General features: G+C 39.9%; 53 protein-coding genes and 1 pseudogene (1 of these 54 only partly in view). 34 read left to right on the top strand and 20 right to left on the bottom strand.

Translation table 11 applies throughout. The annotated features are described in order from the left end of the window. Positions 1 to 29 precede the first annotated feature (29 nt). The 6 genes from N0O92_RS01430 to N0O92_RS01405 all read left to right on the top strand — a co-directional run bounded on the left by N0O92_RS01430 (position 30) and on the right by N0O92_RS01405 (position 5,489). Positions 30 to 221 (top strand): DUF5698 domain-containing protein, encoded by a 192-nt coding sequence (locus N0O92_RS01430; protein ID WP_315612820.1) that lies wholly within the window; start codon positions 30 to 32, stop codon positions 219 to 221. A gap of 209 nt (positions 222 to 430) precedes the next feature. Then, on the top strand, positions 431 to 1,000 hold the full coding sequence (locus N0O92_RS01425; protein ID WP_315612819.1) for a sigma-70 family RNA polymerase sigma factor: 570 nt from the start codon (positions 431 to 433) through the stop codon (positions 998 to 1,000). Beyond that, complete coding sequence (locus N0O92_RS01420; RefSeq protein WP_315612818.1) at positions 993 to 2,195, top strand: hypothetical protein; 1,203 nt, start codon at positions 993 to 995, stop codon at positions 2,193 to 2,195. Before N0O92_RS01425 ends, N0O92_RS01420 begins: the two co-directional genes overlap by 8 nt. Then, complete coding sequence (locus N0O92_RS01415) at positions 2,192 to 2,806, top strand: hypothetical protein (RefSeq protein WP_315612817.1); 615 nt, start codon at positions 2,192 to 2,194, stop codon at positions 2,804 to 2,806. The genes N0O92_RS01420 and N0O92_RS01415 overlap by 4 nt, the downstream gene beginning before the upstream one ends. Then, on the top strand, positions 2,803 to 3,336 hold the full coding sequence (locus tag N0O92_RS01410) for a hypothetical protein (protein ID WP_315612816.1): 534 nt from the start codon (positions 2,803 to 2,805) through the stop codon (positions 3,334 to 3,336). Before N0O92_RS01415 ends, N0O92_RS01410 begins: the two co-directional genes overlap by 4 nt. Before the next feature lie 284 nt (positions 3,337 to 3,620). After that, on the top strand, positions 3,621 to 5,489 hold the full coding sequence (locus N0O92_RS01405) for a sensor domain-containing protein (protein WP_315612815.1): 1,869 nt from the start codon (positions 3,621 to 3,623) through the stop codon (positions 5,487 to 5,489). A 40-nt stretch (positions 5,490 to 5,529) separates the two neighbouring features. On the opposite strand, the gene N0O92_RS01400 is transcribed toward N0O92_RS01405, so the two are convergent. Continuing rightward, the gene (locus tag N0O92_RS01400; RefSeq protein ID WP_315612814.1) at positions 5,530 to 5,988 is read right to left on the bottom strand and encodes a hypothetical protein; all 459 of its coding nucleotides are present in this window, start codon (positions 5,986 to 5,988) and stop codon (positions 5,530 to 5,532) included. 213 nt (positions 5,989 to 6,201) lie between these two features. Between N0O92_RS01400 and N0O92_RS01395 the strand changes: the two genes are divergently transcribed. The 4 genes from N0O92_RS01395 to N0O92_RS01380 all read left to right on the top strand — a co-directional run bounded on the left by N0O92_RS01395 (position 6,202) and on the right by N0O92_RS01380 (position 10,711). Continuing rightward, entirely contained in the window at positions 6,202 to 6,492 is a 291-nt protein-coding gene (locus N0O92_RS01395; protein WP_315612813.1) for a DNA-binding protein, read from the top strand. 250 nt (positions 6,493 to 6,742) lie between these two features. Then, positions 6,743 to 6,907, top strand: a complete 165-nt coding sequence (locus tag N0O92_RS01390; protein WP_315612812.1) for a hypothetical protein — start codon at positions 6,743 to 6,745, stop codon at positions 6,905 to 6,907. 9 nt (positions 6,908 to 6,916) lie between these two features. After that, complete coding sequence (locus N0O92_RS01385; protein ID WP_315612811.1) at positions 6,917 to 7,072, top strand: hypothetical protein; 156 nt, start codon at positions 6,917 to 6,919, stop codon at positions 7,070 to 7,072. A gap of 822 nt (positions 7,073 to 7,894) precedes the next feature. Further along, complete coding sequence (locus N0O92_RS01380) at positions 7,895 to 10,711, top strand: immunoglobulin-like domain-containing protein (protein WP_315612810.1); 2,817 nt, start codon at positions 7,895 to 7,897, stop codon at positions 10,709 to 10,711. A 566-nt stretch (positions 10,712 to 11,277) separates the two neighbouring features. Here N0O92_RS01380 and N0O92_RS01375 read toward each other — a convergent pair. Further along, complete coding sequence (locus tag N0O92_RS01375; protein WP_315612809.1) at positions 11,278 to 12,105, bottom strand: mechanosensitive ion channel family protein; 828 nt, start codon at positions 12,103 to 12,105, stop codon at positions 11,278 to 11,280. A gap of 141 nt (positions 12,106 to 12,246) precedes the next feature. Between N0O92_RS01375 and N0O92_RS01370 the strand changes: the two genes are divergently transcribed. Next, positions 12,247 to 12,861, top strand: coding sequence for a thermonuclease family protein (locus N0O92_RS01370; protein ID WP_315612808.1), 615 nt, complete (start codon positions 12,247 to 12,249; stop codon positions 12,859 to 12,861). Positions 12,862 to 12,964: 103 nt separating this feature from the next. Here N0O92_RS01370 and N0O92_RS01365 read toward each other — a convergent pair whose 3' ends face one another. The 4 genes from N0O92_RS01365 to N0O92_RS01350 form a co-directional block, all read right to left on the bottom strand. Continuing rightward, entirely contained in the window at positions 12,965 to 14,230 is a 1,266-nt protein-coding gene (locus tag N0O92_RS01365; protein ID WP_315612807.1) for an ATP-binding protein, read from the bottom strand. Between the two features lie 208 nt (positions 14,231 to 14,438). Further along, positions 14,439 to 15,644, bottom strand: a complete 1,206-nt coding sequence (locus N0O92_RS01360) for an efflux RND transporter periplasmic adaptor subunit (protein ID WP_315612806.1) — start codon at positions 15,642 to 15,644, stop codon at positions 14,439 to 14,441. Between the two features lie 15 nt (positions 15,645 to 15,659). After that, a complete protein-coding gene (locus N0O92_RS01355) occupies positions 15,660 to 16,334 on the bottom strand; it encodes a hypothetical protein (protein WP_315612805.1) in 675 nt (224 codons plus the stop codon). A gap of 187 nt (positions 16,335 to 16,521) precedes the next feature. After that, positions 16,522 to 16,701, bottom strand: a complete 180-nt coding sequence (locus tag N0O92_RS01350; RefSeq protein WP_315612804.1) for an H-type small acid-soluble spore protein — start codon at positions 16,699 to 16,701, stop codon at positions 16,522 to 16,524. A gap of 140 nt (positions 16,702 to 16,841) precedes the next feature. Between N0O92_RS01350 and N0O92_RS01345 the strand changes: the two genes are divergently transcribed. From N0O92_RS01345 to N0O92_RS01335, 3 genes are all read left to right on the top strand, one after another. Next, the gene (locus N0O92_RS01345; RefSeq protein ID WP_315612803.1) at positions 16,842 to 17,468 is read left to right on the top strand and encodes a hypothetical protein; all 627 of its coding nucleotides are present in this window, start codon (positions 16,842 to 16,844) and stop codon (positions 17,466 to 17,468) included. Positions 17,469 to 17,961: 493 nt separating this feature from the next. Further along, positions 17,962 to 20,430, top strand: coding sequence for a carbohydrate-binding domain-containing protein (locus N0O92_RS01340; protein ID WP_315612802.1), 2,469 nt, complete (start codon positions 17,962 to 17,964; stop codon positions 20,428 to 20,430). 7 nt (positions 20,431 to 20,437) lie between these two features. After that, on the top strand, positions 20,438 to 20,542 hold the full coding sequence (locus N0O92_RS01335; RefSeq protein ID WP_315612801.1) for an LPXTG cell wall anchor domain-containing protein: 105 nt from the start codon (positions 20,438 to 20,440) through the stop codon (positions 20,540 to 20,542). Positions 20,543 to 20,972: 430 nt separating this feature from the next. Here N0O92_RS01335 and N0O92_RS01330 read toward each other — a convergent pair whose 3' ends face one another. Beyond that, complete coding sequence (locus N0O92_RS01330) at positions 20,973 to 21,293, bottom strand: YckD family protein (RefSeq protein WP_315612800.1); 321 nt, start codon at positions 21,291 to 21,293, stop codon at positions 20,973 to 20,975. Between the two features lie 184 nt (positions 21,294 to 21,477). Here N0O92_RS01330 and N0O92_RS01325 point away from each other — a divergent pair, with 184 nt between their 5' ends. The 3 genes from N0O92_RS01325 to N0O92_RS01315 all read left to right on the top strand — a co-directional run bounded on the left by N0O92_RS01325 (position 21,478) and on the right by N0O92_RS01315 (position 23,873). Continuing rightward, positions 21,478 to 22,263: a sugar phosphate isomerase/epimerase family protein gene (locus N0O92_RS01325; protein ID WP_315612799.1), complete on the top strand. Its 786-nt coding sequence runs from the start codon at positions 21,478 to 21,480 to the stop codon at positions 22,261 to 22,263. 146 nt (positions 22,264 to 22,409) lie between these two features. Beyond that, a complete protein-coding gene (locus N0O92_RS01320) occupies positions 22,410 to 22,598 on the top strand; it encodes a hypothetical protein (RefSeq protein ID WP_315612798.1) in 189 nt (62 codons plus the stop codon). Positions 22,599 to 22,946: 348 nt separating this feature from the next. Next, on the top strand, positions 22,947 to 23,873 hold the full coding sequence (locus tag N0O92_RS01315; RefSeq protein WP_315612797.1) for a DUF5667 domain-containing protein: 927 nt from the start codon (positions 22,947 to 22,949) through the stop codon (positions 23,871 to 23,873). 72 nt (positions 23,874 to 23,945) lie between these two features. Here N0O92_RS01315 and sda (N0O92_RS01310) read toward each other — a convergent pair whose 3' ends face one another. Continuing rightward, positions 23,946 to 24,104 (bottom strand): sporulation histidine kinase inhibitor Sda, encoded by a 159-nt coding sequence (sda, locus tag N0O92_RS01310; RefSeq protein ID WP_315612796.1) that lies wholly within the window; start codon positions 24,102 to 24,104, stop codon positions 23,946 to 23,948. Between the two features lie 169 nt (positions 24,105 to 24,273). Between sda (N0O92_RS01310) and N0O92_RS01305 the strand changes: the two genes are divergently transcribed. The 6 genes from N0O92_RS01305 to N0O92_RS01280 all read left to right on the top strand — a co-directional run bounded on the left by N0O92_RS01305 (position 24,274) and on the right by N0O92_RS01280 (position 31,687). Continuing rightward, positions 24,274 to 25,392, top strand: coding sequence for an ATP-binding protein (locus N0O92_RS01305; RefSeq protein WP_315612795.1), 1,119 nt, complete (start codon positions 24,274 to 24,276; stop codon positions 25,390 to 25,392). Positions 25,393 to 25,470: 78 nt separating this feature from the next. Continuing rightward, on the top strand, positions 25,471 to 26,685 hold the full coding sequence (locus N0O92_RS01300) for an ROK family transcriptional regulator (RefSeq protein WP_315612794.1): 1,215 nt from the start codon (positions 25,471 to 25,473) through the stop codon (positions 26,683 to 26,685). A 125-nt stretch (positions 26,686 to 26,810) separates the two neighbouring features. Further along, positions 26,811 to 27,995 carry a galactokinase gene (locus N0O92_RS01295; RefSeq protein ID WP_315612793.1) on the top strand — a complete coding sequence of 395 codons (1,185 nt, stop codon included), beginning with the start codon at positions 26,811 to 26,813 and terminating at the stop codon, positions 27,993 to 27,995. Continuing rightward, the gene (galE, locus tag N0O92_RS01290) at positions 27,992 to 28,981 is read left to right on the top strand and encodes a UDP-glucose 4-epimerase GalE (protein WP_315612792.1); all 990 of its coding nucleotides are present in this window, start codon (positions 27,992 to 27,994) and stop codon (positions 28,979 to 28,981) included. The genes N0O92_RS01295 and galE overlap by 4 nt, the downstream gene beginning before the upstream one ends. Before the next feature lie 21 nt (positions 28,982 to 29,002). Continuing rightward, positions 29,003 to 30,523: a UDP-glucose--hexose-1-phosphate uridylyltransferase gene (galT, locus tag N0O92_RS01285; RefSeq protein WP_315612791.1), complete on the top strand. Its 1,521-nt coding sequence runs from the start codon at positions 29,003 to 29,005 to the stop codon at positions 30,521 to 30,523. 111 nt (positions 30,524 to 30,634) lie between these two features. Beyond that, positions 30,635 to 31,687 carry an aldose epimerase family protein gene (locus N0O92_RS01280; protein ID WP_315612790.1) on the top strand — a complete coding sequence of 351 codons (1,053 nt, stop codon included), beginning with the start codon at positions 30,635 to 30,637 and terminating at the stop codon, positions 31,685 to 31,687. 337 nt (positions 31,688 to 32,024) lie between these two features. Here the strand turns inward: N0O92_RS01280 and sda (N0O92_RS01275) are convergent, their stop codons facing one another. The 5 genes from sda (N0O92_RS01275) to N0O92_RS01255 form a co-directional block, all read right to left on the bottom strand. Then, positions 32,025 to 32,216: a sporulation histidine kinase inhibitor Sda gene (gene sda, locus N0O92_RS01275; protein WP_315612789.1), complete on the bottom strand. Its 192-nt coding sequence runs from the start codon at positions 32,214 to 32,216 to the stop codon at positions 32,025 to 32,027. 147 nt (positions 32,217 to 32,363) lie between these two features. Further along, positions 32,364 to 32,540: a YvrJ family protein gene (locus tag N0O92_RS01270; RefSeq protein ID WP_315612788.1), complete on the bottom strand. Its 177-nt coding sequence runs from the start codon at positions 32,538 to 32,540 to the stop codon at positions 32,364 to 32,366. A 70-nt stretch (positions 32,541 to 32,610) separates the two neighbouring features. Continuing rightward, positions 32,611 to 32,823: a DUF2922 domain-containing protein gene (locus N0O92_RS01265; RefSeq protein WP_315612787.1), complete on the bottom strand. Its 213-nt coding sequence runs from the start codon at positions 32,821 to 32,823 to the stop codon at positions 32,611 to 32,613. A gap of 35 nt (positions 32,824 to 32,858) precedes the next feature. Beyond that, entirely contained in the window at positions 32,859 to 33,062 is a 204-nt protein-coding gene (locus tag N0O92_RS01260) for a DUF1659 domain-containing protein (protein WP_315612786.1), read from the bottom strand. Positions 33,063 to 33,234: 172 nt separating this feature from the next. Then, a complete protein-coding gene (locus N0O92_RS01255; RefSeq protein ID WP_315612785.1) occupies positions 33,235 to 33,423 on the bottom strand; it encodes a hypothetical protein in 189 nt (62 codons plus the stop codon). 462 nt (positions 33,424 to 33,885) lie between these two features. Between N0O92_RS01255 and N0O92_RS23770 the strand changes: the two are divergent. Further along, positions 33,886 to 33,975 (top strand): annotated as a pseudogene (locus N0O92_RS23770) (YjcZ family sporulation protein); the annotation flags it as partial. 57 nt (positions 33,976 to 34,032) lie between these two features. Here the strand turns inward: N0O92_RS23770 and N0O92_RS01245 are convergent. Next, positions 34,033 to 34,758, bottom strand: coding sequence for an N-acetylmuramoyl-L-alanine amidase (locus N0O92_RS01245; protein WP_315612783.1), 726 nt, complete (start codon positions 34,756 to 34,758; stop codon positions 34,033 to 34,035). 158 nt (positions 34,759 to 34,916) lie between these two features. Between N0O92_RS01245 and N0O92_RS01240 the strand changes: the two genes are divergently transcribed. The 5 genes from N0O92_RS01240 to N0O92_RS01220 all read left to right on the top strand — a co-directional run bounded on the left by N0O92_RS01240 (position 34,917) and on the right by N0O92_RS01220 (position 42,371). Further along, a complete protein-coding gene (locus N0O92_RS01240; RefSeq protein ID WP_315612782.1) occupies positions 34,917 to 36,683 on the top strand; it encodes an S-layer homology domain-containing protein in 1,767 nt (588 codons plus the stop codon). Positions 36,684 to 36,694: 11 nt separating this feature from the next. Beyond that, positions 36,695 to 36,940 carry a DUF3006 family protein gene (locus N0O92_RS01235; protein ID WP_315612781.1) on the top strand — a complete coding sequence of 82 codons (246 nt, stop codon included), beginning with the start codon at positions 36,695 to 36,697 and terminating at the stop codon, positions 36,938 to 36,940. Between the two features lie 182 nt (positions 36,941 to 37,122). Continuing rightward, positions 37,123 to 38,766, top strand: coding sequence for a penicillin-binding transpeptidase domain-containing protein (locus N0O92_RS01230; protein WP_315612780.1), 1,644 nt, complete (start codon positions 37,123 to 37,125; stop codon positions 38,764 to 38,766). Then, the gene (locus N0O92_RS01225; RefSeq protein ID WP_315612779.1) at positions 38,763 to 41,000 is read left to right on the top strand and encodes an O-antigen ligase family protein; all 2,238 of its coding nucleotides are present in this window, start codon (positions 38,763 to 38,765) and stop codon (positions 40,998 to 41,000) included. The genes N0O92_RS01230 and N0O92_RS01225 overlap by 4 nt, the downstream gene beginning before the upstream one ends. 168 nt (positions 41,001 to 41,168) lie before the next feature. Continuing rightward, the gene (locus N0O92_RS01220) at positions 41,169 to 42,371 is read left to right on the top strand and encodes a hypothetical protein (RefSeq protein WP_315612778.1); all 1,203 of its coding nucleotides are present in this window, start codon (positions 41,169 to 41,171) and stop codon (positions 42,369 to 42,371) included. A 112-nt stretch (positions 42,372 to 42,483) separates the two neighbouring features. Here the strand turns inward: N0O92_RS01220 and N0O92_RS01215 are convergent, their stop codons facing one another. Together N0O92_RS01215 and N0O92_RS01210 are read right to left on the bottom strand one after the other, a co-directional pair. Beyond that, positions 42,484 to 44,130 carry a S8 family peptidase gene (locus tag N0O92_RS01215; protein ID WP_315612777.1) on the bottom strand — a complete coding sequence of 549 codons (1,647 nt, stop codon included), beginning with the start codon at positions 44,128 to 44,130 and terminating at the stop codon, positions 42,484 to 42,486. A gap of 150 nt (positions 44,131 to 44,280) precedes the next feature. Then, positions 44,281 to 45,303 (bottom strand): C40 family peptidase, encoded by a 1,023-nt coding sequence (locus N0O92_RS01210; RefSeq protein ID WP_315612776.1) that lies wholly within the window; start codon positions 45,301 to 45,303, stop codon positions 44,281 to 44,283. A gap of 307 nt (positions 45,304 to 45,610) precedes the next feature. Between N0O92_RS01210 and N0O92_RS01205 the strand changes: the two genes are divergently transcribed. Continuing rightward, entirely contained in the window at positions 45,611 to 46,450 is an 840-nt protein-coding gene (locus N0O92_RS01205) for a hypothetical protein (protein ID WP_315612775.1), read from the top strand. A 42-nt stretch (positions 46,451 to 46,492) separates the two neighbouring features. On the opposite strand, the gene N0O92_RS01200 is transcribed toward N0O92_RS01205, so the two are convergent. Then, positions 46,493 to 47,431: a polysaccharide deacetylase family protein gene (locus tag N0O92_RS01200; RefSeq protein WP_315612774.1), complete on the bottom strand. Its 939-nt coding sequence runs from the start codon at positions 47,429 to 47,431 to the stop codon at positions 46,493 to 46,495. 135 nt (positions 47,432 to 47,566) lie between these two features. Then, positions 47,567 to 50,578 (bottom strand): CotH kinase family protein, encoded by a 3,012-nt coding sequence (locus tag N0O92_RS01195; RefSeq protein ID WP_315612773.1) that lies wholly within the window; start codon positions 50,576 to 50,578, stop codon positions 47,567 to 47,569. 194 nt (positions 50,579 to 50,772) lie between these two features. Between N0O92_RS01195 and N0O92_RS01190 the strand changes: the two genes are divergently transcribed. Together N0O92_RS01190 and N0O92_RS01185 are read left to right on the top strand one after the other, a co-directional pair. Then, positions 50,773 to 51,525: a polyphosphate polymerase domain-containing protein gene (locus tag N0O92_RS01190; RefSeq protein WP_315612772.1), complete on the top strand. Its 753-nt coding sequence runs from the start codon at positions 50,773 to 50,775 to the stop codon at positions 51,523 to 51,525. A 15-nt stretch (positions 51,526 to 51,540) separates the two neighbouring features. After that, on the top strand, positions 51,541 to 52,230 hold the full coding sequence (locus N0O92_RS01185; RefSeq protein WP_315612771.1) for a DUF4956 domain-containing protein: 690 nt from the start codon (positions 51,541 to 51,543) through the stop codon (positions 52,228 to 52,230). Positions 52,231 to 52,270: 40 nt separating this feature from the next. Here N0O92_RS01185 and N0O92_RS01180 read toward each other — a convergent pair whose 3' ends face one another. Both N0O92_RS01180 and N0O92_RS01175 read right to left on the bottom strand, forming a co-directional pair. Next, positions 52,271 to 54,268, bottom strand: coding sequence for an acyltransferase family protein (locus tag N0O92_RS01180; RefSeq protein ID WP_315612770.1), 1,998 nt, complete (start codon positions 54,266 to 54,268; stop codon positions 52,271 to 52,273). Positions 54,269 to 54,739: 471 nt separating this feature from the next. Then, positions 54,740 to 55,564 carry a tetratricopeptide repeat protein gene (locus N0O92_RS01175; protein WP_315612769.1) on the bottom strand — a complete coding sequence of 275 codons (825 nt, stop codon included), beginning with the start codon at positions 55,562 to 55,564 and terminating at the stop codon, positions 54,740 to 54,742. 232 nt (positions 55,565 to 55,796) lie between these two features. Between N0O92_RS01175 and N0O92_RS01170 the strand changes: the two genes are divergently transcribed. Both N0O92_RS01170 and galU read left to right on the top strand, forming a co-directional pair. Then, positions 55,797 to 57,212 (top strand): N-acetylmuramoyl-L-alanine amidase, encoded by a 1,416-nt coding sequence (locus N0O92_RS01170; protein ID WP_315612768.1) that lies wholly within the window; start codon positions 55,797 to 55,799, stop codon positions 57,210 to 57,212. A gap of 154 nt (positions 57,213 to 57,366) precedes the next feature. Next, positions 57,367 to 57,671, top strand: partial view of a UTP--glucose-1-phosphate uridylyltransferase GalU gene (galU, locus tag N0O92_RS01165; protein WP_315612767.1) — the beginning only. The gene runs 580 nt beyond the window's last position; the window shows 305 of its 885 coding nt (coding positions 1–305); its start codon is at positions 57,367 to 57,369; the stop codon falls past the right edge of the window.

The following is a 57,671-nucleotide window of genomic DNA, read 5'->3' as shown; positions in this document are numbered from 1 at the left end:
GAGTTGGACATTTAGAAAGAGGTGAGACGATGCTACAAGCACTGATTATTTTCGTTGCTCAGCTGTTGTTTGTTCCGGTGTTGACGCTGAGAACGATTATGATGGTAAAGGGCATGAAAGAAAAAGCTGCAGCTCTCGGTATCCTCGAAGGTATAATTTATGTAGTAGCGTTTCCTATGAGCCTCGTAATTTTAAAGGTGGCTATATTACGAAGGCAATGAAGAAGAGGAAAGCGAAGCGTGATAAAAGAGAGGCTCGGGTATCGTAGTGGATTTCAGGGAGTTGGGGCATATAAGGCTCTAGCTTCTTTTTTTGTTGCGTGGATGGTAGAATGATAAATTTGGAAAAACGAAATTTTTTTTCGTTTTTTCTGAATCCCAAAAGCGATCAACAACGTCAAAACAGTGTGGGTGTCCTAGGGGGTGGTAAATTGACTGACATAGTAACAAAAGTTGAGGATTTTTCTCAACTTACAGAGAGAGAAAAAGAAGAGATCTTAGAGTTTATAGTAGATACATATGGAAAGCCGGTCACGAATTTTGCTTTTACTTATGTGAAAGACTGGGGCTTGGCTGAGGACATCGCACAGGATGTGTTTTTAAAGGTGTTTGACCATTTGCATCAGTTTCGGCGCGATGCAAGTTTGAAGACGTGGATCTATCAAATTACAGCCAATCAATGTAAAGATTTGATGAGGAAAAAGTATTTTAAAACAACGTTACTAACCGATTGGGTTGGAAACATCTTGAACAACCAAAGGCAAGAAACATCGGCAGAAAGCAAGGTACTCCAAGTAAGTCAAGAGCGGGAGATAGCTCAGGAAGTGCTTCGCCTTCCTATCAAATATCGTGAAATTATTATTCTATATTACTATGAAGAGCTATCAACCGTGAAGATTAGTCAGTTTTTACAGATGAGTGTGGCTACGGTGAAGACGAGGTTACAAAGAGGAAGGCAGCAGTTAAAACGAAGTTGGAAAGGAGGGGATTGGCTTGAGTGATCCATTGAAGAGGTTGAAAAAAGGGTTAGATGAGAACGTGTTTCAGGAGCATGAACTAGATAAAGCGAAAATGATGCGGAACATTCAACACAAAAGACAGAAAAAGAAGAAAACGTACTTCTTTCATTATGTTAAACCGGCCTTAGCTACCATGCTTTTTGTATTCGTTGTTGTGTCGGCGGGGTCATTGCTTTTTCTTCAGGAAGATAGCGGTGAGCGAGTGGCAATAGAGATACCTGAAAACTTTGATGTCGAACAAGAGCTTGAAGCGATCCCTGATCCACTGCTTCGAAGAGAGATTGAAAACAGCCATGAGTTGCTACAAACGTTTATTGAAGACTATCAATTTCGTCGCAAAGCGCAAAGCGGAGAAGAGTGGTATTGGACTGGAAGTGGAATCTCGTTTCTTGGAATGACACCTATGATTGAAAATGAGCATCTCGATGTATTCTTGACGCTTCCTAATCATATTCAAGAGCTGATTCACGACGATCCTTTTTTCTTGCTTTATCGATTTAATGAAGATGAGAATTTTAGAGAACAGCTATTGTTAGTTTTGGAGCAATTGGGAGAGTTGGAAGAACAGGATGTGTATCGTTTAACGGAGATGGAGCAGCGAAGCATAATACCTGAATATGAGGAATGGCGAAATACCATTTCTATTGCTCATTACTCGAACTATAGAAAAGTTTATAATGAGTTGCATCCTGTAGGTGCAAATCAACAAAAACAGCTCATTTTAGATAAATTGTATCTTCTTGCTTCTTCCTTTTATTTGCAAACGGACGGAGAAGCAAGGAGAGCAGGTAGTATTGAGGATTTTGAAAAAGCGAAGCGTTGGCTAGATGTTTCTACCTATGACGATTTCCAGTATATCGGTTATTCAGTTGTTCGAGATGCTAGAGAAAAAAGCGCCTTGATAGAGGAAGTTTTACGGCATGCTCGTGATGAGGAGCTAGTCAATTTAATAAGTTTCTTGAACCAGACGCAAGAAAGGCTTCGTACCGTAAGCGATCATCATTTCATTAGTTCTCAAGAAGTGTACATGGATTATTACCAAGCTGCCCGTGATTTGTACATTTTAAATGAGATGTTTAATGGTTCTTCGGACATTCATTTTGTTCAAAGTTATGAACCATTAACGAATGAAGAAGTGGTTGAGCGATATATCAAAGAAAAGGAGAACGCTCGGTGAAGAAGTGGATTGTAGCGATTATAGGGTTCAGCTTCTTACTCGTCGGTTGTAACACTATAGAATCAACGAGTGAAGAGGTGGAAACGTTGGTAGAAGACAAATCGTACGAAAAGGAGGAGCTAGTTGCCCATATAGCAGAGGCTCCAGAGGAATTTTCCTTTGAAATTTCCCCTTACTTAACGGAAATCCATCATTATTTCGCAGTAGATTCACCACCCGATGCAGAGGCACATTCAGATCCTAACAATGCAAGAATTCTGGAGTTGTTATCGGATGTGGTCGGGAGTTATACGCTTGTTGGAATTTTGTCAGCTCATTCTTATGCTGAGTCTATAGCCTATTTTCAAGAATGGAGTGAGCAGGATTTTGCAGATGAAGAGTTGTATTTTATAAAAGAGGACCGGAAGCGGATGAGGAATCGTGTACGAGAGATGATGTCATATAGTGAGCATGAACGATTAACGAAATACTTACAGCAAATTTCGATGCTTCTAAGCCAATCAGAGGCTACCGATTCGTTTGAGTTATATGGAGAAGCTTGCAGGCTTATTGTTGAGCTTGATTATGCGATCAATCAATCGTTACAACAAGAGAAAGGAGCAAAGTCATGAAAAATAAAAAAGTTGCTACAGTGGTGGTTTGGTCTATTATTTTACTTTTTGCAGTCGTGATCGCGGTAAATTGGTATGCGGTTGCCAATGAAGAGACCGTTTCAGTTGAAGAGTATTTGGACGAGGCAGAAGAAGAGGCAGTAGAAGTGATTACAGTTCAAAATGAGAAGTCGGAAGAAGAAGAGGTTGATGAAGAACGTGAGGTGAGCGGAACGGAGGAGATGATTGCTTCGGCTCATGATGAGTTAAATCGTTTAGTAGGTTGGAATCGCTATCGTGGTTTTTCTTGGAAGCAGAATGAAAGTGCTCTCACGTCACTTGTCAGTCAATTAGAGAAGATGGTTGAAATGGAGACGAATGACAAACGTCGAAAGGACGCAGAAAATACGATTGCTGCTCTTAACCAAGCGTTGGACTCACGAGATACGCAAGGAATTATTTTAGCTCACCGAATTATGCACGACCTAGATTATTATGTGAATGGAAATGATGGAGACGGGAAACGCTATAATGTGACAGAGTATCGGTAGTTTTGGAGGAAAAGCAATGAATAACGCAATGGGGTTTGAATGTGCCCTGTTGCGTTATTTAGCATGTTCGTACCTTAGATTGTAAGGCTTCAATCATTTCCATTGTCACCATTAACTAGGTAGTTTTTACCACTAAAATTATTCTGTTGAAAAAGCAGGATTTCATATAAAATAAGATTAATAGCAATTTTTGCCTAATTAAGAGGTTTTTTAGCGAAAGACGATCGAATAAGCGATTTAGGGAAAAAGTACTGGTTGCTAGTGTGTGAAGAGGAGTACGAGAGATGAAGAAGCTAATTATTATTCTCTATTTTTTTGTTCTCTATGTCGCTGTAGATTTTATCTTTCATAAAATATATGATGACATGATTTTCGATAATGCTTTTATAATGGCCCTGCTTATGGTTGTGAGTTTATTGGTTTTGTTTATTAATTATCGGCAAATGAAAAAAGTGAGTGCGATAAAGGAAAGTTTAGATGAAAGTGAACAACGCTATCGCTCGTTATTTCAGTATCATCCTGATGGCTTATCGGCACTCGATTTAGAGGGGAATTTTATTAATGTAAACGAAGCGAGTGTGAAATTTTCTGGATATAGAAAGGAACAGCTACTGCAAGTGAACTTATTTGATGTGACGGTTCCGGAAGAGTTGGTAAAAACGAAACATCATTTCGGTATAGCGGCTAATGGAAGAGCAACCACATTTGAAACGACAGCCGTTGATTTTCATAAAAACCAAGTTCATATGATGGTAACCATGATCCCGATCCGAGTAAATGAAAAGGTAGAAGGGGTCTATGCGGTTACGAAAAATATAACGAAAAGCAAGAAAGCGCAAGAATTGATTACCCATTTAGCGTTTCATGATTCGCTTACTGGCCTTCCGAATCGAAGGCGCTTTGAAGAGCGTGTTGAGGAAGCGATAAAAGAGTCAAAGGTAAATGGTTCGACGGGGTCTATTTTATTTTTGGACTTAGATGGATTTAAAACAATCAATGATTCATTGGGGCATAACATCGGCGATCTTTTATTAATGGAAGTGGCTGAGAGGCTAAAAGATGCGAGAGTAGAAGGGACGCTCATTGCTAGATATGGTGGCGACGAATTCGCCATCTTGCTAACACATTGCACAGAACAAGAGACAGAGGAATATGCCCAATGCATTCTTGGTCGTTTTGAGACAAGCTTTGTAATTGAAGGCCATGAATTTTTCATGACGCCGAGCATCGGCATTTCAAACTTTCCTCAGCAAGGCGATCATGTTAAAACGTTGATGGAAAAAGCCGATATCGCGATGTATCAAGCGAAAAAGCAAGGAAAAAACAGCTACTATTTGTATGATTTTGAACATGATCATACGTATGACAGACTTCCACTTGAAACGGATTTGCGAAAAGCCATAGAGCGAGAAGAATTCGTGTTAATGTACCAAGATAAAATCGACTTAAAAACAGGTAAGAGGACTGGACTTGAGGCCCTCATTCGCTGGAGGCATCCGAGTCTTGGTTATATTCCTCCTTCTGATTTTATTGCGATTGCTGAAGAAACGGGATTGATCATTCCTATTGGAAAATGGGCATTACGAAAAGCTTGCGTCCAAAATAAACTGTGGCAAGAAGCAGGGGCAGAGCCGGTTGTTGTATCGGTTAACTTATCAATGAGACAGCTCTATCATCCAACGTTTGTTTATGATTTAACGAAAATCGTAAGTGAGACAGGTTTAAAACCGAACTACCTCGAGCTAGAAATAACCGAAACGATGACGATGGATGTTCAGAAGATCTCCTTTATTCTTACCGAACTGAAAAAAATCGGGATCAAGGTCTCAATCGATGATTTTGGAACAGGCTATAGCTCGCTTAGTTATTTAAAACATTTACCAATTGATACATTGAAGATTGATCAGACATTTGTACGAGATCTTACGAGTGATCCAAATGATCGAAAAATCGTCGAAACGATAATAGGAATGGCAAAAAACTTAAACCTGCGTGTAATTGCTGAAGGTGTTGAAACAAAGGAGCAGATTGATTTTTTAATTGCTCATGATTGTGATGAGGCACAAGGATTTTATTTTACTAAACCTTTAGATGCAGCTGATGTGAAAAAAGTGGCACCTGTCCACCTTTTTGGAGAAGAGATTGTGTCATAAGGAAGGGGGTTCGCACAACCAAAGGCGGCACCCCTTTTTTTTATGACGGATCTTTATAATCCCAAAGAATGCCTGGTACTTCCTCGTCTAGTGAAACATATACATATTGAACAAATTGAAACCTTCCATACTTTCCGCTGTAATTTTTCGTTACAATCACTTCGTAAACTTCCATCGGTTCCGAGTCATCTGTCATTTTCCAATTGTTTATTTTATTCGGCTTGGACGTTGTATATGTGTACGTGTCTGCTCCAAAATGGTTCATAAACGTATGAACGCGATCTTGCATATAAGACGCTCTTGAAAACCTGCTTTGCATGGACGGATGTAACAACTCCCACGAACTAGCAAAGTCAGCTTTTTGCTCCGCTTGATAAAACTCATCAACCATTCGATCTGCTTGCTTTGATTGAGACGGAATAAGGACAATCAATAAAACAAGAAGCCCTACAACTGCAAAGGGAAGAATAAGAATAAGAGGGGATTTCTGTCTGCGCATAGGAGTACCACCTGCTTTTCTAGGGTTGTACTATAGGTATTCGGAGGTGGGGGGGATTATGAGTTTGATGTTGAAAGGAGAACTTATTTGAAACAGTGGAAATTTTTATAAAAGAAAAGATGTTGTAGCAATTTAATAATTAACATATAATGGAAGTTGAGAAGCGTAAATTAGTATTCTAATAATAGAGAGATATTTTTGGAGGGATAGATTATGGAATTTATCTGGCTGGCGATTGGTATTGCAGCCGCGGGTTATTTCATTTCAGATGGATTGAAAAATTTTCAAAATCCTAGTGCGAAAAATTTACTAGAAACGTTAGATGATAGCGATGAACATGAGCTTATTATAGAAAATGATGTTCATCATTTTATCGGAGTGACGAAAGAGGATGCCAAAAAGCTAATTGAAGAACATCCAAGTATCCCTCATCTTGTGCTTAATAACAAAGTGTACTATCCGAAGGCGAAGTTGCGAGAATGGTTGATGAAAATAGGAGGCTAACTGTGTCCTTTCCTATTATGAGTGGAGGAGTAAAGTGAGACGGAAACTCTATCTAACGGGAATCATTTTTAGTAGTGATCACCACTCTATTTGGCATTTGGTATAGCTTGCCTAAACAGATAAGTTTATCGGTTGAGGGCTTACGCTATCAATTAGGAAGTGACAGTGCCGATATAGAAGAAAAAGTGGTAATGCAATTCGATGGAAAAATTCAAATAGCTTTCTCGGTGAAAGAGAATTTCGCGGAAGAATGATAATCGATGGGGAAGAGTATCCGTCGTCTAAATCAGATCAGGATGATTTAGAACTCAAGTTTAATACTATTTGGGACGGTGGATTCATTCAGTTTTGGGAATTCGAAGACCATCGATACACTGGTTTGAAGACAGTCGGAATCCTATTTGTGGATGAATGATTTGAGCAAGTGACTGTTGCCCTTTATGATCAACAGATAGAAAATGGAACCGTTTGGGACGGCGAACAAGGGTGGATGATTGCAGCTCCTGCAGCAACTAGGGCGGAAGCATTGCATATTTCCAATGCATTAATGAAGGGGTTCTTGCCAGAGCCGTTGGAGTAAAGAAGAATAGGTCTCCAGGAGAAATCATGGGGACCTATTCTTTTTTAGTTTTTAAACATGTATTTCAAATACATATTTACTGTCAAATTTTCTGACAACTTTACTTACAGTTGTTTGAGCGCCTGGTATGATTAAAACAAATAAAAGAGAGAAACAAATTCAGGAGGGATTCATATGACAAGCTCAGCACTTAGAAATCCAGGATTTTTCACATTGATGGCTCTTACGGTTAAGGTGTTTTTTAATAGATAATAGTATTTGGTTTAGTGACGTAAGCTGGGTTCCTGATACGGGGGCTCAGCTTTTATTTTGGTTATTTGAGTGCAATGTTTAGCGAAATCTAGCTATTATTATGAAATTTTACCTGATTTCTATGAAAATAGCCTCATTTTTAAAAGATGAGACTAGCTCTATACCTAAAAATGGGCCGAAATATAGGTCTGGAAAAATATATGCGGCAAATCGGAAATATTATGCGGCTAAATCGACTTTGTATGCGGCAAATTGAAGACTTTATGCGGCGAATTCACTAACTTATGCGGATCCCGCTAACATTTGCGGTTGATTGGCTATATATGCGGCGCGAGAAGGACTTTATGCGGCAGAATACCGATTTATGAGCTTCGAAACTCGTATATGCGGTGGAGCTCACGATCAGGCAGGAACGGACCTTATGACCTGTTACTTGAGACATGATTTCGGGCGACTTTTACACCCTGTAAACATACTTAACAAACTAATCATGAAACGCTAATCTTTCGTTTATAAAACTAATTTATAATTTGATTTGGTAGATAATTATGAAAATAGTAGGAGGGAAATATGAGAAATCAATGTTCGAGAAGAAGAGTATGGCCGAAGTTTTTGGCTATTATTTTAGTTGTTTCACAGTTCATGACGTTTGCGCCGCTGAACATAGCGGCAGAAGGTGAGGCTGTAACTCTTGTAGAGTGGAACTTTGATGATGAAAGTCCTCTAGCATCTGAAGGAATTGAAGGAAATAGGGAGAGAGAGGTTTCGATTGTTGGTGCTGCTGTAACGGGTTATGTAGCTGGGTATGGAACGAACTCGCGAGCTATTAACGCCAACAACTGGCATACCTTAGATGAAAGTTACTGGTTAGCGGAGTTTACAACAGAGGGGTATGAAGAAATTCGTTTATCTTCTAAGCATTTTGGATCCAATACAGGTCCAAGAGATTATACAGTAGAGTATAGTCTAGATGGAGAAACATGGACAACGATCCCAGGTACGAATTTGACAGTTGGGAATAACTGGACCTCCGCTCGATTAGAGGATGTTGTTATTCCGGAAGAAGCAGATGACCAACCATCGGTATTTGTCAGATGGCTGAATACATCTGATGTTTCTATAAATGGTGGAACTGTTGGTAACGCCGGCACCAACCGCATCGATGATATCATCATCCAAGGCGTTCCGCTCGATGGACAAGCTCCGCCAAGTGAGCCTGTAGAGCCAGTAGATCCTGGTGAACCGGAAGAACCTGAGTTCATCTCAATCTCAGAAGCTCGTACAAAAATGGGGCAAGAAGTTACGATTCAAGGGGTTGCCAATATTGATCAAGGCTTACTGCAAAACGGCCGATTTTCTCTTTACATTCAAGATGGAGACGCTGGAATTCAACTTTTTAACTTTAATGAATCCCAGTTCCCAGCGGTAAAAGAGGGGGACCTCGTTCAAGTAACAGGCGTTGTTGGTGAATTTAATCGAGTGACACAACTAGAAGTATCAGAAGTAGAGGTTCTTGATACGGATCAAGAGGTGGTTGTAAAAGAGGTTGATTTATCAACGTATATGGATGCAAATGCAGCCGAGTCATACGAAGGAGAGCTTGTTCGTTTTGAAGGGTTCATTCGTAATGTGAATGATTATTATAACGGCGGCGTGTCGATTTGGATTATTAATGATGACTTTGATGCGGTGGACATTCGCATTTGGGAAAGCACGGGCATTGATCTTTCTCAAATTGAAGAACAGACGTGGTATGAAGTGACGGCGATTTCTAGTCAATTTAATTCAAGTTATCAAGTGCTGCCTAGACGCAACGACGATTTTCAGAAACTAGCGGAGCAAAAACCAGCGCCGACCACGCTTGATCGTCAGTATGAAGCAGTCGTCGCGCATGTAACAGATGGCGATACGATTCGATTACAAACGCCGATTTTAGGTGCGACGAATGTACGTTTCTTGAACATGGATACACCTGAAACGTATCATACTGTTCACAACGATTTAGATGAAAATCAGAAGCGACATGGTGATCTTGCAACTGCTCATATGCAAACGATGCTTAGTGATGGGGATACGGTCATTTTGCGTTTGGGAGAAGAGCCGTTAGATGCCTATGGTCGTTTGCTTGCAGAAGTGTATACGACAGATGGTGTGAATACGAACTTGGAAATGGTAAGAGACGGATTTGCCTCAACCTATTTTATTTATCCATTTGAAGATGAAAAAGTAGCAGAATACGCTAAGGCTGCAAAGTATGCAAGAGAAAATCAGCTTGGAATTTACGATCCGGTTAATCCTTTACTTGAAATGCCATTTGTCTTCCGTGCAAGAGAACGTGGCGATGATGGCTTGTCTCGGTATGTAGGAAATTTTAAGACGAAGCAATACGTGGCACCTGATCATTATGCGATGATCGAGCCAGAGTATCGTGTCTTTTTTACGAGAGAGCAAGCGGAAGCGTTAGGTTATACGCCGTTTGAGATGACGGATCAAGAAGCGATTGATATGGATAAAAATGCTTTAGGAGTGGGGTTCCAGGGAGCGGATTCAGCAACAAGTGTGACCCGAGATGTTACCCTTATAACGACAGGTTTATATGGTTCTTCGATTACGTGGACATCAAGTGATCCAGCTGTCCTATCACCTGATGGCACGGTCACCAATCCACAATATGAAGATGTGACGGTTACCTTGACTGCCACTCTTGAAAAAGGAAGTTTTGTGGAGGAAAAAGAGTTTGTTCTTATGGTTAAGCCTGCGATCGTTGAGCTTGTAAGCTGGAATTTTGATGAAGAAAGTCAGGTAGCAACAGGCGGAATTGAGGAGAATAGCGGTAGTGAGATTTCCACAGTCGGTTCTACTATTACGGGATATGTCGCTGGTTACGGGAGTGGATCGAGAGCGGTCAATTCAAATGGATGGGACTCTGGAAATGGATATTGGTTAGTAGACATTTCTACTCTCGGTTATAAAAATATAACGGTATCATCAAGGCAATTTGGATCGAATACAGGCCCGAGAGACTTTACATTGGAGTATAGCTTGGACGGAGAAAGTTGGTTGAGTATAGCTGATAGTGAGGTTGTTGTTGGTAACAACTGGACTTCAGGGGTAACCGATCAACTAGCATTGCCAGAACAAGTTTGGAACCAAGAAACAGTCTATATAAGATGGATTAACACGTCTAATGTTGCGATAAACGGTGGGACAGTAGGTTCAGGCGGAACGAGTCGGATTGATGACATTTTTATTACTGGTAACGCAGGATTGTTTACTGAGGAAGAATTGACGAAGAAGGAGCAGAAGCAAGCGGAAAAAGAAGCAGAGAAGTTAGCGAAAAAAGCATCTAAGCAAGAGGAGAAGAAAGAGAAAGCTGGAAAGAACTAACCGAGGTGTAGAAGATAGGTCATGTGAGGGGGGAACTCTCATGACCTATCTTTTTTGATTTCAAAAGAAGTATTTAAAATACATATTTTATGATAAGTTATCTGACAAATCTCCTTACAGCCTTTTGGTTCCCTGTTATGATTAAAACAAATAAAAGAGAAAACAAATTCAGGAGGGATTCATATGACAAGTACAGCACTTAAAAATCCGGGATTTTTCATGATGATAGCTCTTACAATGAAGGTACTTTTTGCGAAAAAATAAATAGATGAAGCAAGCTGAGCTCCTCGATGGGGGCTCAGCTTTTTGTTGTGGACGAGGAAAAGAAAATATATGCGGCAATTTCCAACTTTTATGCGGGAAATTCGGCTTCGTTTGCGGCTAAATGAAAGGTGTATGCGGGAAATTCGCACTCTTATGCGGCTCGCGCTAACATTTGCGTTTAAAATCCAATATATGCGGCAGGTACGAGAGGGTATGCGGCAAGCATAATGGTTATGCGTCCAATCCTTAATTTGTGCGGCGAATTCTTCCTATATGCGCCCTCGCCCTACGCGATCCAATGTCTACGTCGCGGCAGCATGCTTCAGAGGTTCAGCTAACCTAAGCTTCTCCTCATAACTTGCCTTGGCTAAGCGGTATCTAAGTTCGTTGTGCGCTTCTATGTAATGTTCTTTCCTAACACAGCCAATGATGGTTAACTGAAAGCCGCCCACATATTCTGGTTGTAATGATGTGAGGCCGAAAAATTGAAAGGGTTGAACAGGTTCATGGTACTCGCCTGTTTGGAGCCAATCAGAATAGGTCTGGTTCATATTGTTACAAACTGTTTCAATGACTTGTTTTGCTGTATCCGGGTCTTGATCGTAACGAATGGTCAGGTGCTCAATCACTTTTAGCTCGTTGCGGCTGTAGTTTTGAATTTCTTGTACGTTGCTATGAGACAACATCGTGTGTCTTCCTGACCACTCTCGTATCGTGATGTAGCGAAGTCGTACTTCCGCAATCGTTCCATAATGTGTGCTGTTAACAATCACAAAGTCGCCTACGACAAACTGTTTTTCGTATAAGCGGATAAAGCCGTAAAAGGCATCTTTGATGAAATTTTGCAATGTAGCCATTAGTACAATGCCGACAATTCCTGCCCCCATTAAGATTCTTGTTAAGTCTACGTATGGTTGGACTATGTAAACGAGAAAGGCAACGATCGCTACATAACGGATTAAAGACCTCAAAAATTGTTCGACGGTTACCTCTTTCTCCTCGTTTGTCACATCAAATTTTTGAAAAAACCAACGCAAGCCTTTAGTTAGTATGAAAACAAGCAAAGCAAGAGTAACAGCAACAATGAGCATTTCTCCGATGTAAAGAAAGCCGTCACTTGGTGAGAACATGCATATCCCCCTTTATTACAGTGGTTCTTCATTTATATGTATGTGGAAATGAGACATTGACTATAAAAAATTTGAGACGAACGATGGTTTCTAGTAAATTAAGAAAGGGAGTTAGAACAAAAGAAGTAAGGAGTTTAAGTAATGTTTAGATACAAATGGATGCTAATCATTTTCGTAATAGGTTTATCCGCTTGTTCACCAGCTGAAAATCAGGCCCCGCCTCTTGATCTGATTGCGGAGGATGCGCCTTTTCTTGATAGCGACTGGATCCTTGCCAGTGTGGAGAATGTCGTGGATGGTGATACGATTCGGATTACGGATTTGAACGTGGATTATGTTACAGATCCTCGTTTGGTGGGGGAGTTAGAAGAGCTTGATACAAGTTCAGTTAGAGTACGGTTTTTAGCTGTTGATACACCAGAAGATACAACTGTAAAGCAGTTGTACGGAAGAGAAAGCACGGAGCTTGTAAAAGAACTCCTCGATCGTGGACTTGTTGTCATTGAAATTGATGAGAATGCTGACTTTGATCGATATGACCGGTTGCTTGGGCATATTTTTACCGTTGATGGAGTAAATGTGCAGGAGGCGCTTTTGCGTGAGGGATTGGCAAGGGTTGCTTATTTATATGATGATTATCGTTATGTTGATAATTATTTCATGGCAGAAGAAGCAGCGAAAGCGGAAGGATTGAACGTTCACTCGATTGAAGGATATGTAACGGAGCGAGGGTTTGATATGAGTGTGGTGGAGTAATTCGTCTATCGTAAAAAAGAAGTAATAACCGATTTATTTACTGGGAAATGATGTTGGGAAACGGAAAGAACCTCTTGGTTCAAGCCAACCAAGAGGTTCTTTCTTATTGTGCAGGGAATGTAATTGTCACCTTGGTCCCTTCATCTTTTTGACTTGTAATGGTAATTTCACCGCTCATGAGGTCAATAATTTTGTAACAAATCATTAAACTTAGACCCGTTCCTTTCTCTTTTAGTGTGTAAAAGGGGAGGCCTAAAAGCTCGATTTCGTCAGGTGTCATCCCTATCCCCCGGTCATTGATGTGAATGATGACTTCATTTTTTACTTGATAGGCGTGACACTCTACTACAGAAAACGCGGGAGAAGCTTCAATTGCGTTGTGAAGTATTTTCTTTACGGTTAATCTGAACTTTTCGTGATTTCCCTTGATTAATAAGTTTTTGGCGACTGAGTATTCGATTACAATTTGATTTTCGGATGCGTAGTTGTTTATTTCATCTTTAATGTGATCGATTTCATGTTTGATGTTGATGGTCTCTTCCAAATCAATAATCGGATTGGCCAAAGTTAAATAGTCTTTGATAATGGTTTCGGCTCGGTCCGTTTCTTTTAAAGCCATCTCTAAATAGAAGGCCTCTTTGGGATTGCTTTGTTTCAAACTTTTATAAGAGTGCTGGACAAAGCCTTTAATGGTAGTGAGTGGGCTAAAAACTTCATGTGCAACAGAGGCTGCAAGTTGACTCACTACTTGTTTCTTTTCATTTTTTATCTTGTTTAATGTTTGTTTTTCTTTTTCAACAATTGACTCTATGGAAAAGATAATAATGTAAATAGAGACGGCTACTATTACAATGTACGTTAAAATAAAGAAAATAGAGATTACTTGTTCGACTCTCTCTTGAAGGAGGAAATTCGTGATGAACACTTTCAAAAGTGAGTACATCAACACTAACCCTGTTGCTATTTGTAACTTTTTGATTAAAGGAGAAACCATAAAACGATTTTTTAATAGATACGTTAAAGAAAAAGTGAAAAGAGTGATGAAAATAGCGACAATGAACCCGTCCCCGCCTACAAAAAAACGAGTGAGGAGTAAGATGATCATGACAATGAAACTAGGAATGAAATCAGTATAAAGAATGGTAAATACTAGTGGAATAACCCTTAAATCAAAATAGTGCCCTTCAAGAACAGGAATAGAAAACATAATACACAACATAACGGTTATGGAATTGAAGAAACTAAAAACATACTTTTTATATTTCTTACTAGGATGAAAAAAAGCATCTTTCCAAAACGTTCGGTAAAGAAGAGGCACAACTAAAACCAAATAAAATTGAAAAATAAGATTTTTGATGATCTCAAACATGGTCGTCCCTCTTCCCCTTACCAAAGTATGATCTGATTGAACTAGTAAAATTGACTGTATAGCTGAAAGATACCACAAAAAGGCAATATTAAATAGTCCTAAGTTCTTCTAAAGTAACCGTTTTAACCAATGGAGGAAAAAAACAAACCTCTTGACTAAAGAGATTTGGTCTTAGTGATCCGAAAGGTATTTTGCACGACAGACGACACTATTGAACAAATCCCTGCAACATCAGGGTTAATAGTGTTTTGCTCCTAAAAGCTAATCGGGCTGTTTCGTCGATTTCTTGTATCTGTAGCTTCGTTACAAATGGGTGGTTGTCCGCCTTGCCTGAAGGGTTTGCCACTAGCATATCTCGGAATAATACCCCGCTTGTTACATGTTGATCGTCATTTTGAGAGATTCCCAATTCAATCTCCCGTTTTACGATATAGCCTTCTTCAATTACTAGTACATATGGACCTTCCTCATCTGTAAGGATGCCCGATTGAGGAATAGTGAGTGCACTGTGAATTTCATTTTCAATAATAGATAGATTCACATGGTATCCCACTTTAAACTCCTCTTGTTGGAAGTCCCAATCTACATAAAAAGGGTAGGTAGCTTCTTGATCAAGTGCCGGTTCCTTGGTAGGAAGGTTGGAAATGCGAGTTAGACTGCCTTCAATCGGCTGTTGATTCGGCGCAGAGATTTTCACTTTCAACCCTTCAGTAATGTTCTGTGATTCTAATTGAGTTAGCTCCCCTTGAGCTCTCAAGGAGTCGGAGACAATCGTCATCAATGCCCCGTTTGATAGTGCGTTTATTTCTTTAATGATACCAGAAACGGGGCTTGTCACCTCTAATTCCTCTTGTTGATTCTCTATAGCAAATAGGGAATCCTGGTACCTTTCTTTCTCGAAATCCAAAGCTTCGATTTCGTGCTGTTTTTGTAAAATTTGAACTTGATATTGATCTATTTGTTGGTTTTGAAAAGCTGTTACGCCCACTTCTTCCGAAACATTATGTTGATAAAGCTGGTTTTGGATCGATACAATGGTCCGGATTTCTTCTTCTAACTGAGAGATTTTTAAATCTAGTTGATCGATCTGTGAGTTCAATTGTTGTATGGTCGTTTCCATCTCAATGTTTTCATAGGTAAATAAAAGATCTCCAAATTGAACTTCTTGTCCTTTTTCTACATAGAGAGATCCCATGGAGCCTATTTTTTCGTCAAAGTAAATAGGTTCTTCATTCGTAGATAAAATGACCCCGGGTTTCTCTAAAGATTCGATAAGATCCTGTTCCATTGGTGAAAGGAGGGCAACCAGTTGTGTACGTGGAATCTTGTTTTTATTTTCCATAATGAGATAAAGATTAACCGTTATTAATGATATAGAAGCAAAAGCGATGACATAAATTTTCCATTTATTCACTAGTGGTTACCACCTTTACAACATTTCAATACTAAGAAAGTTTGATAGAAAAACTAAAAAAATAGAAGCAAGAATCATGATAATATGGACTAAAATAGCGAGCAGAATGATAAACGACTTTTTCGTAAAGGCGATTTTTGAGAAAGCATAAATCTGAAAGGCTATCGTCCATAGTAGAAACAATGAGATGTGACCAAAAAAGTGAATATAGTATTCATTGGTTGTAAATAAGTGTGCAAGAATACCTAAAGAAAAAGGGGACGTAGCGGATTGAACGCCGAGCCATAATTCAAAAGGCAACAATGCGACTTTACCGAGAGTGAGAATAAAAATACTAATCGTAGATATAACAAAGGTTTGGCGGTAATGCGTATGATCAAGGAACACCCAAAACCAAATACTTGTGAACAACAAATAGGTTAGGGGAGAAAAAATAGCATCTACTACACCACCAAGACCAATCATAAGTTTAGCTAATTCAAACTGACTTTCTGTATAGTTTGTTAATAAGTGTGTAATTCCAAAAGTGTGTAAGCCGTAGTAAGCATGAATAATGGAGATTAGTAGACTCAAGAAGAGAATACAAGCTACTTTCCATAAGGAAAGAGGGATCTCTTCAGCTATCGTTAACTGGTCAACCTTTCTGTCAGGTTCCACCAAACTCCTTACAAGTTCTAAATGATACTTCATTGTTATCCCCCATGTGAGTCGAAATGAATCAATCTACTTTATTTTACATTTTTTTGTAGTGATCGTCATCATTCGAGAGAGAATTAACAAAATCTCTTTTGTGGAAAAGACGGGCTTTCATTTGGGAAGATTATAAGAGGGTCCCCTTTGGCAAAGGGGACTGTTTTCTTTGGAGATAACGCAATTTTTACCCTTCAGATAACTCTGTCACAGAAACACTTTGCTTGCTGTTAGGATTATCAAGGGGATGAATCGTAGCCTGACCTGTTCCTTGATCCACATGCTCAATATAAACTTGAGTTCCATTATGAAGAACGGTCTTCATGTCTGCTGCTGATGAAATTTCTTGCGCGCGTTTTGCGTCCATTTGTAGCACCTGCCTTTATATGTATGGTCATTTCTACGTTTCCCATAACATTCGCAGCTTATTCGTTTTGGACAACCAAGAACTAACAGTGTAATTTTCCTCTATTCTAGCCATTTTAAGAATAGAGGGGGAATAAAGGTATGAAAAAAATCACATTGTCAGTCGCAACAGCCTTGATGCTTTTAGGTGGATTAGCAGGCTGTGGGGCAGATAACCAAGCAACAGATATGGGAGCAAATCAGCATCGTACAGGTGCTTTGGGAATAGGAGCGGATCGCCAACAACCGGGAATCGGTGCTCGTAATGATTTAGGAGGTCAAGTTGACCATGATGGCGGATTTTTCCGTAACCAAGGTCAAGGTCACGTACCTGGTGAGGTAGAAGTTGGACATGAGCGACCTCGAGGGTTCGGCACAGACTTCGGACAAGGTCGAGCTGGTGGATTTTTTGGCGTTGATGGAGATAGACAAAGAGCACACGGGACGCCTCGCGACAATGGTGGAACGTATGATGCTGGTCAACGAAACTTGCTAACCGATCATGATCCGATCGCAGGACCAAACAATGTGCAAGCCAATCAAGTGACGGTTCAACGTACACTTGATCAAATTGAAAACATTGATGGTGTCAGAGAAGCACGTGTCAGTGGAAGTGTCATCGAGATTAGAGTAGCAGAAGGAACATCGGATGCAAAAGAAGGCGAAATCGAGCGTCAAGCTCAAAAGCTTGCTGAGCATCAAACCGTTCGTATTGTGAATAGATTTTAGAAAAGAAAAGCCAAGTTCTGATTAGAACTTGGCTTCTTTAAATTGGGTGCAATGTTGATGATGATCGAAAGCGCTTTTTGTGAGGTTGGAGTGTTGCTTATTTTTTGAAAGGTTATTTTATAGGGTGTATTTCCTTTGCTTAAAGGATAATAGAAAGGTAAGTTATTTACTTTATTGATTGAAACAAATAAATTATATAAAGCGGTTTATATAAATTTAAGGAAATTAATAAAAAAATCTAGTAATTTTCTGATAACGTGATACAATGTGAATAAATTGTAAAAGAAAAATATATTCTTTTACTTTTATTTAGCGCTTTGATGTAAGCGTTTAATTAGTGTATGTAGAGGTATATAACGCTTATATCAAGTGAAGAGAAAGGGGAAGGGGAATCGGATCTAATAGATAGTGGGCAAGTGAGTTTTTCTTTATTCGTTTCCGAAAGCGCTTTCGATATATTTTCCAAAAGGTATATTTTAGGAGGGTGAAATCAGTGAAATTAAGTAAAAATCGCATCGTCTCAATTTTCATGGTCTTTATTCTATTAGCATCGTTACTTCCGGCAACTGTAAGTGCGATGGAATCTGATTTTGATCACTTGATCTTAGATCCGGCTGTAAAGCCATCAGTAGCTGGTGCTTTGCAACTGGTTGAACATAACGGTCAAATGACATTAGCAGATCAGTTTGGGAATCCAGTTCAATTGCGCGGGATGAGTACGCACGGTCTTCAATGGTTTGGAGAGATTGTCAATGACAATGCATTTGCTGCTTTATCAAACGACTGGGGATCAAACATGATTCGTCTTGCTTTATATGTTGGGGAAAATGGATATGCAACCAACCCAGACTTAATTGAAAAAGTGTACAAAGGTATTGATTTAGCTATTGAACATGATATGTATGTGATTGTAGACTGGCACGTTCACGCCCCGGGTGACCCGAGAGCAGAGATCTATTCAGGAGCAGCTGAATTTTTCGAAACAATCGCAGCAAAATACCCGAACAATCCTCATATCATTTATGAGCTTGCTAACGAGCCAAGCAGCAACAGCAATGGTGGTCCTGGGATTACCAATGATGAAGCAGGTTGGGAAGCGGTAAAAGAATATGCGCAGCCACTTGTTGATATGCTTCGTGAAAGTGGAAATGCGGATGACAACATCATCCTTGTTGGTAGTCCAAACTGGAGTCAACGTCCAGACTTAGCAGCAGATAATCCGATTGATGACCACCATACTATGTATGCTGTTCACTTCTATACAGGAACTCATGCTGCTGCAGCTGAGAGCTATCCAGAAGGAACTCCGAGTTCGGATCGTTCAAACGTAATGAGCAATGCTCGTTATGCCCTTGAAAATGGCGTTGCAATTTTTGCGACAGAGTGGGGAACGAGCCAAGCAGATGGAAACAACGGGCCATACCTTGATGAAGCGAATGTATGGTTAAACTTTTTAAACGAAAACAATGTAAGCTGGGCCAACTGGTCATTAACGAACAAAAATGAAACATCTGGTGCGTTTACGCCGTTTCAATTAGGTAAATCAGATGCAACGAATCTTGACCCAGGCGACGATCAAGTATGGTCAATGGAAGAGTTAAGTGTTTCTGGTGAATATGTTCGTTCACGTATTTTAGGAATTCCATATGAGCCAATTGACCGTACAGCAAGCGAAGGATTTAATGAAATCATTTGGGATTTCAATGACGGGACGACTCAAGGTTTTGGTGTAAATGCAGATAGTCCGGTTCAAGAAATTTCGGTTACAAATGAAAACAACACATTACAGCTCTCTGGATTACATGCGAGCAACGATTTATCAGAGGGGAATTATTGGGCAAATCTTCGCCTTTCAGCGAATGAGACAACAGCACGCCCAGATATCTTTGGTGCAGAAGAAATCACAATGGACGTACTTGTTTCAGAGCCAACAACGATTTCCATTGCAGCTATTCCTCAAAGTGCAAATCATGGATGGATCAATCCGCGCCACGCTGTGATTGTTACACCTGATCAATTTGAGCTTCAAGGTGGAAGTGATCTTTACAAAGCAATCGTATCAATTTCAAGAGAAGCATCTCCTGCTTTAGAGGCAATTGCAACAGATGCGGATGATAGTGTGATGTCGAACATTATTTTCTTCATTGGCACAGAAGATGCAGATGTCATTCAATTAGATAATATTGCTGTATCTGGAAACCGCGCAGCTGTTGAAGCTCCAATCGTTCACGCTGACTTGGGAACACCAACTTTGCCATCTGATTTCGAAGATGGAACTCGTCAAGGATGGACATGGCATGGTGGATCAGGAGTAAAGACAGAATTAACGATTCAAGAAGCAAATGGGTCAAATGCATTAACATGGGAGTATGCGTATCCAGAAGTAAAGCCATCGGATAACTGGGCATCGGCTCCGCGTATTATGTTAGGTGGAATTGAAGCGACTCGTGGTGAGTTCAATTACCTTGCGTATGATCTGTATATCGACCCGATTCGTGCAACAGAAGGTTCTATTCGAATAAACTTTGCAATGGCGCCACCAGCTCATGGATTCTGGGCTCAATCTAGTGAAGTATTTGAAATTGACCTCCCGTCATTAGAGGAAGCGACTCAAACTGCTGATGGATTGTACCATTTTGAAGTAGTGTTTGATATGAATAAGATTTCTCCAGCTATTGCGTCAGACACAGTATTACGTGATATGGAATTTATCATTGCTGATGGTCAAAGTGACTTTGCTGGTAGAATGTATTTGGATAATGTGAGATTTACGAATTTTGATGAGGAAGAAGCACTGGAAGAGGAAGATAGTGCGCCTGCGCCTGGTAAGAAAAAAGGCAATGGGCAAGACAAAAAAGATAAGGTGAAAGATAAGGTAAAAGATAAGGTAAAAGATAAGAAAGCTTCTACACCAGCTAAGGGAGAAAGCGCGAAAGATGAAAAGGAGAAGGCGAAGAAGTAGGACAAGCTTGCCGAACACAGCAACAAATGGGTTCAACTTCTTATTAGTCGGAGCATTGTTACTGGCAGCAGGTGTAGGAATGGTTTTTGTTGGAAAAAGAAGAGTGGTTTAATTGATTTTTAGAGGGATGAGGGAGCTGTGAGTGTGCAGCTCCCTTGTTTTTTTGTTGGAAAACTTACTAACTGGTGAAAAAACGTCCATTTGGGGCAGGTTTAGATAGAGACGTAGCGTCGGATCCGCCTATATAGGAGCTATCTTTACTTTTATGTATTCTCTTAGAAAATTTATGCGGCAAATTTGGCATCGTTTGCGGCAAATCGAGGTAGTTATGCGGCGAATCCGGAAACTTATGCGTTTCGAGTTGGATTATGCGGCAGATTGGACCGATATGCGGCGGACTAGTGGTTTTATGCGCCTGAAAAAATAGATCTGCGGCATAATGAAGATATTTGCGTGAAAAAGCTGTTTTATGCGGCGCCTGCGCCTGGCCACCGCACAAAAAAGCCAACACCCCTTCGTGTTGGCTCCAACTCTCAACTTCCTTACTCTTCTTTATCCTGGTGATGTTTATGATGCTTTTTATCCCATTTTGGAATAAAGCCGTCTTGTTCAAGCTTGTTGTAATACTTGTCCATGTGTGCAATGATTTTTTGTCCTTTTTCTTCTGTGAATACCCCGTACTCCACGTACTTGTTAATAACCTCTTTTTTCTTCGCGAACACTTCTTTTTGTAGAGCGGCCATTTCTGTTTTTTGTTCTTCCGTTAATTGGATATCAGCGGCCACTTCAGCGCTGATCGCTCCTGGCATGAACCCGACAGAAAGAACCGTTGCTACTACTAAACCAGCTACGATTTTTCTCACTTTTACCAACTCCTTTTTATGTATGTAAGCCTATCGTTTGTCATTAAGCTAAAATTATCCTCTTTTCAGACAGAACACATATTTTTATTACTCTTGTCTTTTATATCTTGATGTAAGAGTTCTATCGGGGCTCGAAGTTTATAAACTTTATAATGTGGCAAATCCTCTATAAGGACTGATGCGTATGAAGTTGTTGAACAATAAGGACGAGAAATGTAATGAAGATACATATTTACCTGGTATTCAGTTGTATTCTGTGAGAGATGAGTTTGGGGATCGTGCCTTGTCTACTTTAAAGGTGTTATCAGATATGGGGTACCGAACAGTGGAGTTTGCTGGCTATGACGGAATTCCCGCTTTGAAAATGCATAGTTACCTGCAGCGGCTCGGTTTTAAGGCGCCTGCTTCTCATGTGTCATTAGAAAAGTTAGAAGGGAATTTGGAAGGCGAGATTGAGTATGCCAAAACAGTAGGAATCCATTATCTAGTTATACCGATGATTGAAAAAGAAGTGTTTTTCAATCGGGACGAATATGAAAAAGTGGTGAACTCACTCAGAGTAATCGGTGAAAAAGTGAAGGAGCACCAAATGCAATTGGTGTATCACAATCATGATCATGAGTTTGAACGACTTCCGAACGGTACGCTCATTTTAGATCAACTGCTTCTTGATGTAGGGACTGATGTATTGCAGTTGGAGCTAGACTTGTTTTGGGTTTACAAAGCAGGCTTTGATCTGGTCGCCACTATAATGAAATACAAAGGACATGTGCCGCTTATTCATATGAAAGATATGGATCACTCCGGGAATTCAACGGAGTTAGGAAAAGGGGTAATAGATTATCGCCCTTTGTTTGCCATGCTAGCTAATGTGGGTGTTCACTATACTTTTGTGGAGCAAGAGCATTTTGATCGTCCGTCGCTAGAAAGTGCAAAGGTGAGTTTGGAGTATTTACGCTCATTCAAGTGATTTTATAAAACCGAAAGACCGAGGCGAAACAAGCTCTCGGTCTTTTATGTGCTACCACCAAGGACGACGAGGGGGTCTTGGGTGCCAAGGGTTCCACGGAGTCCATGAAGTGGGATGCCAATAATGAGGAGGATACCAAGGATGCCATGGGTGATACCCGTGATGATGGTGGCTTGGGTTGTTGTGATGATGGAGACCCATTTCTTGAAGCCAAGGAAACATGTGATCACCTCTTTTCTGCTTGCAATAGTTTATTTCAAGTTGTTCGGTTAGGTGCTTTAATTGGGTGTGTGGCAAGTTGTCTAATTATGTCGAATCACCTAAAGCTTATGTAAATAATGTTCCATCCTTAGTGAATGGCAGATCGATACCTGTTATGCTTACTTTGAGGTGAAGCGAATGCTAACTAAATTCCAACTTGAAAACCTAGTCCTCTATTTTGAACAGAAGCTTAATCGGAAGTTGAAAGTGGCAGAAAGGGAAGTGTTGACAAAGGTGATGCAGAATACCTCGGGTAAAGTGTAATGTAGACATGTTTTTATGTAGTCAGCTCTAAACGATGTTTAGGGCTTTTTGTTTTGTTTGACCTAGTTGAAGTTACAACTAAAGACTCTAGAAAAGCAATGGATCCGTCTGTATAATTTGAGAAGTTGTGATTACCAAGGTTGTAGGAGAGGATTGTTATGTTGACATTTGGTCGGAACATTCAAAATAGATTCATTATCGGTGCGTTGGCACTTTTTGTTATGACAATACTTAGTGCAACACCTGTAGCAGCAGAGCCGTACGTTGTTGTAGAAGAGGTTGTGGTAACGGAGGAATTATCAGTAGCTACACTAGTCGAAGAAGGAGCAGCGCTACTTTTAGATGAAGAAAGTGCAACACCGTCGCTTCTTCCTGGTGACTTTTTCTACTTTTTAAAACAAATTCAAGAGAATGTGAAATTAGCTTTTACATTTGATGATATGAAAGAGGCTGAGCTACGAACGAGTTTCGTAGAGGAGCGGATAAAAGAAGCGACAGCTCTCTTTATTCGTGGTGAGGAAGAGGCGGCGAAGGAGATTCTTCTTGCTGCTCTCGAATTGCAAGAATCAGCTTTTGATCCGTATGAGCGAACAACAGCAGAAGATATAGCTGTTGTAAAAGGGGAAGAAGAGGACGGAGAAACACTTGTAGAAGTAAAGGTCGAGGACGTTCTTACTTCTAACTCTGGGTCTCTTGAATTACGATTTTCTTCTAATTTGCTTGCATTACAAACAGCCTTAAATAAGGTGCAAAATCCGCAAGCGAAAGAAGCGCTAGCGAAAAACGTCGTAAAAGCACAGGAAAGAATGGAAAAGGACGTAAACAAGCAGCTTGCTAAAATCGAAAAAATGAATGCAAAAACGGCAAGTGAGGTTGAGGTTGCCACTTTGGATCAACCAGGAAACGCACATGCACCAGGATTAGCGGTAGCAGCAGAGAAACGGAATAACAAGGGAAATGCCGCGGGAGAAAAACAGTCCGAGAAAGCGGCCAAAGCTGCTGAAAAGAAAAATGAAAAAGCAGCAAAAGCAGAAGAGAAAAGAAATGAACGAGCGAATCAAGCAGCAGATAAAAAGAATCAATAAGCTGATTTTTGCTGAAAAAGAGAGCTAGAGATGAAATGAACATCTCTAGCTCTTCTTCTTTTATATGAAGTTTTACTTGTTCGCCTTTTCTCTTTGAGAAATTTCTTCTTTGAGTAGCTCGATAAAGTCTTGATCTAGTTGGAGTTTATTCGCCTTTTTATAAGCCTCATGAAGTAGTTCTATATCCAGTGTAGCTAGACCTAGACCTTTGTGATTGGTTGTATCTTGCATGTGGAAAACCCCCTCATTGATGGATTCGCGCTATAGAATATCATTACCACGTTTGATAGAATAATAAACATATTCACATAGATAAGTTAGTTGATTTTATAATAGAGAAGACAGAGCGAAATGTTATTCTTATTATCTCCACTATATTAAACGAAAAGAGACCAGTCCTATGAATAGTAGTGCAAACATTTCTGAAAGTGAATTAAAGAATGAGGTAGAGAAATTACATAGTCTGAATCAACTGATTTTAGATTCTGTAGCAGAAGGGATTTATGGGATTGATTTAGAGGCGAATGTTATCTTTTGGAACAAAGCGGCAGAAGAACTAACTGGTTTTAGCATGAGCGATTTCCAGGAGAATAATCTTCATAATCTTATTCATCATACGAATCAACAAGGGGAACATGTTCCGTTAACTGATTGCCCTGTATACCATGCACTAATAAGCGGTGAGAGCCTCTTCGTGGAAGATGATATCTTTTGGAAAAAGGACGGAACCTCCTTTCCGGTCGAATACACAATTAAGCCAATGCAAGAGCAAGGTAAGCATGTTGGCACAGTTATTACATTTCGAGATATGTCAGAAAAAATCAAAACCGAGGAAATGTTAGCTGAATGGGAAAAGCTTTTGGTCGTTGGTCAAATGTCTGCAGGGATTGCTCATGAAATTCGAAATCCGATTACATCGTTAAAAGGGTTTGTACAGCTAATGAAAGAAAGCAAACAGCTCAATGAAGAGTATTTTGACATTATGGATTCTGAGTTCAACCGAATAGAAACCATTATTAAAGAGCTCCTTATGTTTTCTAAGCCTCAAAAAACTAGTTTCAAGCAACATGATATTAAGGATTTAGTTTCACAAGTCGTGCTGTTAATGGAGCCGCAAGCGGTTATGAAAAACATCCGCCTTGTGACAAACTGGCAATCTTGTGAATCCGTCTATATCTCTTGCTTGGACCATCAAATTAAGCAAGTGTTTATTAATCTAATCAAAAATGCCATGGAAGCGATTGAGAGTGATGGTGAAATCGTCTTAACGATTACGACTGGTCAAAAAGAAGTGACGATCACCGTGAAAGATGATGGACCTGGGATCTCACCAGACCACGTAGAGAAGTTGGGACAGCCTTTTTATTCAACGAAGGAAAGTGGAACAGGACTCGGAATGATGGTGACAACCAACATCATTAAAAACAATCATCGTGGAAGTCTAGAAGTAGAAAGTGAAGTTGGAAAGGGAACGGTGTTTGAGGTGCGTTTGCCGCTTGTTGGGGGAAAGGGATCGTAAAAGGGGTCAGACCCTTCTTTAATGCTTTAAATGACTAACGAGGGGTCTGACCCCTTACTAAGAAGGAGGGACCCTTGTATGTCAAAGGTTCAGATGACGGGAAGCTTTCAATGGATGAAAACATTAAACAAGTCGACCATTTTAAATACAATTCGACTTCACAGCCCTATTTCGAGGGCAGATATCGCAAAGAAAACCAAGCTAACTCCCCCAACGGTCACTAATATTGTGGCGGAATTGCTTGAAGCTAATTTGGTCAGGGAAAGCAAGGTAGGTACGTCTCAAGGTGGACGCAAGCCGATTCTTCTTACAATCAATGACCGGCACTCTTTTATTGTGGGCATTGATGTAGGAGGACATTTGATTCGTGCTGTTGTGACCGATTTGAATGCTAAAATTCAAGCGAAGTGTGAAATTGAACTGCCTCATGAGTTAACAAATAGTCTTTTGCTTGAGAAAATCAAGGTCGTTATTCATGACGTGGTGAAGAAATCAAGTGTTTCAATGGATAAGGTCATTGGCATAGGCATTGGGATGCACGGGATTGTTGATTATCTGAAGGGGGTTGCAGTCTTTGCTCCTAATTTTCAGTTAAGTGACATTCCAATTAAAGAGGAGATTGAAGGGCATTATCACATTCCTACGTTTGTTGAAAATGATGTTCGGGCTCTAGCTTTAGGGGAATCGTGGTATGGCAACGGGCAAGGAATTGAAAATGTTATTTGTATTAACGTTGGTATAGGGATTGGGGCAGGTATTATTCTGAACAACGAACTGTTTCACGGGCAAAACGGCATCGCAGGAGAATTCGGTCATGTTATTGTAGATATGAATGGCAAGCAATGTTCGTGTGGGAGTTTTGGATGTTTGCAAACGATTGCGGGTGGAGCAGTGCTGCGAGAGCGTGCCCTTCAGTCCGAGCAAAATCAGTACCTTTTACAAAAGGTTCACAACAATGCTGAGGACATTAACGGTGCCCTTATTTTTGAATGTGCACAAGAAGGTGATGAGTTTTCCGTGCAATTGTTAGCTGAGACAGGTCGTGCGTTAGGAATTGGTGTAACAAACTTAATAAACTTAATGAATCCGACTCGTATCATCGTCGGTGGTGGGGTCGCAAAAGCAGGGGAGTACGTTTTAGGTCCGTTGCGAGATGTGGTCAGACAGCGCGCATTAACAACACAGGCACGAGAAACTGAAATCATTGAATCGAAGCTAGGAGATGATGGAACGGTCATCGGCGCGGCAACGCTCGTATTGAAAGACTTGTTCAGCCCGCAAATCTCGTCCTAATTTTTAGCTAATATACTTTTAATAAAGGGGTTTCATTTTATTAAAAGTATGGTAAAATCTTAATTAATTAAATTAATTAATTAAGTTCGACCTTAAATAAAAACGTCAAAAAGAGGTGTATTAATATGTGGAAAACAACAAATCTTACAGAAAAGTTTGATCAACTATTCCCTGCTTCCAATAAAGAGAAGCGTTTATTTTTTGCTCCGGGTCGTGTCAATTTAATCGGAGAACATACAGATTACAACGGTGGTTATGTATTTCCTGCCGCACTTACAATTGGAACAGAAATGGTGATACGAGAGCGTGAAGATCGTACGTTTCACCTAGCTAGTACGAATTTTGAGCAACGAGTTTCGTTTACATTAGATGAGCTCACGTATGACAAAGAAGATGACTGGGGCAATTACCCGAAAGGAATTATAAAAGAACTGATAAATGAAGGCGTTTCCTTAACGGGAGCTGACATCCTTTATGAAGGAACGATTCCAAATGGCGCAGGTCTTTCTTCTTCCGCTTCAATTGGTATGGTAACAGCCTTTGGCTTAGCAACGTTAGCTCAAGCAACACTCTCAAGAGTTGATTTGGCAAAACTTTGTCAGCGAATGGAAAATCATTTTATTGGTGTTAACAGTGGAATTATGGATCAATATGCGGTCGGTCTTTGCAAAGAAAAGCACGCGATTTATTTAAACACAATGACAATGCACGCTGAGGATGTTCCGTTAGAATTACATGGTCACAAAATCGTAATTACGAATACAAACAAACGTCGTGGCCTCGCTGATTCCAAATACAACGAGCGCAGGTCTCAATGTGAGGAAGCATTAAGAAGGATACAAGTGAAAAAGCCTACTGTTCAAACATTAAGTGACCTGACAACTGCCGACCTCCCGGAAATGGAAGAGTTAATTGGTGATGAGCTGTTATATCGCCGCGCCAAGCATGTTGTAACCGAAAATAAACGAACAAACGGAGCAAAAGAAGCTTTGCAAAACGGCGACCTGGCTATCTTCGGGAAATTGATGATTGGTTCCCATCTTTCATTAAAAGAAGATTATGAAGTGACAGGAAACGAACTAGATGCGTTATTTGAGGCACAAAGAAAAGTAGACGGTTGTGTAGGTACTCGTATGACTGGAGCGGGCTTTGGCGGTTGTACGGTTAGTCTTGTAAAAGCAGAAGCAGTTGATTCATTTAAAAAGCAAGTGGAAGAAGAGTACGTAAACGAAACAGGATTAACCCCAACTTTTTATATTTGTGAAGCAGGAAACGGCGTTCACGAACGACTATTGGAGGTGCAAAAATGAGCGTATTAATTACAGGGGGAGCAGGCTACATCGGAAGTCACACAGTCCTTTATTTTCTTGATAAAGGAGAAGACGTTGTTGTGTTAGATAGTCTCGAAAAAGGTCATAAGCAAGCTCTGTTAGACGGAGTGACTTTTTATGAAGGATCCATTCATGATGAAGCACTACTCGCTGATATTTTTCAAAAACACAGAATTGAGGCTGTTGTTCATTTTGCCGCTTCATCTCTAGTCGGAGAAAGTGTTGAGAAGCCTCTTGATTATTACGAAAATAATGTTATCGGCTCACACACACTCGTCAAACAAATGGTAGCCCATGATGTGAAACGCATCGTCTTCTCATCGACAGCGGCAACTTATGGGGAGCCAAAGAACATTCCAATTAAAGAAAGTGACCCGACGATTCCAACGAATCCATACGGTGAAACGAAACTTGCGATGGAAAATATGTTCCGCTGGTGTGACGCAGCGTACGGCTTGAAATCCGTTTGCTTACGTTATTTTAACGCTGCAGGCGCTGATCCAGAAGGTCGCATTGGGGAAGACCATACGCCGGAATCACACCTAATTCCAATCGTCTTGCAAGTTGCTTTAGGTCAGCGTGAACAAGTACAAATTTTTGGAGAAGATTACGATACGAAAGATGGCAGTTGCATCCGTGATTATATTCATGTGATGGATCTAGCGGAAGCTCATTATTTAGCATTAGAAAAATTACGCCGTGATCAAACGACATCCGTTTATAATCTTGGAAATGGAAAAGGATTTACTGTAAAAGAAGTAATTGAAACATGCAGAGAGGTAACAGGTCATGAGATTCCGGCCGCTGTTTCTGAGAGAAGAGCAGGAGATCCTGCTACACTCATTGCCTCAGCCGAACAAGCGAACCACGAGCTAGGATGGCAACCTCGTTATCCAGAACTGAAAACGATCGTCGAACACGCGTGGAAGTGGCACGTTGCGAATCCAACAGGCTATCAGAAATAAACGATAGAAAGGATGTCAAATATGAGTGTGCACATACATGAACAAATTGAACGACTTCTACAATACGGATTAAGAAAAGGCCTGATTACGAAGTGGGATCTTGATTATAGTCGGAATCAAATGTTTCAAGTATTACGTATTGACGATGCTGAGCCTGTTGAAGTGAATGAGGTTGAGGTTGAGTCACCGGTTAACATTCTAGATAACATTCTTCAGTGGGCAGCAGAACAAGGTGTTCTTGAGGAAAACACGGTAACGTACCGGGATTTACTAGATACAAACATTATGGGGTGCTTAACAGCGCGGCCATCTGAGGTTGTACGCGATTTTTATCATCGGTATGAAACCGACAGCGCCACTGCTGCAACGAAGGCTTTTTACCAACTTTCAAAAGATGTTCATTATATCCGAACGGACCGTATTGCAAAAAATGAGCATTGGTTTGCCCCAACGGAATACGGCGATATGGAGATAACGATTAATCTATCAAAGCCAGAAAAAGATCCAAAGGCGATTGCAGCAGCGAAACAACTTGCATCAAGTTCCTATCCAGAATGTTTGCTATGTAAAGAGAATGTCGGTTTTGCTGGTAGAGTCAATCATCCAGCTCGCCAAAACTTACGCATCATTCCGCTTACATTAACAAAGGAACAATGGTACTTGCAGTTCTCTCCTTATGTTTACTATAACGAGCATGCAATAGTGTTCTTAGGAGAACATGAGCCAATGGAAATTTCTCGAAAAACCTTTGCGAGATTGCTTGAATTTGTCGAACAATTTCCGCATTATTTCCTCGGTTCAAACGCCGATCTGCCAATTGTAGGGGGATCTATTTTAAGTCATGATCATTTCCAAGGCGGAAGCCATGACTTTCCGATGGCGCAAGCACCGATGGAGTATTCATTTACATTATCGAGCTTCCCTGACGTTCAAGCAGGAATCGTCAAATGGCCGATGAGTGTCATTCGTTTGCAAGGAACGTCTCGTGAATCGTTAGTTGAAGCTGCGGACTATTTGCTTGCTCAGTGGCAACAATACGAAGATCGCGCTGCTGACATTCATGCGTTTAGCGGGGAAACTCCTCACAATACGATCACACCAATTGCCCGTAGAAGGGGAGAATTGTTTGAGATCGATTTGGTGCTGCGTAACAACCGGACGACAGATGAGCATCCAGATGGACTTTTCCATCCTCATGCAGAAGTGCATCATATTAAAAAAGAAAACATCGGCTTAATTGAAGTAATGGGCTTAGCGGTATTGCCGGGGCGTTTAAGTGAAGAGCTGGAGGAGCTAGCAAGTGTGTTGCCAACTGGTGAAGCAGAGTCGCGGATTACGGGGAGCGAAACCATTGCGAAGCACCTGGATTGGGCGATGAACATCAAGTCTGCGCATCCGGAGCTATCACAAGATAATGTTGAAGAAATTTTGCGAGTCGAAGTAGGAAAAGTATTTGCAACGATCTTGGAGCATGCCGGCGTATTCAAACGAAATGACGAAGGAACAGCCGCCTTTTTACGTTTTATCGATTCAGTAAAGTAAGTGGATTATACGGAGGTTGTCTTAGGAAGGGTCTGACCCCATGTGAGGGGAGCGGAAACTTTAGGGGAGACAGCCTCTTTTTTTTAGAAAAAGAAGAGGAGGAATGAGCATATGAACATCACTCAAAAAGAGTTCGGATTGCTAAATGGGAAAGCAGTTACGTCGTTTACGTTAAAAAATAATCAGGGTATCGAAGTCACGTGTATCAATTATGGTTGTATTATTACGAACATAATGACACCCAATCAAGAAGGTAGATTTGAAAATATCGTCTTAGGGTTTGACTCGATCGAAGAATATGTTAAACATGGTGCTCCGTATTACGGGGCAGTAGTTGGGCGTGTGGCAGGTCGAATGAAAAAGGGACAGTTTGAACTAGAAGGCAAAGCATATTCATTACCCAAAACAGACGGTGACAACCACTTGCATGGCGGAGTGGAAGGATTCAGTCACAAAATATGGATAGCGACTGTATTTGAGAAGGAACATGAAGTTGGCGTGGAGTTTACTTACCACAGTGAAGACGGGGAAGAAGGATATCCGGGAAACCTTGACGTGAAAGTGACCTATACTCTTACTGCTTCCAATAAGTTGATCATTAAATACGAGGCTGAAAGTGATCAAACGACATTAGTGAACTTGACGAATCACTCTTACTTTAATTTAAGTGGGAATTTGAAAAAAGATGTGCTGAATCATGTTCTAACGTTGCCAAGTAATCAGTTTTTGGAGCTTGCTAGTGATATGATTCCAACAGGCAAAGCCATCGATGTTGAGGGAACCCCTTTTGATTTTCGAAAGGAGCGGCGTATTGGTGACGGGATTGGGTCAGAGCTTGAGCAAATTCAATTAGTGGGCAATGGTTATGATCATCCGTTTCTTTTACAGGAGAAAAAGATGCTGCTTAAGGATGAAGAAAGTGGACGCGTGATGACTGTTGAGACAGACGAACCGTGTGTTGTGCTTTACACGGGCAATCATCTCAAAGGTGACTACGAAGTAAGAGGAGTGAAGTCGGAAAATTATTTAGGACTTTGTTTGGAAACACAAGGACCGCCGGATTCGATCCACCATCCGCAGTTTTCCTCTTGTATTTTGCGTAAGGGAGAGTTGTATCAGACCTCAACTACTTTTACGTTTGGTTGTGTGGGGGATGAGGAATAATGTGAGAGGTTGTCTTAGCAGGAACCTTCTGTTTTAGGCAGAGGTTGCGTGTGTAAGGCGGCCTTTTATCGTGGTTAGAAGACATTTCTCTATTTTTCAGAGGATGAATGGAGAAGAGTTGAAGCTACAGCATCAGAAAAAGCCTCTGTTCGCAAACTTATGCGGCGAATTCGGCTTCATTTGCGGCAAATTCGCAAACTTATGCGGCGAATCCGGAAACTTATGCGGCAAATTGCGGAACTTATGCGTCTAGGCGATTTTTATGCGGCAGAATGATAACATATGCGGCGGTTTAGCTCCTTATGCGGGCGGTATTCTACTCCTTAAAAAGAGCAGGCTACATTTCCTGCCTGCTCTCTTCCTCCTTCACATCTATAATAGGTTGTTTCAAGTTTCTTTTATTCATTTCTATATCAAGCAACTCGATAAATCTAGAGTCTAGTTGGAGAGCAACCGCTTTGATTTTCGTTTGCAATAATAATTCATCTGATAATCTTTCAAAACTTTTAATAATATCTACTTCATGCATTTGATCCATCTCCTTATTACGTGAGTATAAAATGATTACCCACTTTGGGTTCTGGTTAAACATTAGTGTTAAAAAAGTTATACAAGAAAGGAGGGATGCACGCAAAATAGGCTGCCTCTCATAATAAGCTTGAGGCAGCCTTGCATGCTAATCTATCATCTTCTTTTGCTCTAAAGGGCGAAACTGCTGCTGATACAGATTTTCTGGCAGTTTTAAAATGGATTGGTTGAGGAGATCAAGCTTGCTCTCTATCCGGTTTAGTAGATAAAGAGTGACAATGACTGGAAAGCCGAACTCACTTAAAACTGGCAGCCACATCTCCATAAGGCATGTTCCTCCTTTCTGTAAAAAAAGGAAGGCTTGTAGTAGCCTTCCTCTCCCTTACATAAAAGTGTTAAATTTCAATGTCTTCTACCGTACGATCAACGATGCGTGCGGCTTTTTTTGCGACAATGTCGCCTCCAGCGGAACGGAATGCGTTTTGTGCAACGATCGTGTCCATAGCTGAACTGACAGCAACGGGGTTAGCTGGATAGACTGGTTCGTCCAATGAAAGAGTGACATTTCCACCCATTTCATTTTCAAAGATTAGTTCAAGACGTTTCATAGGAAAACCTCCTTTCTAAAAAGATGCTATTCGTCCTACATTAAGCTGTGAACGTTCGTACGATCAACCGCGTCCAAATCCCATTGTTGAAGAGGTGCTAACACAGTAGCAATTGTTGTAAGCTGCTGGTCTGTGGCACTTGTCTTCACGTTGTTAAAGCTTTTTGTCTTACGAATAGGATTGCCTTCGTTGTCGTAGCCATTGATAAAACTTAAAATCAAGCGAGAATCAACTAGCATCAGATCACCTCCTCTCACTGTGTATATAGAGGGATGAGTTAAAAAACGATTATAACGTGTGAAAAAATATGAGTAGGTTTATGAGGTGGGAGTTAGGAAACAAACTACTTGAACAAGCTTTTATGTAAATAAAAGCCCCGGGCCTAAATTACATAAGGCCTGGGGCTTGTGGTTACAGTTTCCGAAAAATAAACAGAACACCCTTAATGATGAGATACAAAGAAAAAACAAGGATCGCAAGGATACCAATGACTGATGTGATCGGGGAGATTCCTGCTAAAAAGGTACCGGCTAAAGGTGCTTGTAGCAAAGCAAATCCTGCCAAAATACAAGCGAGCATTAAGAAAATCCAACTACTCATAAGACAACCTCCTTTCCTCTTTTACAATATGTCAAAAAGGGATGAGTAGTGCTTGTACCGACCACTGAAAAAGTTACTTTAGAAAATTCGGGGAAGTGCAATGGCTTCACACGTTGCGCGCCTGCTACGAGAAACCCACTCGTAGCAGGCTTAAAACAAAGAAACGGCTCCGCTCATTGTTTAAAGGGCACTGAAAAAGGCGAAAACGGTACCTTTTTCAGTGCCCTCGAATGGGTGTAGAGAGGAGCCTGATTTGTAAGGAGAAATCCATAACTTCAACCTTTACACGACGTCTTTCTTAAAATTATAAAAAAGTATGCGATCGCCTTCGCTTCCTTCCTTCTTAGGACATACAATGTAGTAGTCCACTGTAAAGGAGGGATACGAATGAGCTATGGATATGATTACGGGTATGGATATGGTTGCGGTGCACCTGTTGTAGCAGGGGCGTACCATCAGCCACGTTCTGGATTTGCTTTAATCGTAGTTCTGTTCATTTTGTTAATTATCATTGGCGCATCTTTTGTTAAAGACGACAAAAAACATTGCTAATGATGAAATTACGGCAAGAAGAAAACCCTGACTGAAAAATCGGTCAGGGTTTATTTTTTATTCATATCCGATCGCGGACCAATCAAAAAGGGACCCAGGATCTGTTTTCCGATCTGGCGCATATTCATCGTGACCAATGACGTGGTTTCTGTCTGGAGGAATGGTTGGATATCTCTCATAAAGATCATCTAGCAGTAAATTTAACGTTTCATACTGTACATCAGTATACCCAATAAGTGAGGGATCAATTGAGTCATATCGAAGTCCAGGGATCATCGCTAGCATTTCTTCCTCTGTACCAATCGCGAGAAGTTCAATTCCGATGGAGTAGTCATTAAGACGATCTTTATAGTGCGGGTAATCAGGCAAGTTTCCTTTGCCGGCGTGAAAAGCCGCTCGCTCTTCTGGGACAAAGCGATGGATGCTACCTTCTCGATCAATCACATAGTGAGCGGACACACCATACTCAAGAAAAAGCGAGTACGCATCATCAATTTCATACGGTTCATTTGGCTTGTTTGCTGCATTGCTCATAAAGTGGAGCATAATATGGGTCACATCGACGCGTGGCCGTGAGTTTTCTAATGGGAGAAAGCGATCCTCGGTTTGTACGCCGAGTTTTTGGATGAGAAAGGTTTCACTGTGACCTGGTTTTTCGGAGGATCGCAATGTTATTGTTTCTTCTTCTTTATCATCTATATGGTCTAAGGCGCTGCATGCAGCGATCGTAGCTAGCAATAGTAAGATTAGAATGCTTTTTCGTCCTAGATTTACATCGTTCACGTGTGATTCTCCTTCTAATTTAGTCGTCCTCCCCTTATTTTACCTTTCAAATAGATGAAATTCCAAATTTCTCCTACTTTTCCCTAGTTTGACTGAAACAGAATGAAAGCTTGCCTATTCCGTAAACTAAACGTAACTTTTGAAAGGAGGGTTTATTTTTGAAACGAATTCTTTGTTTGTTATGTATGGTTGTCCTTATTTTATCGTCATGTGGCTTTTTTCAAGGAGCGGATGACGGAGGGACGGCTCATACTCAAAACCAGAATCAGAACCAAAACCAAAACCAAAGTCCCCAAAATGTCGCGATTCAAGCTACACAGTTTACCGATGTTAGTCGTGATTATTGGGCAAGGGAAGAAATCCATTTTTTATTTAATCAAGAAATTATTCGAGGGTATAACGATGGTACGTTTCGACCTGGGAATACAGTGACAAGGTCGCAAGCGGCGACCATGATTGCAGGAGCACTTGATTTAGAGTTAGAAGGTCGTCCCGCACCAAACTTTGTAGATATTCGTGAAGGGTTTCATGCTTATGATGTGATAGCGGCTGTTGCTGATGAGGGGATTATCACCGGACGAGAAGGGCGGTTTATGCCGAATGCTCCATTAACTCGTGGACAGATGGCAGCCATTTTGACACGTGCCTTTTCCTTAACAGGGACGTGGAACCGAGAGTTTAATGATGTCAGACGAAATCATACATTTTATCATGACATCCAAGCATTAGCGGCAAACAATATTACAACTGGATTTTCAAGTGACCGTACATTTCGTCCGAGTCAGCCAACGACTCGAGCGCAATTTTCTGTATTTTTAGCGCGAACACTTGATGATGCTTTTAAACCAGGTGAACCATTTCAAGATGGAGATTTGACGCTTCATCATTTAAATGTCGGGCAAGGTGATTCAACGCTAATTACGACACCGAATGGCAGTACCATTTTAGTTGATGCAGGTACACGAACGGCTGGACAGGCTGTTGTGCAATATTTAAAACAAGCAGGCATTGATACGATTGATCGATTGGTCATGACCCACCCACATGCTGATCATATTGGTGGGGCTGTTTCAGTTATGCAAAACTTCACCGTTAGACAAGTTATTGATAGCGGGGCGGAGCATGATTCGCAAACGTTTATCAATTACTTACAGCATATATTAGACAACGATATTCCGATTCATTTTGCTTCACCTGGAGATACAATCGATGTCGATCCAGCTGTCACGATTAACATTGTCAATAGCGAGCAGCCAGGGGACACCTTAAATAATGCGTCTGTTTCTTTGCACATGCGTTACGGTAATTTTAGTTACTTGATCACAGGTGATGCCGAACTTGCAGCGGAACGTCGAATGGTCGATCAGTTTCAAATTGCTTCAGATGTTCTTCGGGTTGGTCATCATGGTTCGGTAACAAGCTCCAATCCGTTTTTCTTACAAGCGGTTCAACCAACAGAAGGGATCATTAGCTATGGAGAAGGGAACGCTTACGGCCATCCTCACGAGGAAGCCATTAATCGGTTGAGGAATAATGGAGTAGAGCAGTTGTATTCCACTACAGGTGATGCGGTTCTTGTCGTATCAGATGGATCTGCTTATCACATTACAGGTCGAGTTCAAGAATCGGTTCCGTCAGTTGAACCAGAACCCGATCCGACGGAACCAGAGCCGGTCGCACCAGGACCAGAGCCAGTCCAGCCTGCACCGACTCCAACACCAGATGGACCTCATTTTCCGATTAATATTAATACGGCAGATTGGGAAACACTGCAACATATAACAGGGGTCGGTCCAGTAATTGCTGAAAACATTATTCAATATCGACAAACGCATGGGAATTTTACGAGCGTAGAACAATTGGTCAATGTTCCTCGAATTGGTCCAGCGACATTGGATGCGATGCGTCATCAGATTACCATTTAGGGGGGAGCTATTTGAGTATATACACAGTGGATAGTGTCGAAGACGGGATAGCCCATCTTCTCTTGAGAGAGGATGAAAGTGTCTCTCTCTATGTAAAACAAGAACAGCTTCCTGGAGTGTCAGAGGGAGACCTTATTGAGGCAGATGTTAACAAGGAAGGGATTGTTGCGAGTTTTCGTAAGCTTGAGCAAGAGACGAAACAGGCAAGAGCCAAGGCCCGTGAGTTATTACAAAAGTTACGTGAGAAAAATAAGTAAAAGAAGGTCGCACAGAAATGTGCGGCCTAAATCTATAAAAAAGCAAAATTGCTCGATTTTTGTCGATAAGAAAAATAGGCTTTTAGTCTCGAGTCATATTTCTTAGAGGCGATTTATTGTATACTATTAAAGTTATAATCACTACATCTAAGAAGATTCTATCAGGATATAAGGAGAAGACTATGTTTCACGTAACTAATCAGCAAAAAAAGCGTCTTATCACGATTTCTTTATTCATCTCTATTTTACTTGCAACTGTGGTCATGATTAGTCAAATTACGATGGTTCGTTCTACTATAGCACAACCCAATCAATCGGTTTTGTATGATGATAATCATACACCTCTTGTTCCACATACCTTTTTAGTTGAAGGTGAAGTGCCTGTTTTCTTATCTAGTTATTTACTAGAATTAGAGAATAGAGGTTCACTTTCTCAACTAATGTATCCCCAAAGTCCTGTGAAACGATTCTTATCCACTTTTTTTATACCAAATGATCAGAATGAACAGCAAAAGCTTTATGCGAACCATATGTATTTTGGTCATGGATTGATTGGAATCAATAATGCCTCTCAGTATTTTTTTCAAAAGAAGGTAGACGAGTTGACGGAAGCTGAGCTTGTTTTTTTATTCGTTCAGTTAGAGCAGCGTTCTTATGAAGATATTGCATATGAAATGAACGAAATGGCATCTGAGTTTTTAAGACGAGGGCTTTTGTCTGAGGATGTTCATGCTCAAGTAGTTCGCGATATACCGGCTACGGTAGAGACTGCTTATCATGAACAAACCGCTGTTCACTCGTATGTTGCTCATGTTATTGATGAAATACAAGCACATGGCTATGACGAAGAGGATTTTTTCCGTAGAGGATACGATATATACACAAATATGGACCGAGAATTTCAGTTAGCTTTGTTTCGTCAATTCTCAGACGACGAGTACTTTCCTGATACCGATGAAACGATGGTAGAAGGAAGTATGGTTATATTGAACCATTCAACAGGTGATGTAAAAGCATTAATGGGTGGCAGAGAGTATTTAGCAAATACGTTCAACCGCGCGACAGAAACGACAAGACAGCCGGCGTCTGCATTTAAACCTTTAATTGTGTTTGCTCCTGCTATTGAAGTTGGCTGGAGACCTGAAAGTACGTTAATTGATCAACCTCTTCGAATTGGTGACTTCTCACCGCGTAATCATGATCATGAGTTTAGAGGAGAAGTTACATTGGCAAAAGCCTTTACGAGTTCTTATAATGTCCCGGCAACGTGGCTATTAAACCAAATCGGGTTTAAAACGGGAATTGACTATATAACTCGATTCAACCTCTTTGAAATTGATGTGAATGATGGATACGGTCTTGCTCTCGGATTTACGAGTGTAGGAACGTCACCGCTTGCTATGGCACAAGCCTATACGGTTTTTCCTAATAAAGGAAACATGCTTGATACACAAGCTATTTCAAAAGTTGAAGGAATGTTTCAGCGTTCCATAATACAAGCGTCTAAAAAAGAACGGAAGATATTTGAAGAAGAGACGGCTGAGATCACTACCGACTTATTAGTAGAAGCCGTTGAAAATGGGTCTGGTGAAAGTGCGAAGGTCGAGCATGAGAAATGGGCTGGAAAAACAGGGACAACGTCATTTGATGGTTGGTTCGTTGGGTTTAATGAACAGTACTTAGGTGCAGTTTGGATTGGACCTGATGAAGTAATTCCGGAAAATCGTATGAGTCTGATTCATTATTCAGGTGAACTATTTAAAAGTGTCATTTTGGATTATCAAAATGTGGATGAAAATATGAAAGATGTGAGGAAATCGAGATGAATTGGTTCATATTTCTTTTGCTAGGAGCTCTTCTGATTCTTAATCCTTATCAAAGAGGATTGTATTTTAGTGTTGAATTTTATAGCTTTGCTTTTCTTATTTATAGTTTATTTGTGATGTTGTCGGTTCGATTGTTTGTACAAAAGGAAGTTCATTTGATTAAGGCTGCCTTTTTTGCATTTATTTTCCCGCTTTGTTATGGTCTATCGTTTATTTCAGCACAGCATCCACAAGGAGCATGGGATTCGTTGTTCCGCTGGATTGCGTATTCAGCTTTCTTCGTGTTGCTATATTGGACGTTTCGAGAGGAGCGAATAAGGAAATTTGCCCCTGCTGTGTTTCATGTAACAGGGATTTGGGTGGCTTTTCATATGCTATTTGTCGCTTATGGATGGCTGGACTTTCCTAGAGCGGTGATTCAAGACCGTTTTGCTGGTGTGTTGCAGTACCCGAATACGTTTGGAATGTTGATGGCTGCTTTCCTTTTGTTTGCTTTGCTCATGTTAACAAAAGGGAAAATCAGTCTTCCTTCAATTTTGTTTTATTCGTTTCCACTTGTTGTGTTCGTTGTTTGTTTTATTGAATCGTATTCAAGAGGGATGTATTTAATGGCCCCGATTACGTGGTTAGTGGGACTTTTATTATTAAGACCAACTGAGCAAGTGAAATACATTTTGTTCTCTAGTTATAGCTTGATAGCTGGACTTGTCGTAGTGGCGATGGACCGATCTTTCGTTGTGGTTTTGATCGGAACCCTGATCACGATAGGTTTAAGTGTTGCGACTATTAAATGGGTGGAGAGAGGCACTCTCTTTTTTATGAATAGAAAAAAAATCTATCATTTCGCAGCACCTGTAGGAATTCTCGTTATTGGTTTATTAGGTGTACTTGATGTCACGAATAATGGCCTTGTCTATCAACAGCTTCCTACCAATGTTCAAGAACGGATAGATAGCATTAGTGAAAGTACAACAGCTCGTGAGCGGTACTTGTTTATGCAAGATGCCCTAACCATTAGCAAAGATTCTCCTGTGATTGGACATGGAGGAGAGGCGTGGGCTTCTATTTATCGACATTATCAACAGCTACCATATTTATCGAATAAAATTCACAACGGCTTTATGGAGTGGATTGTTGATATTGGTTGGCTCGGTTTCTTCGTTTTTGTTTCGTTATTCGGTTATTTGTACGTTGTTCTGTTTAAAAACTACCGGCAAGCAGAGAACAAAAGCTTGTATGCAGCTATCATCATCAGTACGATAACGATCTTTACTCACAGCTTTATTGACTTTAATCTTTCTTATGGCACGATTTGGTTGCTAGTCTTTTGGCTGTTTGCTATCGGGTTTCATAGAGAAGGAAAAGACTCAAAGGAACAACTCATTAAAAAGCCAGCAAAAGTTCCCTACGATAAAATCATTCTTGGAATAAGTACGGCATTGGTCCTGTTTTGTTTTGTGATGGCGTATCGCTTTCTATTGGCTGAACAAGCATACAATGAGGCGAGGCAAACACAGTCGCTTTTTGAAAGACAAGCAATGTTAGAGCAAGCAGTCTCCTATAATCCTAATAAACTATCGTATTGGTATTTGTTAAGTGAGACAAGCATGGAGTTGATCTCTCAAAATAACTTCCCAGTTGAAAACAAAGAAAGAGTACAGGAAATTAGTGGAACGATTCGTCATTTAGAGCCGACAAACTCGTTAGCATGGTTCAGGTCTGGGGTGATGTTGGACCGAATTGGTCTAAGAAAAGAAACGCTTAACGTTTATCTTGATGCATTAGAAATGGACGAGTACGACACCGTGCTCTACCAAAATGCTATTTTTGTTGCTTCGAGATTAGCTCGAGATTATGCGAAAAGCAATCAAGAAGAGAGAATGGTTCACTTTGCGAATGTAGCAGTCGAGTTATTTCAAAGAAATTCAGCCAGTGTTGAGGAAGTGTTAAACGATCCTATTGGACAAGAACACAACAGTAGAGGGTTTGCTGTCCACTCGCAAGCAAAAGAAGACGTGATGTATGCTTATTATTTGCTCGGTGAAGGGGAGAAGATCGTGGTCCTACTAGATCAGATGAATGAAGACGATCACGTGATGCCACTTGTTGCGATGGGTATTTTTACGCTAGAGGGATTAGGATTAGAGGAAGAGGCTAGTGCCCTTTTCGAACGTTATAAGACAAATGAGCAACAACTGTCAAATCGAGTAAAAGATCTGCGACGAAACTACTAAAAAATATGTAAAAATGATAGACAATTATGTGTAAATTAGGTATTATAATCTAGTGATTTCCAAATTAGGAAGTCACTAGATTACTATTGAACTATAAAATGAGGAGGTGTGCGAAGGAATCCTAACTAATCTATTTTTATTACAACTAGAAAAGAGGAAACCGAGAACATGAAAAAGAACAAATTATCTTTTATTAGTGGTTTAACAGCATTTGCATTATTAGTTTCTCCATTTGGGACGGTAAGTACATATGCAGAAAGCAATCAAGAGGAAGATGTAAGAAACAATGTCTATCATGTAACAGACGACACTTACTCTGTAAGAGACTATGTTTATTATGAGGATGTTGACTTTGGCGTAACGGATGACACTTATTCTGTGACAGACGATATTTATTCTGTAACAGATCATGTTTATGATGTTACCGATGATGTTTATGGTGGAGTTAGAGACGATGTATACGGCGTAACAGATGACGTTTACCATGTGACGGATGATGTATACGGTGTAACAGATGATGTTTACCATGTGACGGATGATGTTTACTCTGTAACAGATGACGTATATGGAGTGGCTGACTATGTTTATGTAGAGTTAGGAGATCTTCATGAAAGTGCAACAGGTGGCTATGTTTCACTTGTACAAGCGCAACACACAACTTTCTCAAAAGAAGCGCTTGAAGCATTAGATCCAAGCTTTGCGATCAACCTTTCTTATGGATCGGTATCAGTAGCGGTTCCTGTTTCTCTTTTATTAGTAGGTCACGATGTAACATTTAGCTTTAACGAAGTATCTGCAGACGTACTAAGTAAAAACAGTGATGCTCTAAGTGCATTATATGATTACAAGCTTTCGTATGTAGATGACAATGGTGAGACTCAATATATTAGTCAGTTTGGGAATACGCCTGTTATGATTACATTCGGTGTAAATTCAGACGCAGTAACAAACTGGGATAACGTAACAGTCCTTTACATTGATCAAGATGGCAATAAAACATCTGAGCGTGTGGCTGCAGATGTTGCTGGAGGCATTGCTATTGGACATGTGACTCACTTTAGTATTTACGGAGTATTTGAAGTAGCGGCAGCAGATGCACCTGCTTCAGAAGAAGAAGGAACAGAAGCTCCTGCTTCAGAAGAAGAAGGATCTGAGCAATCAGAAGAAGAGTCAGCTGCTCCTGTAGCTGGCAAAAAAGACAGTGACAACTCAAGCAAAGACTCTGCTGCAAAAGGAACTGAAGCGAAAGAAGGCAGTAAGTTACCGAACACAGCAACAGCAACATTCAATCTATTAGCATTTGGTGTTGTATTATTGCTTGCTGGTGCGTTGTTATTGCTAATTACAGCTAGAAAGTCTACAACGGCTTAAGTGTATGAAAGCCCCCTTCTTTGAAGGGGGCTTTTGTTCAGTGTATATTATGTTAATATTCTATTATAAAAAAAAGAAGCTTAGAGGAACCTAAGCTTCTTATATATTGAAATTACAACCTTAAGTCTTCATTCAATAATCTGGCCATGATAGCAGCATATTGAACTCTGGAGATCGATTGGTTAGGACGGAATGTCCCATCCGGATACCCACCAATAATTCCAAGCTCAACTAAAATTGGAAGAGCTTCTGCACCTGTAGTTGTAGAACTTACATCAATGAAAGTTTTGACATAGTCTCCTTCTAAATTGTATGCTTTTCCAATAATTTTAACCATCTGCCCACGCGTCATAAAGGCATTGGGGCGAAATGTGCTATCAGGGAAGCCGGAGATCACGCCTCGGCGTGTTGCTTCTACTACATAACCTGACGCAAAGTAGTCCGTTTTGACATCTGGAAAAGAGGTTTGTCTTTGTGTGCCATTCCAGTTACTTGAACGACCTATCATTGCGACAGCTTGTCCTCGTCTTACATTTTCTTGAGGCCTAAAAAATTGATTGTTGTCATATCCAGTAATAATATTTCGTTCATATAAATAGCTGACATGTTCAGCTGCCCAAGACTTTGCGCTAACATCTCGAAACGTGTGTAGTGTAGGATCTGTTGAAGCTGCCTTAATGGGTGGTTGAATAAGGCCGAAACCAAATAGTTCGTCACGCCCCTTTGCTCCTAAATCAAGTGCACTGCTTCTTGCGAGTCGACGAATTTCAATGTTCGAAGCATTTGGATAGGCTTCTTTATAGAGTGCTAGGATACCAGCCACAAAAGGAGAAGACATCGATGTCCCATCCATCCTCGTAAATTTATTATTTACATAAGTACTATAAATATCAACACCGGGTGCTGAAAATTCAATTGCGGATCCAGTAGCTGAAAATCTAGCAATTGTGTTATTACGATCCAGAGCGGAAACAGCAATGACACTTCCATAGCGTGCAGGGTATTGAACATCCATTGGGGTACTAAAATTGCTGTTTTTATTACCAGCAGCCGCCACGATTATTAGTCCACGTTCATGAGCCTCATCAACAGCTGCGCGTAACGCAGTTTGCGATTCATCCGTTCCAAGGCTTAAGTTAATAATGTCCATTCCGTTATTAACAGACCATTCAATTCCTCTTATTGTATCATTTAATCGTCCGATTCCATTTTGATCTAATGTTTTCACGGCAAATAATTGGACGCCTTGAGCCACACCTGGAGCTTCCTTGGCAGTTGATGCAATGATACCGGCTGCATGAGTTCCGTGACCGAAATCGTCGTTAAAAGAGCGTGTATAGTTAACCATTGATACCCCACCTGCGACGTTGAGAGCGGAGTGGTTTGTCGCAATTCCACTATCTATGACAGCTACTTTTACACCTTTCCCACTAAAACCAGAGTCCCATGATTGTGGGATATTTAAATGGTTAATTCCCCAATTTTTTGAATCAGAAGAAGAAGTTAATTGAATGTTTGATTCAACGTTTAATATGCTAGAGTGAGAGATTAATTGCTCAATTTGATCACTGCTTGTTTGAACAACAACACCTGGGAATAGTTCAAACCGTTCGATGATCTCCATATCTTCATGATTGAGAACTTCTTCGTCTATTTCATCATGAAATGTAATAATATATTCTTCTATTTTAGTTGCTTGATCAAACCCAACTAATAAAGTTAAGCTTAAAAAGAGTAATATAAATAATTTCGCCTTCATGTACAGCCTCCCTGAGTTTCATAAATATCACGATAACTCTTACTATCATACCTAAAAATGAATAATATTTGAAGTGAACAAAAGATAGAATTACCGGTAAAAATTAAAAAGATAGGTTGTAAGAAACCTATCTTTTTTTAATATAATTATTTATTCATAGAGAGCTCGGTGTAAAAATACAGCCAGTTGTGCTCTTGTTGTTGAATTATTTGGTCTGAAAGTATTGTCACTGTGGCCAGTTGTAATGCCACTTGCCGCTAATCGTTGAATGGCATCATACGCATTGGAGGATGATGATACATCTGTGAACCCTGCGGCTGAAACAGTTTCCGGTAAATTGAATGCTCTATCAAAAACAATCGCGATATGAGCTCTGGTAAATCGATCATTAGGACGGAAGTTGCCATTAGAATCCCCTAGGAATAAACCAGCATCAACAACCGCTTGAATCTCTTCATACCCACTTGTGTTTGGGTTAACGTCATTAAAGTCCCCAGAGTAGTTTGTCGGTTTTAAATTTAATGCACGAGCTAACAATCTGGCAACTTGAGAACGAGTAATCTCATTGTTTGGTCTAAATGTGTAATCATTGTATCCATTAATGATTTCTGACTCTCCGAGTCTTTTAATTTCGTTGTAAGCCCAAAAAGAATTTGGTACATCATGGTATTGACCAGATAGCAATGAGACCGGTTTAACTTCTTGAACCTTTGCTGGTTGCTCATTAATCACTCGTTTTGCTCCTATGTAGCGTGGGCCCCAGTAATGAGGATCATTTATGGAAGATGTGCTTACTCCATTTGAAGAAGAAGCATGGACAAATTGATTATTACCTATGTATACTCCTGAGTGCGAAGCGCCTGATTGATATGTTTCAAAAAATACAAGGTCACCAGGTTGTAGGTTAGATTTCGAAACCGAATTACCTACACGATATTGTTCTGCAGTTGTACGTGGAAGCGAAATTCCAACTTGATTATAGACATAACGCATAAATCCAGAACAATCAAACCCTCTTGGGGTCGTTCCTCCCCAGACGTATGGGGTTCCTATTTGTGCTTTGGCTGCTGCAACGACTTTGCTTGCTGTTGACGACGCACTGACCTGTGTACTAGGATAAAGGGTCACTAGTAGAATGATGGCCAGAAGAGTCGACATGAATCTCCTAAACAAAAAAATCACTCCTAATATTTTCATTAATATATGTTTACTATTAAGATTTCTGGGTAAGTACTCTGTTAGTCTATCATAGAAAGAACATGTCGAATATTACAGTTTTGTAACAGTATAATTTCAGATATTGAAAAGAATTTTGTAATAAATGGTAGTTTGTGAGGGGTTCTATTTTGTTTTCTGCGTATATTAATTGAAATTAAACTTGTTTTCATATGAGCCCTTTATGTAAAATAGGGGGAGTATTTCATAGCTGGAAATGTAGATTTTTGTTTGTCATTCGTTGTATTAATATAGGAGAGATAGTATGAAAAATAAGTTGAGTATTAGTATTGGCCTAATTCTGCTAATATTGTTAACCGGTTGCCGTGAATCAATTTCCACGGAAGAAGTATATGACAGAGGTTTGGCAACGTTGGAGGATCTAGAAACCGTTTTTTTAGATAGAACACAAACCATACGCGCGCAGCAAAATTCGTTTCGTACTTCGATGGAAGCTGACGTACAATTTGAGCCATTAGAGTTTTATGGTACTGTTCAGATGTCGTTGCTTGACCTACGTGAACCATTGCATTTTGATATGTATGTAAATGATGAGGAGTGGCTTACATTACCTGAATATCACGGGGCTACATGGGAAACAAATGAACGTGAACAATTTGAGGATGTAGTTCTTGAAGACTTGCCTTCATTGTTAGCTGTTTTTAAACCGTATCGTCATGAATTTTTGATGAAGGGAGTAGATGTCGTTTACACAGATGGGGGATCTGATGTGGAAGTCATTGACGAAGATGAGGAAGTAGAGCTAGAAGAGGGGGACATTGAGCAAGTAGTCCCGGCTTATGAAGTTTCCTTTCGTGGGTCGGATGAGAAATACAAACCTCTTATTCGCACACATTTAGAACAGATGAATTTAAGTGAACTGCAAGGGGTTGACTTAGATAGCATAATGGACACAGTTGAGATTGAACGAATTGATATGATTATCCAAGTGGCCCAAGATTCGTTTGACGTCCTACGCTTTCAAACAAGGTTTCGATACTTGGTTGAAGTACTAGATGAGTTTCATGTCATTGATGAATCTGTCGCTATCAATTTACGAAATCATAATGAACCTATTGATTTCGAGAAGGTTAGAGACGAATAATGAATAAAGAGACAGGGCACACAAAATTGGTGCCCTGTCTCTTTATAATTCTTCATCAAACGTAGGTTTGAACGTTTCAATTCGATGAAGTAGTTCTTCTCCTGAGACATTATCATTTATATTAAGTCGATTTATTCGTAATGGATTATCGTTGATATGACTTGTTCTTCTGCCAGTGAGTAACACTAGTTCAAAGCCAGCATTGTAAACTATTTGCTCGGTCACATCATTATATGCACCGTACGGGTAGGCGAAAGAGAAGACGGTAGTGCCAACTTCTGAGGTAATAACTTCAATCGATTTTTGCAAATCTGCAAAAATACGAGCTTGGTACTGTTCATCAGTTTCCAATTCACCGTTTTGTTTTTGATGCAGAAGCATAGCTTCTAGTCCCTTTTTTTCGCGTTGATGTAGGTCATACGTATGGCTTTGGATATCAATCAATCCAGATTGAACCATTTCACGAGCGTGATCCCAGGTGAAGTGAGGAATCCCAAGACGTTCTTGCCCCATTTGGCTAGCGATAACGTAAATTGTTGCAGGCATCTCTAACTCTTTCAAGATTGGAAAAGCCAGCTCATAATTGCTTAAGAAGCCATCATCTATCGTAATCCAAACAGGTTTATCAGGAAGAAGATGATGCTTTTTTTGATAAAATTTTAACGCTTGTTCCGTTGTTATTGCCTCGTACCCTGCTTCTTTTAAAGCAAGTAATTGGTTTTTAAACGTTTCAGGAGTCATCGTCATAGAAGGATAATCCGTGATTTCCTCTTCAAAATGATGGTACATGAGAACAGGCAGGAACTCAGATTTAATCATAGGTTCTAGTTCGTAATAGACCACCTCGGTAAGGTTTGTGTTTGTTTCTTCTACCCCTAATTCAAAGTTAAATGCTTGTTGTTCTGACTCAGTTCGAAAAAAGCTATATAAAAAAGCACTAATAGAAATAGAGATAATGGCGATAGCAAACAGATTTCTCAATCAATCACCCCTCTGCAAAAATTAGTCATAAATTCCTACATAATCTTAACACCTTTAAGGCGATAATCCTATGGGTTTCCGTGGGAAAAGACAAATGTAGGGGCTCTCTTAAAGAGAAAGCCCCTACGATACGCATTATTGTAAAATTTGAACACCATCGATATGAACGCGATTATTTGTTGCTTCAGGTCGACTTTCTCCTTTAACAGAAATCGTAACCGTATGCTCTCCGTAGTTTAACCCTGTTAATTCAAATAACTTATTTTGAAATATGGCACTACGATTAAATGTGTCTACTTCAGCAACTAACTCACCGTTGACATACACCTCAGCAAGCCCTTGTGTAGTTGAACTGTATCCAAACCATATAAAGCCTGTACCTTCAAACGTGAACGTAACGTCACTTTCGGTTTCGTTTGAATAAATAGCTAATTGATCTCGATGATCGTCAATGCGGCTTTGCTGCCACGCACCCGTATAGGTGAAAATCTTACTATCAGCATTATAAAAACCTTCTGTCCGTGTAATATTATGTGTTGATACATTTAATAGATGAATAACCTGGCCATCTGTCGTATGTCCGGTCACAACGGCAGAGCCTAGTTCATTGATTTGTAGTATTTCATTTTCAGATATCGTAGCAATGTCTGCATTACTTGTTTCCCAATATGCGACATGTTCAGCGGCTATGTTTAATGTATCGCCAAGTTCTAAGGTGACATCGTTTTGCTCAATATGTGTTACGTTAAATGTAAGCTCTAGAACGATGTCATTTCCTTCTGAAAAATGCACTCTTGCTGATCCTTCATCTTTTAATACTAGCTTTCCTTCTGTCACCTCTACAACGGAGTCATCACTTGATTCAATCTGAACATGATTGAGTTCAGGGAAGCTGATAGCAATCGCTGTATCCGTAACATACGTCCCGTTCCAGCCAATAGGTAGCTTACTGGCATCGCGGCCGGCAAACTCCCATGTAAGTCCGTCTTGAACCTTATCAATTGTCATATCGCCAATTCCTCTTAATTGAAAAAAGCTTAAAAGATGAGCTTGAACAAAGTCCGGTCTTCTATCGGCGAAGCGTCGCATGGTCTCCACTTCTTCTTCCCATTTTTCAAGACTTTCAGGAGTTCCCCATCTACTAATATGGTTGGGCATTTCAGGTGCAAGAGCAGCGGCCATCTTGTCAATCGTTTGGATGACATGTGTCGATTCAAAATTTGTATTTAAGTAATGAGCAAAGCGCGAAATAAAAGTATCGCGGAACGATTCATTTTGTAGAAGTGTTCGTAATAAGAACGTCGAATAATCAGGATTTGGCCAACTTGTCCCACCAGGCTCTGTAGCAAATGAAAGCGTGTCGTGAGCAACGGTTCCAGTCGCATTGGGCAAGTCAAAGCCAAAATCAAGATCAAAGACAGACCAACGCCATTTTCCATCAGGACGTTCACGCCAATAGCGATTGTTATTTCCTGGCCAATCCGTATTTCTAACAAAAATTTGTGCTATTTGATAGTCAATAAAATTGTTTATATCCATTTGATTGGCAATTTCTTCGTACACATCAGGTTTTGAAACATTGTTCTCTTCCATAAATAAGCGAAGTGCTACATAGTCATCGTTCGTTCCTTCAATAACGGTAGCATCTCGTTCGAGAAAGTCTAAGTTTTGAGGATCGACGCCATGTTTGATTTCATAATAGTGACTATCATAGCGTTCTCTAATGTTATATATTCCCCAATATTCACCGTTTACATAGAGTGTACTAGGACGGTATAACTGTGTTTCTAAATCAAAATCACGAATTAGCGTTTGAAGCAGTGCATCACGGAATAACGTATTATTCCAATCGTTTCCTGAGTTACGTAAAAGGAGACGATTGTATTCACTTCTTGTATCTTCTTCAAAAAACGGATAACGGAAACGGTTTTCACCGTAATCACTTCGTGCATAAAGTCGAAACGATTTCCGGTCCACTGTTCTAGATGCTCCACCATGAATTCGGATACCAGCACCTTGTGATAAGACTCTCTCTCCATTTTCTTCAAAGAACTCTAGATGAATCGGCCTTTCCCATTCTGCTCCGCTTTGAGCGAAATTCCCGGTATGCTGTGGATTTGGTGCATCTGGATTATAGTAAATACCTGGTACATAAATCCCAATTTCTCGGTCAAATAAGTTGGCGGGATCTGTAGAAATAGAAACGATCGGCAAGGTCGTTTCAACACCAATTAAATAAGAATGAGTTATTTCCTCTCCTTCTTCTAGTCCTTCTGCAAAGAATTTCGCACGTACGACCATGCTTTTATCGATTGTGATTGGATCACTATAAGCAGTTGATGTTTCATCTGGGACAGAGCCATCAGTCGTGTAGCGAATAGTCCCTTCCGCTTCTCCCTCTGTATACAACGTTAAGTCAATGGATGAATCATATAAGCCACCTAAGTCGGAAAAGACGAGATGGTGTTCAGGTCGAGGAAAATCTTTGTCTTTAATGGAGTCATACGCTTGGGAGAGCAACGTCCAATCTGTAATCGGGTTTCCTTCTAAGTAAAGACGCTCTCGTAAGTTTGGCAAAGTCGCTAACGCTTCAACCGATGTAATGTTGTTATACCTTGCGTTCAAGTCAATTAACTCTACTAAGTTGCCAAGCGGCGTTAGATCTTTAACTTGATTTTCTCTTATGTTTAAAGAGAGTAAGTTGGTTAAGTCCGCAATGGGTTCGAGGGTCTCTATTTTGTTTCCTCTGACATTCAGGGAAGTTATCGCACGTAGAGCAGTAAGCGGTTCAAGGGTTGTCACATTGTTATCGCGAACAATTAAATTTTCTAAACGGCTCATACGTTCCAAAGGTTTCAAATCAATAATTTTATTTCCTGAAATGTCTAGACTTGCTAAGCTTTCAAAAGCTTGTATTCCTTCAATGGAAGAAATGCTGTAATTGGCAAGTGATAGCTGTTCAACTCGGTTTAGCAGATCCTTCCGAATGACTCCATCCTCAAGTTGTAGTTCCGTTCGAATAGCTTGTTCAAAAGCAGGGTCTTCGAACTCCAATTTTTGGTCGTCGGCAATTTGAAATCCCATGACCCATATTAGGGCAATAATAGGAATAAGCCAGAGTAAATGTTTTAACAATTGCTGGTTCAAGTATAAATCCTCCTATACAAAAGCTAATGATATTTATGCGTGGTCTTTCCTGTTATTCAAACAAATTGTAATGACAGTTGAATTCAAACGGTGTTATACTACTAATTATGTTAATTAAATGTAAAAATCAATAGTCTTATTATAAATACTTTGTGAAGCTTAAGTCCAATAATAATTTAAGGTGGTGATTGGTCTTGGCACTTGAGATTTTCAGTCGATATGAAGTGAAGTATTTAATCCCATATAAAGTGTACGAAAAACTTGTACCTTATTTATTAGAAAGAATGAGGTATGACAAATTTGGAACAAATGGGTATTACAACATTGTCAGTTTATATTTTGATTCACCTGATAAAAAGATTTATTATGAAACAAGAAACAAACTTCGATTTAGGCAGAAGCTTCGTCTGCGAGTATATGGGGATGCAACCATCGGTGGTCCTGCATTTTTAGAAGTAAAACAAAAGTACAATAACGTAGTTAATAAAAGACGAACAAAGATTAAGTTGAGTGATGCGTATCACTATCTGGAAAGTGGAACAACCGATAATATGCAGAGTTATGACCTTTCTAATCCTCAGATTTTAAAAGAGGTAGATTCATTCAAAAGCTTATATGAATTAAAGCCTCGAGTGATCGTTAGTTATGATCGACAGGCTTTTCATGGTCTCTATGAAGAGGACTTACGTGTAACGTTTGATTTTAATTTAATGTGTCGGGATGATAATCTCCGTGTAGAAGATGGACCGTTAGGAAAACATTTCGTTGATCCAGAACTAGTAATTATGGAAGTGAAAGTCACTCATAGTGTCCCGCTTTGGTTGACGAGATTGTTAAGTGAATTTGAATGCAAGAAACAAAGTGTTTCTAAATTTTGTACAAGTATTGATTTAATGGAAGAAGCCCGTAAAGACGCCGTTTCCTTGAAGGAAAAAGTCATTATTTAGCTTGAGGAGAATATGATGAGCCAATTTTTTGAAGAATTACAATTTTTTGCCGACCATACTACGCGATTAGCTGTTATTGAATCATTTGCAGCTATTATTTTAAGTTTTATATTAAGTTTGCTTATTACATGGGTGTACAAGCTTACCCATAAAAAAGGGCAATATTCTCAGTCCTTTATTCATACAATCATCATTATGTCCGTTGTTGTATCTGTCATTATGATTGTCATTGGAAATAATATTGCGGTTGCTTTTGGTCTAGTGGGGGCCTTTTCAATTATTCGTTTTAGAAGTGCCATGAGTGATCCGAAAGATATTGCATTTATCTTTTTTGGAATGGCAACGGGGATTGCGTGTGGACTAGGCTTTTATATTTTAGCTGTTCTATTTGCAATCACCTTATCTATTATAATTTACATTTTGTTTGCAGTGAATTACGGAACTGAAGATGTGCAGGAAAAAACCTTAAAAGTAACGATTCCGGAAAACTTGCATTATGAACAGGTGTTTGATGAACTTTTTGACCGATTTTTGGAGAATTATACACTATTACAAGTTGAGACAACGAGTCTTGGAACGATGTATCAACTAACGTATTCTGTCACAATGAAAGATGGAGTGAGTGATAAAGAAGTAATGGACGCCATTCGAGAACACAATGCTAATTTAAAGGTCTCTATTATTATGCCATCACGTACCTTTTAATTGGAAAATCCACCACTAATTTGTTAGTGGTGGATTTCTTTTAGTTATTCAATTGTTCGATAGCTTTTATTATCCGTTCTTTTAAAGCTGGTGCCAGTGTTTCGGAATACAGTGTGGAAAGATGGTGATTATCACGGTATACAAGCACGTTTCCAATTACAGCTTCACATGTTTCTTCATTACAGAAGTAATCTGATAAATCAATAAAGGTGACATTACTTGGTATCCCCTCTGTGTTATCCCATGGTATGACATCTGATAATCCTTCTTCTCTAGAGATTGCACATTCATCAGGTGTTAGTTCGACACAGGTAGGAATGTCTTCGGCCATTCTTGGATTATCACGAATCGCTAAGATTTGAGTTGCTCCTTCAAGCTTTCTCCATTGATTAAGATAACCTGATGGTATGATATCTCCTCTATTCACGTTGGCTGTTGTAAAGACAAAGTCAGGCGGATCAACTAGCAATGGTTCTAGTACATTCTCGTTCCATTCCATACAGGACTCTGATAAAATTCCGTCAAAATCATCATCAGAAAAACGACAACCATCTTTATTGTATACATCAATTTGTAACTTCAATTCTTCCGCGATTTTCTCTAAAGCGGGAAACCAATGACCAGAATGAGATCCACCCACAAGAGCTAGTGTGTAATCAGGATTCTCAGTTTCACCGTAAGAACAGACAATTACTTTAGAAACATTCAAACCTGCATAGCAACTCTCTTCCTCATTGTAAAATGTAGGTAAGTGTGCTTTTGCTTGAACAGCATTTGGTAGAGGATCTAATCCAGGAGTTGGCTCAATGCCGTAAAAAATGGCACGTGCACCTGGATAATCTTCAATCGAATGAGTATCACTTGTATGACCTTGTACATGAGTAACGTACAAGCTCCAAGTAGTAGCAACAATTAAAACAGGGAACATGAAACTAACTAGGATGATTGTTAGTTTGGCCTTAGATTTTTTTACATTCAACGTTCTAACCGGAGTTTCAAGTAACTTTACGGATATCATAGATAAGGCTAATGAAACGAAAATAATCGCAAGACCTCCCAGAATTGACACCGTATCCGTTAAAAAGTAATCATAGTAAAAAATTAAAACTGGCCAATGCCATAAATATAACCCATATGAAAAGTTCCCAAGGTATGCCAATAATTTGGCACCTAACAGTTTCTCAACGCCAAAGCGGTTCCTACTTTCTGCTGCAATAATAACAAACATAACACCAGTCGTTGGTAGAAGTGCTGCATAGCCTGGAAAAACATTTGATACAGGCAATAAGATTCCAGTTAAAAGGATCATCATTAATCCGATCCAGCCTAAAATTAAACTCACCGTTTTTTGAAAAGATAAATACGGAATCAATAAAGCCAATATTCCACCTAAACTAAACTCCCATACACGAGCGAACGTATCGAAATAGGCCCAAGGTTGATTCACTGTTGTAATATAAATCGAATAGCTGAGTGAAGTGATGAAAATTAAGCTTAAAATAGCTAGTAGAGTTTTTCTTACAGGTGTTTTTAAAAGTTTTCTCGCAAGGAAAAAGGACAGATAAATGATCAGTGGCCATAATAAATAAAATTGCCCTTGAATCGACAGAGCCCAGTAATGTTGGAACGGACTTGCTTCATTGTTTTGAGCTAAATAATCAACCGCGTTATAGGCTAGTTGCCAGTTTTGATAATAAAGTGCCGAAGCAAAAACTTGAGGAATAGTTTGCCCCCAATGAGCGTGCGGCAATATAAATATTGATGCGATTGTTGTTACAAGTAAGACCGTAAAGGCTAGAGGGAATAATCTGCGAGCCAGTCCTAATACATACTCAAACAGATTGAGCCAGCCTTCCTTCTCCATTTTGGATAAAATTAGTGTTGTTATTAAGTAGCCTGAAACGATAAAAAAGACGTCCACTCCACCGGAAACAGAGCCTAGCCAAATATGATAAATTGCAACCAAAAGTGCCGCAACTGCTCGTATTCCTTCTAGTTCGGGCCGGAACTTTCTTTCTGGTGTTTTTAAATCAATCATTGTATGCATCTCCAATTTTCTAATTTCATATGATTGCATCTCAGCTTTAGAGTCTCCACTTTTGCCTTCTGTATAAGGGGATTCCAACAATTTACACGAGATAAATATTGAAAGAACGGATCTCTTTCATCGCTTGTTTATTTTATACTAGGTTAATAGTTTTATCAATTTGACTGCAACTGAATAAGGAAAGGAGAGGCTAGGCCGAAAGAGAACTTTGGTATATAGTATCTGCTTGCTCATTCTGAAGAAATAAGGTGAATATCCAAGTGATAGTGATCGTTACGCAAGCTATCGTATGATCCTTATTGGGGGGGATGGAACACCACATTAGTTCCGAACTGACCCGGTATTTTTACGAAGATAACAAACATATTTTGGATGAGATTATGATGAACTTTGAAATCTTGTAATGATATGAAAATAGAGAGTGTTAGCAAAGGACAGACTTTGCTGACATTCTCTATTTTTTTATTTAGATTTTGCTTCAAAATAACTACGATACATGCCAAATGTATCTGTGCCGTATGTTTTTAAGAAGTCGGTTGTCGGAGAGTAGGTCATTTCAAGGTAGGCGGCGGCCGCCTCGTGTTCTCCCATCTCTTCTAATACGTAACTTAATGTATAATACAGTGACATATCGTCAGGCTCAATTGCAATTAAAAAAAGGTAATTCTCTACACTCTCCTCATAGTTACCATTTAAATAGTAGGCGTTAGCTAAGGCATGTAGTGTCTGTTTGTTTGGATCCTCACTTCGAGCATATAATTTTTCTTCTAGATCCAACAAAAGCTGAATTCCTTGTTCAATATCATATTTCGTATCAATGAGTAGTGATGCATAGTAGGCCACATTGTTTTGCTTGTCAGGTTCCATCTCATATTGCCGTTTTGCTTGTGTAATGGTATCTTCTACTAATTTAGGAGATGGTTCATTCGTGTTTCTAACATGAGCTTGCAATGCTTCATAGTAACGTTCTGTATACATGGCTGCTTGAGTTTCTTTTTCTGTAGCAAGGTAACGTAAGTAAATAATTACTTCATTAAAGTTTCCTGCAGCTATTTCATCTCGCATAATACTATTTACATTTGTTGTTGATAATGCATCAAAACGAAAACGCTCGGCTAGAGTTTGAACCAATTGATCATTGTATTGAAATTGATCATCGTCATATGCGTATAGGGAAGAATCAATTCGCTGTTCTTCTGCGAGCTTCCTCTCCATATTGATCGTGGAGCAAGCTGTTAGTTGAGCGAAAGCACATATTGCTATTAAAAAGAATAAAGTTTTCTTCATTTAATTTACCACCTTATATTAAAACAGTCCCCTTATTTTATCTTTTTTTGTACGTATTGTGAAGTAATGGTTTCGTGGAAATTCGAGTCTCTATTTTTAACAAATTATACAATTTATCTACTGTGTATACGAAAAATATACTAATTTCGATATTTTTTTAAAATCGCTAGTTTCATAGAATTTTACATGGTATCCTAAGAAAGAACAAAAAACGACGTTGGGAGGTATATGATTGTTAATTAGAGGAGTTTCTTTGTCTTTAGTTTTCGTCCTGCTGTTCTCCCTTCTAATTGGAGCAGGTTCGACCACTTTAGCACAAGGAAGTACGTTTACAGATGTCCCGTCAAATGCATGGGGACATAAAGAAATTCATCATCTTAAAGACAACGGAATCATTAATGGTTATCCAGATGGAAGCTTTCGTCCTAATAACACATTAACGCGTGCCCAAGCTTCGGTAATTTTAACAGGGGCTCTTGGTGTTGATGGTTTAAAAGTCAACAAACCAACGTTTAGAGATGTCAATCTTAGCTACTGGGCATCCCCTGAAATAGAGCGTGCCGCTTCAATGAATATTCTAACAGGTCGAAGCGATAACCGTTTCTCGCCAGGAGATCAATTAACAAAAGCTCAAGCGGCAGCCGTAATTACACGTGCTTTTAAATTAAATGGATCTGGTGGTAGTTCTTTTAGTGATGTTCGTTCGGGTTTCTGGGCTGAAAGGGAAATCAAAGCTTTAGAACAAAATGGTATTGTGGAAACTGGTGGACGGTTTGAGCCAGGAAAAGCCATTACACGTTCACAATTTGCTACATATGTAGCTAGAGCTAAAGAAAGTAGTTTTCGACTGAACCAGCAGCAACAGCAGTCACAGAGTGATAAAGTTCAATTTGCTGGAATTGTTTCTGTTTCAAGTACGTTAAATGTTCGTTCAGGTGCAGGGACAAGCCATGGAGTTATTGGTAGTCTAAGAAATGGGCAAAGAGTTGATATTTACGAAACAGTTGGTTCTTGGTATAAAATTAAGTTTGGCAACGGATGGGGATATGTTAGCACATCTTTTGTGAACAGAGAATCAAACAATTCTTCTAATTCTATTTTGAACAACCGTGTCATTGCGATTGACCCAGGGCACGGCGGTAGAGATCCAGGAGCAGTTGGCAATGGATTGCAAGAAAAGGATATCGTGTTAGCTGTTGGGCTTGAACTAGAAAAGAAACTGAAGAGTGCCGGTGCGAAGCCGATTATGACTCGTAACCGTGATGTCTTCATTGAGCTGAACCAACGCGCGAAAATTGCTAACGATGCAAAAGCAGATATTTTCGTAAGTATTCACGTGAACTCAGGTCCATCAGGTGGACATGGTACAGAAACGTGGATTAGTGCATCTTCTGCTTCTAGTAAAGAAAGCAGAGATTTAGCCGAGAAGATCAACAAACGTTTAGTTGAAGAATTAGGTACACGTGACCGTGGTGTGAAAACAGCCAACTTTGCCGTTCTTCGTGAGACGAACATGCCAAGTGTCCTTGTTGAATTAGGCTTTATTACTAATAGCAGTGATGCGTCTCTTATGAAGCGTAGTAACTTTAATGAGAGAGCAGCGAATGCGATTTATAAAGGCATCGAGGATTATTATAGAAGCAAATAACAAATCATACGAGAGAGTAGCAGAAAGCCTGCTGCTCTTTTTTCTATACTTTTACATCATTGAAACGAAGAATTAATCTGCAATGTGGCCTTGACTCATGTATAATGTAGGAGGAAATCTACTCTTACATTTCGACTAAAGGGAGGGAACCCTCTTGAAAGTGAAAAAAGCGATCATCCCAGCAGCTGGGTTAGGAACACGTTTCTTGCCAGCAACGAAAGCACAACCGAAAGAAATGCTACCGATCGTTGACAAGCCAACGATTCAATATATTGTTGAAGAAGCTGTGAAATCTGGTATAGAAGACATTTTGATCATTACAGGTCGTGGCAAACGAGCGATTGAAGACCATTTTGACAGAATGGTTGAACTCGAAGAAGAGTTAAGAAGAAAAGAAAAAGAAGAGTTGCTAAAAACAGTTCAACAAAGCACCGATTTACTTGATATTCATTACATACG

It is taken from the genome of Alkalihalobacillus sp. MEB130 (assembly GCF_032335535.1).
Taxonomy (GTDB): domain Bacteria; phylum Bacillota; class Bacilli; order Bacillales; family Bacillaceae_D; genus Halalkalibacter.
The sequence above is the reverse complement of the archived record's forward strand: the minus strand, read 5'-3'. Positions and strand labels throughout refer to the sequence as shown.

Excerpts from the sequence above, each read along its gene's own strand:
- N0O92_RS01430 (WP_315612820.1), top strand. The coding sequence starts at position 30 with ATGCTACAAGCACTGATTATTTTCGTTGCTCAGCTGTTGTTTGTTCCG.
- N0O92_RS01410 (WP_315612816.1), top strand. The coding sequence starts at position 2,803 with ATGAAAAATAAAAAAGTTGCTACAGTGGTGGTTTGGTCTATTATTTTA.
- N0O92_RS01405 (WP_315612815.1), top strand. The coding sequence starts at position 3,621 with ATGAAGAAGCTAATTATTATTCTCTATTTTTTTGTTCTCTATGTCGCT.
- N0O92_RS01400 (WP_315612814.1), bottom strand. The coding sequence starts at position 5,988 with ATGCGCAGACAGAAATCCCCTCTTATTCTTATTCTTCCCTTTGCAGTT.
- N0O92_RS01395 (WP_315612813.1), top strand. The coding sequence starts at position 6,202 with ATGGAATTTATCTGGCTGGCGATTGGTATTGCAGCCGCGGGTTATTTC.
- N0O92_RS01390 (WP_315612812.1), top strand. The coding sequence starts at position 6,743 with ATGATAATCGATGGGGAAGAGTATCCGTCGTCTAAATCAGATCAGGAT.
- N0O92_RS01380 (WP_315612810.1), top strand. The coding sequence starts at position 7,895 with ATGAGAAATCAATGTTCGAGAAGAAGAGTATGGCCGAAGTTTTTGGCT.
- N0O92_RS01375 (WP_315612809.1), bottom strand. The coding sequence starts at position 12,105 with ATGTTCTCACCAAGTGACGGCTTTCTTTACATCGGAGAAATGCTCATT.
- N0O92_RS01370 (WP_315612808.1), top strand. The coding sequence starts at position 12,247 with ATGTTTAGATACAAATGGATGCTAATCATTTTCGTAATAGGTTTATCC.
- N0O92_RS01365 (WP_315612807.1), bottom strand. The coding sequence starts at position 14,230 with ATGTTTGAGATCATCAAAAATCTTATTTTTCAATTTTATTTGGTTTTA.
- N0O92_RS01355 (WP_315612805.1), bottom strand. The coding sequence starts at position 16,334 with ATGAAGTATCATTTAGAACTTGTAAGGAGTTTGGTGGAACCTGACAGA.
- N0O92_RS01350 (WP_315612804.1), bottom strand. The coding sequence starts at position 16,701 with ATGGACGCAAAACGCGCGCAAGAAATTTCATCAGCAGCAGACATGAAG.
- N0O92_RS01345 (WP_315612803.1), top strand. The coding sequence starts at position 16,842 with ATGAAAAAAATCACATTGTCAGTCGCAACAGCCTTGATGCTTTTAGGT.
- N0O92_RS01325 (WP_315612799.1), top strand. The coding sequence starts at position 21,478 with ATGAAGTTGTTGAACAATAAGGACGAGAAATGTAATGAAGATACATAT.
- N0O92_RS01320 (WP_315612798.1), top strand. The coding sequence starts at position 22,410 with ATGGGTGATACCCGTGATGATGGTGGCTTGGGTTGTTGTGATGATGGA.
- N0O92_RS01315 (WP_315612797.1), top strand. The coding sequence starts at position 22,947 with ATGTTGACATTTGGTCGGAACATTCAAAATAGATTCATTATCGGTGCG.
- sda (WP_315612796.1), bottom strand. The coding sequence starts at position 24,104 with ATGCAAGATACAACCAATCACAAAGGTCTAGGTCTAGCTACACTGGAT.
- N0O92_RS01305 (WP_315612795.1), top strand. The coding sequence starts at position 24,274 with ATGAATAGTAGTGCAAACATTTCTGAAAGTGAATTAAAGAATGAGGTA.
- N0O92_RS01300 (WP_315612794.1), top strand. The coding sequence starts at position 25,471 with ATGTCAAAGGTTCAGATGACGGGAAGCTTTCAATGGATGAAAACATTA.
- N0O92_RS01295 (WP_315612793.1), top strand. The coding sequence starts at position 26,811 with ATGTGGAAAACAACAAATCTTACAGAAAAGTTTGATCAACTATTCCCT.
- galE (WP_315612792.1), top strand. The coding sequence starts at position 27,992 with ATGAGCGTATTAATTACAGGGGGAGCAGGCTACATCGGAAGTCACACA.
- galT (WP_315612791.1), top strand. The coding sequence starts at position 29,003 with ATGAGTGTGCACATACATGAACAAATTGAACGACTTCTACAATACGGA.
- N0O92_RS01280 (WP_315612790.1), top strand. The coding sequence starts at position 30,635 with ATGAACATCACTCAAAAAGAGTTCGGATTGCTAAATGGGAAAGCAGTT.
- sda (WP_315612789.1), bottom strand. The coding sequence starts at position 32,216 with ATGCATGAAGTAGATATTATTAAAAGTTTTGAAAGATTATCAGATGAA.
- N0O92_RS01270 (WP_315612788.1), bottom strand. The coding sequence starts at position 32,540 with ATGGAGATGTGGCTGCCAGTTTTAAGTGAGTTCGGCTTTCCAGTCATT.
- N0O92_RS01265 (WP_315612787.1), bottom strand. The coding sequence starts at position 32,823 with ATGAAACGTCTTGAACTAATCTTTGAAAATGAAATGGGTGGAAATGTC.
- N0O92_RS01260 (WP_315612786.1), bottom strand. The coding sequence starts at position 33,062 with ATGCTAGTTGATTCTCGCTTGATTTTAAGTTTTATCAATGGCTACGAC.
- N0O92_RS01255 (WP_315612785.1), bottom strand. The coding sequence starts at position 33,423 with ATGAGTAGTTGGATTTTCTTAATGCTCGCTTGTATTTTGGCAGGATTT.
- N0O92_RS01230 (WP_315612780.1), top strand. The coding sequence starts at position 37,123 with ATGTTTCACGTAACTAATCAGCAAAAAAAGCGTCTTATCACGATTTCT.
- N0O92_RS01225 (WP_315612779.1), top strand. The coding sequence starts at position 38,763 with ATGAATTGGTTCATATTTCTTTTGCTAGGAGCTCTTCTGATTCTTAAT.
- N0O92_RS01220 (WP_315612778.1), top strand. The coding sequence starts at position 41,169 with ATGAAAAAGAACAAATTATCTTTTATTAGTGGTTTAACAGCATTTGCA.
- N0O92_RS01215 (WP_315612777.1), bottom strand. The coding sequence starts at position 44,130 with ATGAAGGCGAAATTATTTATATTACTCTTTTTAAGCTTAACTTTATTA.
- N0O92_RS01205 (WP_315612775.1), top strand. The coding sequence starts at position 45,611 with ATGAAAAATAAGTTGAGTATTAGTATTGGCCTAATTCTGCTAATATTG.
- N0O92_RS01185 (WP_315612771.1), top strand. The coding sequence starts at position 51,541 with ATGAGCCAATTTTTTGAAGAATTACAATTTTTTGCCGACCATACTACG.
- N0O92_RS01180 (WP_315612770.1), bottom strand. The coding sequence starts at position 54,268 with ATGATTGATTTAAAAACACCAGAAAGAAAGTTCCGGCCCGAACTAGAA.
- N0O92_RS01175 (WP_315612769.1), bottom strand. The coding sequence starts at position 55,564 with ATGAAGAAAACTTTATTCTTTTTAATAGCAATATGTGCTTTCGCTCAA.